This window comes from Ferrimonas aestuarii (genome assembly GCF_005116665.1).
Lineage (GTDB): Bacteria > Pseudomonadota > Gammaproteobacteria > Enterobacterales > Shewanellaceae > Ferrimonas > Ferrimonas aestuarii.
Map to the genome: position 1 here is coordinate 1 of NZ_SWCJ01000010.1, position 57,671 is coordinate 57,671.

Sequence of the window (57,671 nt, forward strand, 5' to 3'; positions counted from 1 at the left end):
CTGGCCCCCGCAACCAACTTATTTGAAAATTCGATTCCCCCTTAGTTCAGTCGGTAGAACGGTGGACTGTTAATCCATATGTCGCTGGTTCAAGTCCAGCAGGGGGAGCCACTTTTAAGATGGGGTTCCCGAACGGTGGACTGGCTATGTTAAAACCGCATATGCCGCCAACACAAGTCCAGCAGGGGAGCCACGTTAAATTGCTTTGATGGCGACGAGACATTGAAGTGATACAGTTTCGGTCGCGGGGTGGAGCAGCCTGGTAGCTCGTCGGGCTCATAACCCGAAGGTCGTCAGTTCAAATCTGGCCCCCGCAACCAACTTCTACTAAGCCCAACTCATCTGAGTTGGGCTTTTTTATTTCTGTAATTTTTCATTTTACCGGACGTCCTTTGTCAAAAAGGGTGGTTTTCTCCAAGTACATTCTGCTAATTCAAACGAATTGTTCTGCTAGGTTCGCGAACCTCTTCCATTTTTCCTCTGTGTAACTGCCTAGATTGGTTAGTTCAACCAAGATTTAGAGTCTTTGATTTAAATCAGTGTTTGAAACTTAGCCATTAAAAGTTAGAATCGGATCACACTTTACTGGTCTGACCTTGGCGATGAGCAAGCCCATGGTAGCCAGATTGCGACATCGAGAGGAAAAACGATGACTAAAAGACAAGAGGTCACAACCCGTAATGGCGATCGTATTGCCATTGTTTCCGGGTTACGTACGCCCTTCGCAAGACAAGCCACTGAATTTCACGGTGTCTCTGCACTGGATATGGGCAAGATGGTGGTATCCGAGTTGATGACTCGTACTGATATTGATCCTGCCATTATCGATCAAGTGGTTTATGGCCAAGTAATTCAAATGCCTAAGGCACCCAACATCGCCCGTGAAATCGTGTTGGGTACCGGCATGAACGTGAACACCGATGCCTATAGTGTTACTCGTGCCTGCGCTACCTCCTTCCAATCTACTGTGAACGTGGCTGAGTCCATCATGGCTGGCACCGTTGAGGTGGGCATCGCTGGTGGTGCTGACTCAAGCTCGGTGCTACCTATCACGGTGACTCCTCGTCTGGCCCATGCGCTGGTGGATCTGACCAAGGCTAAGACCATGGGACAGCGTCTGAACATCTTTAAAAAGTTGAAACTTAAAGATTTAGCGCCGGTACCGCCTGCGGTTGCTGAGTACTCAACGGGCATCTCCATGGGCCAAACCGCTGAGCAGATGGCCAAGAGTCACAGCATCAGCCGTCAATCTCAGGATGAGATGGCGATTCGCTCCCATGAATTGGCGACCAAGAGCTGGGAATCAGGCGTGTTGGCAAACGAAGTGATGACCTGTCATGTGCCGCCATACAAGCAGTTCATCAGCCAAGACAATAACGTCCGTGGTGACATGAAGCTTGAGAAGTTGGCTAAACTGCGGCCGGTATTTGATCGCAAGCATGGTTCGGTGACTGCGGCAAACTCCACCCCGTTGACCGACGGTGCATCGGCGCTGCTGATGATGCCGGAGTCCAAAGCCAAAGCCTTGGGTTACGACCCTATCGGCTACATCCGCAGTTGGGCCTTTACCGCCATTGACGTGTGGGAAGACCTATTAATGGGCCCCTCTTATGCCACGCCGTTAGCACTTGATCGTGCCGGCATGACTCTGGCGGATCTGGATCTTATTGAGATGCATGAAGCCTTTGCCGCGCAGGCTCTGGCCAACATGAAGATGTTTGAGTCCAAGACTTTTGCTGAGAAGCAGCTTGGCCGCAGTGAAGCGATCGGCAACATCGATATGAGCAAGTTTAACGTAATGGGCGGTTCTTTGGCTTATGGTCACCCGTTTGCCGCAACCGGTGCTCGCTTGATTACTCAGGTGTGTAATGAATTGAAACGCCGCGGTGGTGGTGTTGGATTGACGACCGCGTGTGCCGCTGGTGGTCTGGGTGCAGCCATGGTTCTGGAGGTCGAATAATGAAAACCGATAGCTTTTTAGTAGAAGTTCACGAGGACAACATCGCCATCATCACCATGGACGTACCTGGTGAGACCATGAACACCTTACGCAGTGAATTTGGCGATGAAGTTCGCCAAGTTTTGGATTTTTTAAAGTCTCGCAATGACCTAAAAGGGGTGGTATTTACCTCCGGTAAGCCTGATTCCTTTATCGCTGGTGCTGACATCAATATGTTAGCCAGCTGCGAAACCGCTGAAGACGTTTATAAGTTGTCCCGTGACGGTCATAAGCTACTCAATGAGCTGGCCTCTCAGCGTCTTCCTGTCGTAGCGGCGATTCATGGGCCCTGTTTGGGCGGTGGGTTGGAGTTGGCACTGGCGTGTGACTATCGCGTGATCAGCAACAGCCCTAAGACCGTATTGGGTTTGCCAGAAGTTCAGCTTGGCATTCTGCCTGGTGGTGGTGGCACTCAGCGTCTCCCTAAATTGGTGGGCATCGCCAAATCGTTGGATCTGATGTTAACCGGTAAGCAGCTGCGCCCGAAGCAGGCGGTGAAGCTTGGGGTTGCCGATGAGATGGTACCGAATACAGTGCTCATAGAAGTGGCTAAGAAGCATTTGGCCAAAGGCAAGCGCGGTAAGGTGGCTCCGAAGCTAAAAGGCGCGGAGAAGCTGCTTGAGGCGACCTCAGCGGGACGTAACATTATCTATAAGCAAGCGCTGAAAACGGTAATGTCTAAAACCAAGGGCAACTACCCAGCACCAGAGAAGATCATCGATTGTGTGAAGGCCTCCTCTGGCGATCTGGAATCCGGCCTTAAACTGGAAGCCAAACATTTCTCTGAATTGGTGATGTCTTCCGAGTCTGAAGCCTTGCGTTCTATCTTCTTTGCGACTACCGAGATGAAGAAAGAGACTGGAGCGGGCGACGTTGAGCCGAAGCCGGTGAAACGTACCATGGTGCTCGGCGGTGGTTTGATGGGCGGCGGCATTGCTAACGTTACCGCGGTGAAAGCCAAGGTTCCGGTTCGAATCAAAGACATTGCTCATGAGGGGATCAGCAAGGCGATGTCTTCTACCTGGAAGCAATTGGACAAGAAGGTTAAACGTCGTCATATCCTTGAGAGCGAGCGTGATAAGACCATGAGCTTGCTGACAGGCACATTGGACTATCAAGGGGCTCAGAGCATCGATATGGTGATCGAGGCGGTATTTGAAGACCTGAAGCTCAAGCACCAGATGGTGAAAGATGTGGAAGCCAATTGTGGCCCTGATACCATCTTTGCAACCAACACCTCATCCCTGCCTATTGGTCAGATTGCGGCGGTAGCCGAGCGCCCTGAACAGGTGATCGGTTTGCACTACTTCTCCCCGGTGGAAAAGATGCCGTTGGTTGAGGTGATTTCTCATGAAAAAACGTCTGCGCAAACCATTGCTACAACAGTGAAATTTGCTAAGAAACAGGGGAAAACACCGATTGTTGTTAAAGATTGCGCTGGGTTCTATGTAAATCGTATTTTAGCACCTTACATGAATGAAGCGGCTAATTTGCTTCTAGAAGGCGAAGCTATTGAAAAGCTTGATAATTCTTTAGTTAACTTCGGTTTCCCTGTTGGTCCAATAACCCTACTGGATGAGGTGGGAATTGATGTTGGCGCCAAAATTTCGCCGATTTTAGAGGCTGAATTGGGTTCTCGCTTCGCTGCACCAGCGGCATTCGACAAGCTTTTGGCGGATGGGCGCATGGGGCGCAAAAACGGTAAAGGCTTCTACCGTTTCGATAGCGATAAAAAAGGTGCCAAGCCAGTCGACGAATCTGTCTATAAAGTCTTGGGAATCACGCCATCTCCTCGCTTATCTGATAGCGAAATTGCTGAACGTTGTGTGGTCCAAATGCTCAATGAAGCAGCCCGTTGCCTGGATGAGGGTATCATTGCCAGCGCTCGTGACGGTGATATTGGTGCGATTTTCGGCATCGGTTTCCCACCGTTCCTAGGAGGTCCATTCCGCTACATGGATAAGCTGGGAGCGAAGCAGCTTGTGGCGATACTAGAGCGTTATCAAAGCCTACACGGTGACCGCTTCGAGCCTTGTGAACGCCTTAAGGCGATGGCCGCGGAGGACCTGCGTTTTTACGAGTAAGGTCAAAAAAACGGCAGCTTCGGCTGCCTTTTTTTTGCACTGTTGGTAAAGGTGAGTATAATTCGCATCCACTTCGAGAACCGCTGGATAGGATGAAGGTGAAGTTCAGGCTCAGTTCCAAGTAGGTATAACGCGTATGTGGCTGGTAGTTTCGATATTGTCATTTGGGTTCTTCGCAGTTCAGGCTTTTAAAACCGGTATGCCTGTTCGTCGATGGGCATTGGCTGGATTAGTTGCAGGCCCTGCTGTCTGGCCATTGTTTCAGGTGCACCTAAAGCGGGCACAGAAACGCAACTGGCAACCCAACTATGTGCGATTAAATGCCTAGCAGGTCGAGTGATTAAACGATGTAATCTGACTGGCTCACTCTAGCAATCGTCTTATCCCAAAAAAAAGCGCCGCAATTGCGGCGTTTTTTGCTTTTACGGGATTGAGCTTATGCAGTCTGCTGCTCAGACAGCTTGATCCAAGGGTGGCTGGCAGTCTGCTGCTCAGACAGCTTGATCCAAGGGTGGCTGGCAGTCTGCTGCTCAGACAGCTTGATCCAAGGGTGGCTGGCAGTCTGCTGCTCAGACAGCTTGATCCAAGGGTGGCTGGCAGTCTGCTGCTCGGATAGTTTGATCCAAGGGTGGCTGGCAGTCTGTTGCTCAGACAGCTTGATCCAAGGGTGGCTGGCAATCTGGTGCTCGGATAGCTTGATCCAAGGGTGGCTGGCAATCTGCTGCTCAGATAACTTAATCCAAGGGTGGCTGGCGGTTTGCTGCTCAGATAGCTTGATCCAAGGGTGGCTGGCAGTTTGCTGCTCAGATAACTTAATCCACGGGTGGCTGGCAGTTTGCTGCTCAGATAGCTTGATCCAAGGGTGGCTGGCAGTTTGTTGCTCAGACAGTTTGATCCAAGGGTGGCTGGCAGTCTGCTGCTCAGACAGTTTGATCCAAGGGTGGCTGGCAGTCTGCTGCTCAGACAGTTTGATCCAAGGGTGGCTGGCAGTTTGCTGCTCGGATAGCTTGATCCAAGGGTGGCTGGCAGTTTGCTGCTCGGATAGTTTGATCCAAGGGTGGCTGGCGGTCTGTTGTTCAGACAGTTTAATCCAAGGGTGGCTGGCAGTTTGCTGCTCGGATAGCTTGATCCAAGGGTGGCTGGCAGTTTGCTGCTCGGATAGCTTGATCCAAGGGTGGCTGCTTAGGTGAATGTTTTGCTCTAGATTGACTTTTTGAATTTTAGAATTATCCAGTTGTTGAGATACTGGATTTTTTATCCAAGGAGTGCGGCTTTGCTGTATATCATTCTTTAGCCAAGGGTTTCGTGTTTCTGCGAACATTTGCGCATTATAGGTATTTATTAAAGTATCACTTTTTTGTTCGTGGGAAATAACGTCAGCGATGCAAGTAGAAGCAAATGAAGAAAATACAACTGCAGTAATTAGATTTTTCATGAGAACGCCCTTGTTAAATTATTATCAGTGAAAAATGAGTTCACTGAGTAATTAGCAATGGGCGTGCCAGTTCTTTCCTGTCAAATATTTGAACTATTTAGTGAATTAATCCTGCTTTTCTTTGAGCTTTTGTTTGAATAATGCTTGTTTTATCTTGGCTGTAGGCAAAGGCTTGCTAAAAAAGTAGCCTTGAATCATTTCACAGCCTAAGTCGCTTAATTTTTTAAGTTGTTGCTCAGTTTCAATTCCCTCTGCAACAACGGAAAGATCCATGTTATGTGCAATCGTAATAATGGAGTCAACCATCTTAAGATCCCGCTCGCTGTGGCCAATATCATCAATAAAGGATTTATCCACTTTCAACGTATGAATGGGGAATCGTTTTAAATAGGCCAGTGAGGAGTATCCGGTACCAAAGTCATCCAGCGCCAAGTGTACACCCAATGCTGATAGGCGATTCATGATGGTGATCGCATGCTCAGGCTGCTCAATCAAGGTACTCTCGGTGATCTCTAGCTCCAACTTATTCGCGGGAAGCCCGGTATGATGAAGCAGGCTTTCAATTCGGTCACACAAGGTTTCTGAGGTGAACTGAGGGCTGGAGAGATTCACGGCAATGCGGTCGAATTCCAGTCCTTCGTCTAACCAATGCGCGGCGGTTTGGCAAGCCTTGCGAAGCACCCAGTCGTCTAGCTCAACAATGAGGCCGGTGTCTTCTGCGAGCTTAATAAAGTGAAACGGTGATAGCGTGCCTTTCTCTGGGTGGTTGAGCCGTATCAACGCCTCCATGCCACAGATAAGATTGGTCTCTAGGTGAAGCTTAGGTTGGTAGTAAAGTTCAAACCACTCCTCTCTCAGCGCCTGACGAATCATGCTTTCGGTTTCGAATCGCTTCAATGCATCTTCATTCATGCTGTCGTTGAAAAACGAGAAGCGTTGGCCACCTAAGCTTTTGGCATGGTACATCGCCAGATCCGCTTTTCTGAGCAAGGTATTGGTGTCATTGTCATCGTCTGGAAAGCTGACAATGCCGATGCTGCCATTGATGACGATCTCCTCGTTACCAAGCAAAAACGGCTGATCGAAGATACGCAGTATTTTACTGCCGATGGTCGCTGCAATGGCGCTGGAGTTTCGAACTTCGGCAATCACGGCGAACTCATCACCGCCGATCCGGTAAGCTTCTACATTGCCGGTAAGGCTGCTGTTGAGTCGCTGTGCGACGTGGCAGAGTAGGGTGTCACCACAATCATGGCCTAGGGTATCGTTAATGCGCTTGAAGTTATCGAGATCGAAGACCAATAAACAAAATGGTTGGTTATTGGTGATTCTGGCTTCTAGGCGAGTCTGTAAATAGGTGCGATTCGGCAGTCCGGTGAGCACGTCGTTGTTGGTTAAACGGCGAAGCTCTAATTCATTATTCTTTCTATGAGTAATATCCGCGATAATACCAACGAAATAGCTAGGGTTATTTTTATCGCTATTGATTAAATCAATGGAAACATCTAAATGAAGGTGACGGCCATCAAGGCGGCGATAATCAATTTCTGATGTCCAACGGCCTTGTTTGCTAACAATATTAGCAATGTCTTCTTGGTGGCTTTGCTCTAAGTTGCCAAGTTTAAATGGTTGGCCGATTAGTTCGTTTTTGTGACTGCCAAGTAGATGAGTTGCACTGTCATTGAGCTCAATGTAGTTAAAGTTTTCATCAAGGATGAACATACCTTCAGAAATATTCTTTAGAGCTTGAGCAAAAATATTTAATCTTTCCTCTGTTGCCTTTATCAAAGAAATATCTTTAATGGTACCCGTCATTCGGGTAGGTTTTTCATCTTGGTATTCTACAATTTTGGCACGATCTAACAACCAAACCCAGTTACCGTTATTATCTTTAACGCGATAGGTAGCTTCAAAATGATCGACATTGCCATTTAGGTGTTCTGCAATGGCGTGACTGACTCGCTCTAAATCACCAGGGTGAATATTGCTGTCGGTGGTGTGTACATTGCGACAGCCATCTTGGGGGAAGTCCAACTCACCAAGCACATTAGAGCGATACACGCGACCACCAACGATGTCCCAGTCCCACATCTCATCGCCACTTCCCCATAGGGAAAGTTTGAGGCGCTCTTCACTTTTTGCGATACGACGCTGTACCAACAGGCGTTGTTGGTAGTTGCGATAGATAAGCACTGACAACAGCAGCAAAATCATGCCAGCACAGGCTTTGGCCATGTCTGTCAGCCACCAGGGAGGACGAATGTTGATTTGAACTTCGGTGATTGGGCTTTCAATACCGGTTTCGTCTATGGTTTTTACCTGAAAGACATAGCTACCGTGAGGCACGTTGGTATAGGTAGCTTGACGCTGTTCATCTGGGGACTCCATCCAATTTTCATCTAAGCCTTTTAAGCGATAGAGGTAGCTTAAATCGTGGGATAGGGCATCTGCTGGCGAGGAGAATTTGAACGAGAATGGGTAGTCGCTGTAATTTAAAAAGATCTGTTTGGCGCTGATGATGTTTTCAGGCAGTACGTTGCCGGGTTTGACCGCTTTATTAAACAGATTAAAGTCAAATATTAGCGGCGCAGAAAGTTGGTATTGAAAATCGTGGTTTTTACCGACGACATTGAAGCCATACTTTCCACCAAATAGCATTTTGTCTTGATAACGACCGGAAGCCAGCCCGAAAAATTCCGCCATGGCTCCCTGTTTTTGAGTATAGAGACGTTCCAATTTGCCGGTTTCATTGTTGATCACGACTACGCCGTTGGCGGTGGCCGTAATCAAGTAGTCGTCTGTGACTTCAAAGGAGTAGGAGGCGGTGTTGTAGAGGTCGGTCAGGTTTTCTACCTGGCCCAATGAATGGTAGCGATATAAGCCACCTTCGAAGTTTTGTAGAAAAATTCGACCTCGAGAGGCCTTGATGCCATTAATGATCACTCCTTCTAAGAAGGTACCATTACGGATGAGCTGCTGTTTGAGTTTCGTTATTTGATGGACGCCGTTTTGCGTACCAATGAATAAGCCGGTCCGTGTGGCTAGGCCGTTTAGAATGGGTGCCTGAATGCGCTCTTTAAATGGAACTTTGACAATGCGTGGATTGGTGTCGAACTCTTTAAGCTCCATTAGACCATGATCGACGGTACCTAAGAATAAGCGGTTGCTGTATGGATCAGGAATGATGCTACTGAATGCTGCCTCATATTGGAGGCTGGTACTGTTGTAGTTGGCATCAATGACAGTTACGCCATTATGACCGCTGACCAGCAGTTTGCCGGCGTGGCTGGCTACGGCCTTTGGGCCTGAAATACCGGTATTGACACTCCGTTGCCATGTCATGCTTTCATCGTAGAAATGGATCTCTGGTGTATCAGTCAGCAGTACCAGTAAACCGTTAAATTCATGCAAGCCCCAGACACTATTAAGGTCAGGGTTAGTGTATTTCTTAACGGAGTTGTTGCTGTTAGCGCGAACGTATAGCCCTTCTCCACGAACGGCAAGCCACAGGTTTCCGTGCTTGTCCTCGTAGGTGCGGGTAATTGGCAGTAAACTCCGGCTGGTTTCAATCACGCGGGGGGGAAGGGCATCGGTAATTGAAAGTTGGGTAACTTGATGGCCGTGGGTGATGTAAAGCTTGTCACTTCCCGGTTGGTGGTTTATTTGGCCAAAATTTTCCCCTTCTAATAAGGTTACTGCGGTGACGGAGTCCACCTGAGTAAGGGCCGTTTGGGTCAACGCATAAAATTGCTGGTTGATGATTTTAAGATCCACCAGTGGGCCTTCGACCAGTGTAAATGGCTCGGGCAGTTGGCTGTTGCCTATCGGCAGCACTTGGCCGGCGCTGTTAATGGCAAAGCCCCCCATGGAGGTGGGCATATATCGGATTAAATTCTCTGATTGTTGTTGTACTTCGACCTGATCGGTTTCAAGGTCGACGGAGATGAGGCCTTTGTCACTGGCGACCCAGAGGTATTTGTCATCAAAAGAGAGGTGGTTGGGTTTGGCTCCGTGAGGCAGCATTAACGTTGAAAAGGTTTGCTGCTGGATGTCATAACGCTCTAGGTTGGATTGCGAAGCGATATAGAGCGAGTCGTTGGCTTCAACATAGACCAACCGGAACAGCATATTGAAGGCAAGGCTGTTTTTATCTGGCTGGGGATGGAATGAGGTAAATCGATAGCCGTCAAAGCGGTTTAGGCCGTTGAGCGTGGCAAACCAAAGCACGCCGCGCTTGTCTTCAGCAATGGCGGTCACATCAAGCTCTGTGAGCCCGTCTTGCTTAGACAGGTGCTGAAACGTGTCTGACAACGTCAGAGGCACTGCGACTGCATTTGTTACCGCAAGGCATAGCAGCATCACGGCGGAGAAGATCCTTTTTAAGCTCATTCCAATGTTTATCTTTATTGTGTACCGGACAGATCAAAGAAGTGGCGCCCAGATTGGTAGTCCTGTTGCGTCACCCACTTAAGATAAAAGCGTTTAATTATTGATTTTCTTTAGTTCTCAATCACTTTAACACTGGAAAAATCGGTCGAGCAAACCTCTGCACTGACATTTATGAGCAGAATTCAGTGTTTTGAAAAACGGCTTGATTCCGATTTAAACTGAACTAAGTCATCAATGCTGTCGCTCGCCTCAATTCCAGAGAGATCCTGGTGTTGATTGCCGCAACTGAAGAGAATAAGTCTGTCTGGGGTTTTGGGTTTCATTCGTTCAATTATAAAACGAATCATTTCTGCTCGTTCTACAGTGAGAATAGCATCAGCAATGGCTTGGCGTTGGTTGAAGTCCACATCTTGGTTGCCGATGCTGGTCCAAAGGCGCTGGGCTCGGGCATTGATGTTGGTATCTGCTTCAAGAATTTGGTTTACCAAGCCCTGTTTTGTCGCCTGCCACTGTTGATGGGTTATCTGCATCAGGGCGTAGCTGAAGTCAGCGATGAATTGGTCGATGGCTTCAATCAGACGTTGGGGGCTGGCAACAGGGCTTTGAATGTAGAACATCAGCCCCGGATAGTGATTCAGCGGTACATAACTGGTGCCAACCATATAGCCGAGCTGTTGCTTGGTACGTAGCTCATGGAAAAACTGCGATGACATTGCATGATTCAAGAGGCTGAACATGGCGGCTTTGTGCGGCGTGTGCTGCCGCGATTGGTAGTAGACCAAGATGGCGCTATCTTGATGCTCTGCGGTGATCTCTCGCAGCAAAGTGCCTTTACCTTCGATGCTCACCAGCTCTCGGGTGACTTCATCTCCAGGATTACTCACCGCCGACAGCAGCTTTTCCAGTGTGGCGCCAAGTTGTTTGGCTTCAGACTTAAGCCAATCCCCATAAACAAAGGCTTCAACGTTTACGTGATCATAGATGCGATTGATGTGGTTATGCAGCTCTTCCAAGGTGACCGTCTCCAAGCCCGCGGCGAGGCGCAAAGGCTCAAACGTTCGGTGCTGCAGGGTGGCGGTTAAGCTGTTAAACAGTTTTGATATGGGGCGTGCCCGTCGAACGGCGTGCCAATTTCGCATTAGCCTCGCTTTGGTATCGTTAAATCGTCGAGGCAGAAAATTGCGCTTTCTCGCTTGGGTGAGCAGTAATGACAGCAGCGCTTCCTGTTTGCCGGTATAGCCCGTTAGGTGCAGAGTAAGCCCACCTTGATGCGGATAAATGTTGTAACTTAAGCCCGCAATCTCAGCGGCATAGGTACGTTCACTGAGGTCATCCAGCAGCATGGCGATGTAGAGCCGAGTCAGTGCCGCCGCACGAGTGGTTCGGTGAGCTTCGTCGCTGTCCAGCGCAATGAATAGATGCCCTTTGGGAACATTGAAATCGCTGTCTTTAAAGTGCCACAACTTAAGCCCCGGTTGCTGATAAATAATCTGCGGGACCGAGCTGCTACTTTCCTCTTCACGGGGTACTACATTGTCGAGAATGTAAGGGTTTGGTGCCGGTAAACTCAGTTCGTGGGAACGAGGGACGGCAGCCCATTTGGCACGTCGCGCATCGGTAATGGGGGCAGTGGCAAATGGCGTGTGGTAGTAGTCCGCTTGCTGGTCGGTCTCCAAATCTGGCAAAACCAAGGTCAACCGCAGTTTATTTGGCAGCATGCCCGCCATCAGCTTTTTGGTGAGGGTGACGTCTAAGCCGTCCATGCGGTAGTCGCCAAATACGGCATCTTCTGCACTGTAATGGTGCAGATTAATGGCAAGGTGGCTGGCAATATCCAAAGGCTTGCTAGGTTCTTGATAGCGGAAAGCCAGATCCATCAGCACTCTACGCTCATCGTAGCGCCAAGACTCAATTCCCTGCGCACGCACCAATTCGATGTACTGAAACATCAATCCTATGATGGTGTCCTGTTCGCGAATGCCCTTCTCTGTCAGTTGAAAGCTGATATTGAAGTCTTTGAAGTTATAGCCATTAATGCCGCCACCGGCTGAGAGGTTGGTAGCCAGCCCTTGACGTTTCAGTAGAGACAGCAGGCTGCCTTTTCCTTCATAACCTAATAGGTGCGCCAGAAAGGTCAGCGGCTTTAAGTGGTACCACTTATCGATTCCTGGCAATGGAAAGGTGACGGTGAGGCGACGTTGGGATTTTAGAGGTGTGGTTCGAACCTCAATGTTCATGTCACTGTCGCGATAAAGCTCAATCTGAGGATAGGATTTGGTCAGATTAAGGTTATTAATGTCGCTAAAGTGGCGCTCCAATAACGTTTTCTGGTTTTCCAAAGGCTCTGGGCTGACTAATACCAAGGTCATCAGGTTGGCGGAATATTGGCTGTTGTAAAACGCCAGCAACTCCTCTCGAATCGATTGTTGATTGCGATCGGCTAGAGTCTCAATGTTGCCTACGGAAAACTTACTGAAAGGGTGTTCTGGATTCACCGTTTGCTTGTGAACCTGGTACAGGCGGCGCACGTCGTCACGCAGTTTCATCTTAAATTCTGAATCAACGGATTGACGTTCTTTATCGACCAGATGGGAATCGAATAATGGGGCGGTGAAAAATTGACTAAATCTCTCTAAACCTTCGGGAAAGCTGTCGTGATTGATGTCGAAAAAGTAGCTTGTAAATTCAGGTCCAGTCCACGCATTGTGGTTACCGCCATGTTGGCTGATGAACTGTTGGTACTCCCCAGGATTAGGGAAGCGTTCGGTTCCTAAAAACAACATGTGCTCTAGAAAATGAGCCATGCCTTGACGATCCATAGGGTCATCAAAATGACCCACATTAACGGCCATGGCTGCTGCAGATTTACTGGCATCAACGTCTTGAACTAGCAAGGCTTTAAGGCCATTGTCCAAGATAATGTGTTGATAGCCTTTGTTGTCGTTGGGGCTGACAGTGAGCTGCGGCATGGGCGTTCGATCCTCAAGGTGTACTAGCAGTCGCGGTTATCTTGCGCCGGATACAACCTTGGGCAACGACATGGATTATTGTCTCTGTGATAAAGGTTAGTTAATCGCGACTGAGTACGTGATATTTTTGTTGGCTTATTTTGTCTTTGGCCTATTGAACCACAGACTATGATCCTGTTTCAGCTATCTTTTTTAGAAAACTGTGGTTTACAGGAATTTGGCTACTCTCTGAGAGTCGCTTTGGATACAATGACCCGCGTATCGAAAGAATAATTTCACGCCGATACAGAGGTCGAAATTTCCAGTTTTTTGGGGTGACAATGCAACTGTTAATGATGCGCCATGGCGAGGCCGGATTCGAGCAATCCGTGGATGAGCAGCGACGTTTAACTGATCTTGGCCAGCGTGAAGTGCTGCACATGGGATCCAAGTTGGCGCCGTGGTTTACTGAATGCCAGTTGGTGTTGGTCAGCCCTTATGTGCGGGCTCAGCAGACTCTGACCTGCTTAACATCATATCTGCCGGAATCGGCACAAGTGGTTACGCTGCCTGAATTGACGCCAGAGTCCAATCCTGATCTAAGCCACGATGTTATTGCGGCGCACTGCGAATTGACCCAGGCCAAGCGAGTGCTGGTGATAGCGCACATGCCATTGCTGGCATATCTGGTGCGTGAATTTGTGCCAGGTCAGGAGCCACCCTTGTTTGCCACTGCGGCGGTGGCTAGCATAGAGCTGAGTGATGCTGGCCACAAGCTAACCGGCATGCACGCGCCCGCTTTTACTGAGGTTTTATAAGCCATAAAACGGCAAAGGCCCCAACGTGAGGGGCCTTTTTGATCGTGTTTCTTAAGCTTTGGTCGTGGCTTTGACCCCATCAGCGGCGGCCGAAAAACTCTGGGCCATGATCGATATCCACCAGAACTAGCAAAGAGCCATCGCCGCCGTATTCCAGCGGTGCTTGATGGTAGGCGACCACATCTGGGTGTTGGCTAAGCCAGGCGGGAATTTGCTGCTTCAGCACGCCACTGCCGATGCCGTGCATGATGCAGGCACAGTCGATGTGGTGTTTTTTACACTCGTCAATCAAGGCGATCAGTTCAAATCTGGCCTCTTGCGCTCGATAGCCATGCAGGTCAAGCATCAACTCTGGGGCGTAGTCGCCTCGGCGCAACTTTTTCAGCTCAAAGGGATCGGCACCTTCACGGACATAGCGAGTGGGGCCGTTATCGGGCATCGCCGGTTGAAACTCGTCGGAAAAATAGTGATCGGCCTGCTGACGCTGCTGGTTCTCCTCAAGGCGGCGTTTCACCTTCGCCTCTTTCGGGTGATGATGCTTATCTTGAGAAAGCGGCTTAATGCCCTTCATTAAGTCACTGAATAAGTTGTCGTCGTCGGTCATGATCTCTTTGCTATCAACAGGCGGTTAAAAAGGAATGCAATCGTAATCCGCCATAGGGCGGGTTACAATACGCGTAATTGTACATGAAATAGGGCATTCCTAGTGGATAAGATTTTTATCGATGAAGCGGTTACCGAACTGCATACCATTGAAGATATGTTGCGTTGGTCCGTCAGCCGCTTTAATGATGCGGGCATCTTTTACGGCCACGGTACTGATAATCCTTGGGATGAAGCGGTCGCCCTGGTGATGCATTGTTTGCATCTGCCGCTGGAGTTGGGAGGCGAGGTTCGCCGTGCTCGTCTGCTTTCTAGCGAGAAATACAAGATTGCTGAGATGGTGATCAAGCGCGTTCAAGAACGCACTCCAGTGCCTTACCTGACCAACAGCGCTTGGTTCGCCGGGCTGGAATTTTACTGTGATGAGCGGGTGCTGGTGCCACGCTCTCCATTTGCCGAACTGATTGAAAAACAGTTTACGCCGTGGATGTACAACAAGCCGGTTAATCGCATTTTGGATCTGTGTACCGGTTCTGGCTGTATCGCCATCGCCTGTGCTTACGCCTTCCCTGATGCGGAAGTGGATGCAGTGGACATCAGTAGCGACGCATTGGACGTTGCACAGATTAACATTGAGCGTCATGGCTTGCTGGAAAACGTCTTCCCAATTCAATCCGATGGCTTCCATGGCTTGCCAGGCCAGACCTATGATCTTATTGTATCCAATCCGCCGTATGTCGACGCCGAAGACATGGCCGATCTGCCGGAAGAGTTCCACCACGAGCCTGAGCTTGGGTTGGCCTCCGGTCACGACGGTTTGGATCTGACTCGTCGAATCTTGCGTGAAGCTGCCAGTCACCTGAATGACAACGGCGTGCTGATCGTCGAAGTGGGGAACTCTTGGGTGGCACTGCAACAGCAGATGCCAGATGTTCCTTTCACCTGGATCGAGTTTGAAAACGGCGGTGATGGCGTGTTCGTACTCACGAAAGAGCAGTTAGTGGCACATCAAGAGAGCTTTCAGTAGAAACTAATTAGAGAAGGGAGTGCCCCTAGGCAATGGCTGGCAATACAATTGGAAAAATCTTTAGCGTGACCACCTATGGCGAGAGTCACGGGTTGTCGCTGGGCGCCATCGTTGATGGTTGCCCTCCTGGCATTGAACTGAGCGAAGCGGATCTGCAACTGGATCTGGATCGCCGCCGTCCAGGCAGCTCTCGATATACCACCGCCCGTCGCGAAGCTGACGAGGTGAAAATTCAAAGTGGTGTGTTTGAAGGCAAGACCACCGGCACGCCAATCGGTTTGATCATCGAGAACACCGATCAGCGTTCTAAAGATTATTCGGCGATTTCGCAGACGTTTCGCCCAGGCCATGCGGATTACACCTACCATCATAAATATGGCAACCGCGATTATCGCGGTGGTGGCCGCAGCTCTGCGCGGGAAACCGCCATGCGAGTGGCCGCCGGTGCCATTGCCAAAAAGTACCTAAAACAGCAGTTTGGTATTGAGGTACGTGGATATTTGTCACAGCTGGGGCCAATTAAGGCCGAGTCGGTGGATTTCACTCAGGTGGAAAGCAATCCGTTCTTCTTCCCGGATGCGTCAAAGTTGGAGGCACTGGATGAGTTCATGCGTGACCTTAAAAAGCGTGGCGACTCCATTGGCGCCAAGGTGACGGTAGAGGCGTCTAATGTCCCTGTTGGCCTAGGTGAGCCAGTGTTTGACCGCTTGGATGCGGATCTGGCCCACAGCCTGATGAGCATCAATGCGGTAAAAGCGGTGGCCATTGGTGATGGCTTTGATGTGGTCGAGCAACATGGCAGTGAGCATCGTGATGAGCTAACGCCTGATGGCTTTACCAGCAACCACGCCGGCGGCATTCTTGGCGGCATCAGTTCAGGTCAGCCGATTGTGGCACACCTGGCGCTGAAACCGACCTCCTCCATCATGGTGCTGGGCAACAGCATTAATACCCAAGGGGAAGCCACTGAGATGGTGACCCGCGGCCGTCATGATCCTTGTGTGGGCATTCGCGCCGTGCCCATTGCTGAAGCGATGATGGCCATCACCTTGATGGATCATCTATTGCGTCATCGGGCGCAGAATCTGGATGTGTCGGTAGCCACACCGACACTACAGATGAAGGACTAATGATTGAGGCGCTCACTATTGAGCGCCTTTTTGGATCGGTAAAACGCACTCATTTCGAGTGGTTTGTGTAGTAGAGAACGCTGTGAGTGAGCAGTTTTGGCAGCCGGTGCGTCAGACACTGGCGTCTAATTATTTCTTTTTCTTTGCCATCTTAGGGCTAACCGTCCCCTACATGGGGGTCTATCTCGACCTTCGTGGTTTTAACTCTGAAGAGATTGGTGCCTTGATGGCGATCATCATGGGCACGCGCATTATCGCTCCCTTCCTTTGGGCCAGCTTTGCCGATGCCACAGGCCGCCGTGCCATGGTGGTGAAAGTAGGGGCCGGCATGGCGATGCTGGGATTCTCCGGCCTGTTTTTTGCGCACGATTTTTGGTCGGTGGCGCTGGTGCTGGCATTTTACAGTTTCTTCTGGAATGCCATCTTGGCACAGCTGGAGGTGCTCACCCTAGGTTCTCTCGGCGCTAAGGCGCACCAATACAGCAAAGTTCGAAGCTTTGGCAGTATGGGTTATCTGCTGGTGGTGATCATCGGCGGTTGGGTATTCGAGCGCTGGGATGCGGGTTTGCTGCCGTGGATCGGCTTCTCGTTGTTTGTGTCGCTGTTTATCACTACGTTGCCGTTAAATGCCCCCATCATTCGCCCCAATAAAGACAGCTCTGGCAGCCTAAAACTGACAGTTACTGGTGCACTGTTTATCCTGTTTGCCATGGGCATTCAGGCCAGTCATGGGCCATTTTACGGCTTTTATGTACTCTATCTGCAGCAACTGGGAATCGGCGAGAGCATCGCTGGCATCTTGGTGGCCTTTGGCGTGCTGGTGGAGATCGCGATTTTTGCCATCGCCCCTCGGTTACTTGGCCGCTATCAGCTTACTAGCTTGATGATGGCTTGCGCCCTGTTCACGGCGCTGCGCTGGTGGTTAACCGCTGAGATGGATAGCGCAGCAGGACAAGCATTGGCAACGTCTCTGCACGCCATTAGTTTTGGTCTATCCCACAGCTGCGCCATGCAGTACATCCATAAGGAGTACCCGTCGCATTTTCAAGGGCGAGCGCAGGCGCTGTATGCCAGCCTGACCTTTGGTATTGGCGGCGCTTCTGGGGTGTACGTCAGTGGTCATTTGTGGAAGCTGGATCATAACTACATCTGGTATCTTGGTGTGGCACTGGCGCTGATTTCGGTGTTGGCGGTACTGGGCATACAATGGCGCAATCGCCTCCAGCGTAACTAAAGAGGGCACAGATGACCAAGGCGGAGCTTATCCTCTGTTTTAATCAGGGACTGGGCAGAGAGTTTGAAACCTTGCTTATTGATCAAGGGGATGAGCCTTTGTATCTGCCAAAAGACGCTCGCTGTCCGTTTCATCGTATCTACTTTGCCCATGGCTTTTTTGCCAGCGCTTTGCACGAACTGGCGCATTGGTGCCTAGCTGGGGAGCGCCGTCGTCAGTTGGTGGATTACGGCTATTGGTATGAACCCGATGGTCGCAGCGAAGCCAAACAGGCGGAATTTGAATCGGTAGAGGTCAAGCCCCAAGCCATTGAGTGGGCGTTTCATCTGGCGCTAGAGCGCTATTTTGACGTCAGCCTAGACAACACCGGCGACGTTGCCACCGACAGTGCCGGTTTCAAGGCTAAGGTGGCCGAGCAGCTGGCTCGGTATCAGCAGCATGGGTTTCCCCCAAGGGCGGCTCGTTTACTTGATGATCTCAAGGGCCATCGGCAACTGAAACAATCGTTATTACAACGAGGGTCTGTTTATCTTGGGTGATGAAATTTTGGTCTAGGATAACGGCTTTTAATCAAGGAAAACGATTGATAGCATAGTGGCTCTACGTTGAAATCGTTTGACGCAGAGAAATACCAATTGCACTAATGGTCTGATGGTTCAGCTGAAATTAATCGGTTCTCAGGCAAGGCAGTAAAGCGAAGCTTTAGTGGGTCTAAAGAGAGGTTTTCTAACGCAGCATGAGGGCCGATTAAATCAGCCCTCCGGGAAGATCTCACAAGCCCCGACTCTGCGTTAGCGTTGTTCGAAAGGTACCTACATTCCTTCGCAACGCTGCCTTGATTCAGAACTTGTGAGAGCTTCTGAACTGCACAGAGCATTACTGCATTTGGTATAAACCGTTAGTCAGACCCCGTAGGGCGCCCAGAACTCCATTGTTTTCTATTTAACCTTGTATAAGTGGTTGAATTAATAAAATAATGGCCAATTTGTGGCGCAAAAATGAGCACAAAAGGTCAATAGACCCTGATTACTGAGGGCAAGGATGACGCCATTTCGTTTGGGAGTGTTGGTTAACCCGCTGGCCGGTTTAGGAGGCAGCGTGGCATTAAAGGGCAGCGATGATGTTGCCGAACAGGCATTGGCATTAGGGGCCGAGCCCAAAGCCCAGCAGCGAATGTTGCAGGCGCTTAGCCTATGCCGGCCTCACTTTAATAACATCGAATTTAAGACCGCCTCTGGCTCGATGGGAGCCGATCTATTAGAGCAATTAGGCGTTACGGCGCAGGTGCTGCATCAGCTAGAACCTGAGGCGGTAACTACGGCGGATGACACCACCGCGGCGGCGGCGGCGCTGCTGGACAGCGGCGTTGATCTGCTGCTGTTTGCTGGCGGCGATGGTACCGCCAGAGACATCTGCAGCCTGCTTGAAGCCCGTGGCCGTAGCGATCGTCAGGTGGTGCTTGGGGTGCCTGCGGGGGTGAAGATTCACTCCGGCGTGTATGGCATTACGCCCAAGGCCAGTGGCGAAGTGGTGGCATTAATGGCGCAAGGAGAGTTGGTGTCGTCGATGATGGCGGAAGTACGCGACATCGATGAGGTGGCGTTTCGACAAGGTCAGGTCAGGGCCAAACACTATGGCGAGATGCGCATTCCCGAGGCGCTTAAGTTTGTGCAAGCGGTGAAGATGGGTGGTCAGGAGATCAAGGAGTTGGTGCTGGATGACATCTGCGCCGAATTTATTGAGCGCATGGATTCCGATTGCCAGTACATCATGGGCTCCGGCTCCACCGTGGCGGCAGTGATGGCGGAGCTTGGGTTTGATAATACGTTGCTAGGCGTGGATCTTATTGATTGCGACGGCGTCATTGCCTCGGATCTCACCGCATCTCAATTACTTGAGCAAATCGACCATCGGCCAACCAAATTAGTCGTCACACTTATTGGTGGCCAAGGCCACCTGTTTGGTCGGGGCAATCAGCAGCTGTCTCCGCAGTTGCTGCGCCACCTTGGTGCAGACAACATCATCATCCTAGCCACTAAATCAAAGCTGGAAGCCCTTGAGGGTAGGCCGATGATCAGTGATACTGGCGACCCAGAATTAGACGTGGCGCTGGCGGGGTGGTATCCCATCATCACCGGTTATCACGATGAAGTGTTGTACCCGTTACAGTAGGAATAGAAGATGTTAGAGCAGTTGGAACAGCAGGCCCATGAATGGATGGCCGACAAGGTGCAACATGGCAGCGATGATGATGTGTTTGCCAGCGGTTATCTGCAGGGGCACCTTGCTCTTAGCCTAAACGAAATTGAGGGTGACGCCGACGTGCTGGCGCATCTGGAAACGGACATGGCCGACCGCCTGCAGCAGGCCAGCTCAGAGTTGGCGCCAGAGGACTTGGCTTTAGTTCAAGCCAGCTGGCAGGAGCTGTTAACCACCTTGCGAGACTAAGTAAGCTCAATGAAAAAAGCCACGGCACTTGCCGTGGCTTTTGCGTTTCTAACTGGCGTTAAAAGTTATAGCGGATGCCCATCTTCAGCTGCCAAGTAGAGGCGCTGACGTTGTAGGTGTTCCAGTTCTTGGTCTCTAAGCCATCTTGACCATATGGAACGTAGTAGGTGTACTGGCCGCTATCCGCATCGTAGTCGTAATCCACCAAGATGTCGGAGTTGTAGCTTTGAGTGCGCACCTCGCCCCAATCTTCATTAAGCAGGTTTAGCAGGTTCTTAATGTCGAAGTAGAACACGCTGCGATGGTCTTTGCTAAAGCCTGGCAGCTCCTGAGTGAAGCGGAAGTCGAGCTGGCTCACCCAAGGTTGAGTGCCCGTGCCTTTGCCGCCATAACCACCAGCGTAGCCCCCCAGCCCCACGGCATTGGCTGCGGCGATGAACTCTTCGTAGGTCAGGCCACCGCCGTACACTACGTTAGGGTCGTCGGCGCCGGTTGGAATGTACGGCAGGTAGTAATCGGAATCATCCAGATCCCCTTGGTCACCCAGGTCGCCATCGCGGAAGGCGCCCAAGGTGTAGGTGATCGGCTGGCCACTGCGACGCTCATAGAACAGATCAAAGGTAGTGGCGTAGCCTTTCCAGAACTCAGCCTCATAGCCAAGGCTTACGATCCAGCGGTGTTCAACTTCGTAGTGGCCTCGGCCCAAGGTGGTGCCGTTACGGTCCAGCCCAACCGGGGTGTATTGATAGTTGGACTTTGCGGTAGAGCTGCTGCCTTGGTTGCCCTCGGTGATGTCGGTATTGGTGTAGGAGGTGCTCAGGCGAATGCCGTTCTCCCATTCCTTGGACAGGGTAAAGCTCAGCACTTTGTTTTCACCGGACTCATCGGCGTTGGTCAGCATCAGGTCATAGCGATCCGTCGCTTCTCCGGTGAGTGGGTCGATGGCCTCGTAGTAGGTCCGACCGCCAGGAGTGGTGCCTGCGGCAGTTCGGGTCAGGTCGACCCAAGCAGCATCGTCTTCACGGTCAATCACTAAGTACTCTGCGCCCATGTACCAGTTGTCACCCAGCAAAGGCAGATCGGTGATGTAATCGATGCCGATGCTGTAGCGCCAATCCGATGGCAGCTCGAAGTTAGGATCCAGTGCATTTACGTAGCCATCGCCGGACGTCAGGCCATCGGTCAAACCTTGGGGAATCTGAGTCGGGTTGGCACCGCTTAGGTAGTCTTGGGTATTGCTGGCGGTGACGTTGGTGATGCCATCGTTGGAGAAGCTGTTGCCAAACCAGACGTTGGGGTTGCCGCCTGAGAAGCGTCCTGCGCCCATGCGAAGTTGCAGGTTGTCTTGAATCTGCCACTTGATGCCCAAGCGAGGCAGCCAGATGTCTTTACCATCGAAGGTGGCGTTGTTGGCGAAACCGTAGCGCTTGTAGAAGTTTTGGTTAAACGCGGGGGTGTCACTGGAATCGATGCGCTCGTAACGAACCCCGAAGGTCAGCTCGATGTCATCGGTGATGGCCCACACGTCTTCAGCGAATAGTGCGTTGGTGGTTTGGCTGAAATCAACGGCGGCATCCGCCGGATTGCCGGTATAGGCGTTTTTGTAACTGAGGCTCGATGCCTGTTGGTTTTCGAAATCGTCAATGGAGTCGAATTCCCATACACCCAAAGAGTCAGGCACGAACATATTGAAGGTATCTAACTTGTTGTACTGCCAGCCAAAGCCCAGCTCGTGATCGCCAATCAGGTAGGTACCGGCAAACCGCAATTCCAAATTTTGGTTGTCCAGTTGATTGGCGTGACGATATTGCTCGGTGCCAAAGGTGACGCCATTTCGCGGGTCACCATAATCATCAACGCCGGTGTAGACGGTTACCTGACCCATGCCGGAGTTGACCGTGGGCGCCACTTCAGAGGTAACGTCCTTGTAGGCCAAACGCATCTCGGTGGAAAAATCGTCGCTCCAGTCACTGAACAGCTGCAGTGAGTAGCCCTCTAAGGTTTCATTTTTGTCGTACCAGTAGCTCGAAAGGTTAAGCTCGTCGTCACTGGAATTTTCGTTGCGAGTATCGTTACTTTCGGAGTGCTGATAGGTCAGAGAGGCGCGGTGGTAATCGCTGATGTTCCAATCCAGCTTGGCCAGAATCTTCTCATCCTCCTCTTCAAGGGCATTGCCCCAGCCGCCAATGTCAGATCCATACACCTCGTTGGCGATGCGAATGATCTCATTGGCATCATTTAGGGAGATGTAGTCGGTTTCATTGGCTTGACCTGAGCCATTGGGGCCCCAGGTGGTATCGCGAGGCGATTCAAACTTCTCGTAGGCACCGAAAAAGAACAGCTTGTCTTTAATCAGTGGCAATCCGACGGAGCCGCCATAGGTGGTTTCTTCAAAGCTCTGGGCAATTTTGTCGCCATCGTCAGGGTCTTTACCGTCTCCCGCCATGCCATCGTCGGTGTACTCGTAGAACACGCTGCCGCTTACCTCATTGGTACCGGATTTGGTCACCGCGTTGAGCTGAGCGCCGGTAAAACCGCCGTAGCGCGCCGACATTGGCGAGGTGTTTATGGCTACCTGTTCGATGGCTTCCAGAGAAATTGGGCTGCGCTGGGTTGGGTAGCCATTGCCGTTGAGGCCAAAGTCGTCGTTCTGACCGATGCCATCAACCAGTAAGGTGTTGAATTTAGGGTTAAGGCCCGCCACGGTGAGGGTGCCAACATCGTCGTTCAGCAAAACTGCAAATGGGTTTTGGCGAACGATCTCTTTAATGTCACGGTTGATGGCCGAGGTTTGAGCAATCTCTTTTTCGCCAAACTCGCTGCTGGAGCCTGCTTGGCGAAAGGCGGTTGGTGCGCCGTAGACGGTGATCTGCTCAACCTCTGAGGCCAGTGGCAATTCGGCTCTAAAGCGTAAGGCCTCACCTAGGTTGAGATAGATCCCTTCACGGCTTTCATCTTGATAGGTGTCTGAGTCCACAACCACGGTGTAGGGGCCGCCAACACGCAGCCCCTTGGCAACGAACTGACCTTGCTCGTTAACCTGAACTTGAGTGGTGGTGCCGGTAGGTTGGTGCAAGATGGTGATTTTGGCATCGGTTACCGGTTGTCCCTGTGTGGACATCAGGGTTCCGCGGATGCTGGAGGTGGTTTCATTGGCCAGCGCTGCCCCTGAAGCAAGCAGCGCCGACAGCGCTATCGCCACAGGATGGCGAGTTAAGCGTGAGCGTATCATCTGGATTAATCCTTTAAAATTATGATGTTATTTTTAAGTGCCGATGGCGGTATCTCAGTCCATGGCGCCGCCATCCTAGTCATCAAAGATGACGCTCGTGTTAAATAATTGTGTCATCAAAGGTGTTGTAAACTGATTCAGGACACTGTGTTTTTGTTCTGCAGTTCGCTGTTTTAGATAATTTTTTAAGGGAATAAGCCGAAGTGAATAAATCAACCACTGAGATAAAGTGGCATCGATGGTTAATGCTATTATTGGCAACCTCGATTCTTGGAGCCTGCAGTAGCGACGTGACAACGACCCATAACCAAACCATCCGAGTAGCGACCTTTAACGTCAGCATGGATGCCAGTAATTACGCTCAAAAAGGTCAGCCTCTTGATCCTGAGGCTTTGAAGGCGCGTCTGGCGTTGGGGAATCACCCTCAAATCACCAATATCGCTGAGATCATTCAGCGAGTTAGACCAGATGTGATTCTGCTTAATGAGTTTGATTACATCGAAAATCTCAATGATGGGATCAGAGCGTTCATTGAGAACTACCTGCTCCGACCCATTCAGGGGCAAAAGCCCATTCACTACCCCTATTTTTATGTGGCTCCGGTAAATACCGGAGAGCCGAGCCCCTTGGACATTGATGGCGATGGGGCGGCATCGGGCACGGGAGGGGATGCCTGGGGTTATGGCAATTACCCTGGTCAATACGGCATGGTGGTATTGTCTCGCTACCCAATTCAGATGAGTGAGGTACGGAGCTTTAAGCACTTCCTCTGGCATAAGATGCCCAACGCTCAAAAGATACAGAATCCTGATGGCACTGCATTTTATGATGAGGCCACTTGGCAACGGCTGCGGCTCTCCTCCAAATCACATTGGGATCTGCCCATTGACGTTGATGGAAAGAGGTTTCACTTGCTGGCGGCTCACCCAACGCCACCGGTGTTTGATGGCGACGAAGATAGAAATGGCGCTCGCAACTACGATGAGATCCGATTGTGGGCAGACTACCTGTCAGAAGCGCGAGGTGAATACCTTGTTGATGACAATGGAAAACAAGGCGGATTGGCCGCAGATTCTCGTTTTGTGATTGTGGGGGACTACAACGCCTCTCCCGATGAGGGGGATAGTAGAGCTGGTGCCATTGAGCAGTTGTTGGCACATCCCCTGGTGAATGCCAAGCCGATTCCAACTAGCCGTGGCGGTAAACTTCATACCCCTGACAACCCTAATGGAGCCAAGCACACCGCGGGGTGGCGTATACAGGCGGATTATGTGTTGCCGTCTAAGTTTGGCATTGATTTGATTGCCAATGGCGTATTCTGGCCTGCCGCCGACAGCAAACTGCATCGATTGGTCCGAGGCCGAGGCGCGTCATCGGATCACCGTTTGGTGTGGGCCGACTTAAAGCTAAATTGACCCCATTCCAGTATGGAGCCGCGTTTGATGCGGCTTCCCTACCTTTCTTATGATGTTGACACTTTTTTAACGTCCCTCATGGCACCTTTGGGCTAGTTTCGATTTTTCTGGCTCGAGGTAAGCGATGAAGAGCAACGTTTTGGTTAGTGCGATGGCCGCGTTTGCAGCGGCAATGATGCCGGTGCAGGCCGCTGATTATGTGGTAGCGGAATTGGCGCCCGCCAAACACGTGGTGTTGGCGTCTCAGGTTGAAGGTGTGGTCAGTGTGTTCAAGTTACGGTTAGGGCAGTCGGTCGATAAGACCCAGCCCTTAGTTGAACTCGACCCTCAGGATGCCGAACTGGCTCTGTCGCTCAGTGACGCTGAGCTGGCATTGTCTCAGGCCGATTACAAACTTAAACAGAAACAACTTAAGCGTCTGCAGGGGTTGGAGCAGGGTCAGACGCTGTCCCAAAGTGAGCTAGACGATCAACAGCGCATCACTCAAGTCAGCCAAGCTCAGGTGAGCGTGGATGAGCAGAAGCGGGCTCAAGCTCAGCGCTATCTGGATAAGTTCACCATTCGAGCGCCATTTGATGCGGTGGTGGCCAAACGCTTGGTGGAGCAGGGGCAGTGGCTCAGCGTTGGCCAGCCTGTGTATGAGCTTAGCCAGGTGGACACGCTGATTGTACGGGCGTACCTGATTGAGGATGACCTTGCCAATCTCTCCGTTGGTCAGACGTTGGAAGTGCGTATCCCCTCCATGGCACTGACGCGCCCGGCTCGCTTGGTGCGCATGGCGCCAGTGATGGACAGTGATGCGCAAGGTTTTGCCATCGAGCTGGAGCTGGATAACGGCGATCGTCAGCTTAAGCCGGGTTTTCGGGCGCAGGTACTGTTGCCAGGAGGTGAGCAGTGAATCTGTGGTCATTACTGCTGGGGCGGCGCTGGTTTAGCCATCTCCTGCTGCTTACCATCATCTTCATCGGGGCGATGTCGGTCTGGCAGATGCCCATGGCCGAAAAGCCCGCCATCGACTTAGGTCAGGTGAGCATTACGACCAGTTTCCCCGGTGCGTCCTCCCTTGAGGTTGAGAGTAACGTTACCTCCAAATTGGAGAAAGAGCTGCTTTCAGTCGCTGGTATTGAACGTTTTACCTCACGCTCAGAGACTGGGGCATCCAGCATCAGCATCCGCATCGATCCTGGGGTGTCTGACATGAATGAGGTCTATCAGGACATTCGAGATGCAGTAAATCGGGTGACCGATCTTCCTATCGAAGTGACTGAGCGGCCGCTGGTTCGCATCAGTAAATCCTCCAACTTAGACTTTATGGTGGTTGGTATCGGCAGCGAACTGCCCTATGCCACGTTGCGCGAACAAGCCCGAATCTTGGAACTGAAACTGCGCCGGGTTTCCGGTGTGGGGGAAGTGAACCTTATCGATCTGCGTCGGCGAGAGTTTTGGGTTGAGCTGCAGCCGGAGCAGCTCAGGCGCTATCAGCTGACCATTAACGACGTTATCTCAGAGATTGAGGCTCGCAACGTATTGGTGACCTCCGGAGCCATCGATGGCCCAGAGGGACAACTGGAGTTGGTGACCGACGCCCAGTTGCTGGAAACCCAGCAGTTGATGGAGTTGGTGATCCGTAATCAACCTGAAGTGAGGCTGAAAGACGTTGCCGCGGTGGTGCGCATGGGGTTTGAGCGAGGTGAAAGCCTAGCCACCATCAATGGCATGCGCAGCATCGGTTTTGACCTTCGCGCCGCAGAGAAAGCCGATGTGATTGCTACCTCTAAATCGGTGCGAGCGCTGCTGGACGAAGAGCAAAGTCGGCTGGGAGATGACTATCGCCTTAGCGTGGGTTTTGATATTGCTAACGAGATTCAAGCCCGCTTTGACATGGTGAAAGTCAATGGCGTGACCGGCTTGGCGTTGGTGATGTTGGTATTGGCGCTGTGCCTGAATCGTCGAGTTGCGCCTTGGGTGGCGTTGTCGATTCCGTTCTGTGTGCTTGGCACCTTGGCGGTGCTTTCGAGCCTTGGGCAGGTGCTAGACAGTTACACCATGGCCGCGTTGATCTTGGTGATTGGTGTGGTCGTGGATGATGCGGTGGTGGTCAGTGAACGCATCAGCGCCGAATATCAACAAGGCACCTCGTTGGGGACGGCGATCATCGATGGCACCAAGCAGGTGATGCCGGCCATTGTGGTCAGCATCTTAACCACCATCATCGCCTTTGTGCCCCTGTTGGTGCTGCCAGGACAGATGGGTAAGTTGCTGTATGTGCTACCTCTGACCATCGCCATTGCCCTAAGCTTCTCTCTAATCGATGCACTATTGATCGTGCCTGCACACATGCGAAAAGCGATGAAAAAGGTGCAGCCCAGCCAGTCTAGTTACCTGGAGAAACTGGGACAGGTTTTGGGGCCATGGATTGCACGAGCCATCAAGGCACCTCGAAAGTGGATGGCCACAGCGCTGCTGATTGCGATAACCACCATTGGCGTGCTGTCCCTACGGCTGCCGCTGCTGTTCTTTCCTACCGATGGCGCTTATCTGGTGGCAATTACCGCCCCTCTGCCTGCTAACCTCGACCTAGAACAGGCGTGGAAACACGCCCAGCAGGTGGATGCTATGTTAGCGGAGACTCCGGAAGTGGTCGGCTGGTACGGTGAAGTTAGTGAAGAGGAGGGCAGTTGGGAGGTGAGCCTTAGCCCAGCGGGAAAACGCAAGATGACCGCCTCAGAACTGGTTCAGCAGTGGCAGCAACGCAGTGGCGATTTTGGCTATGAGCTGGAGTTCGATGTGGACAGCGGCGGAGCGCCGGGTTCGCGTCCCATTGACGTTCGTGTGGTGGGGGGCAGCGATTCCGACCGTCAACAACTGGCGGATGAACTGGAGACCTGGCTAAAGGCCTACCCTGGCGCGGTGGCACCACGGCAGTCTCAGTCGGAGCCGGTGGCTCAGTTGACCGCGAAGATGGATCATCAATGGATGAGCCGCTTGCAGGTAGACACCAGCACCTTAGCCAGAACCCTTCGTGCTGCCATTGAAGGAGAGCGGGTATCGCGACTCTTTGTTGACGATGAAGAGGTGCGTTATCGGGTGGTGCTGGAAAATGACGATCGCAACATTGAAGAGCTCAATCATCTACTGGTTCGCAATCGCAGTGGCGAGTTGGTGTCCATGCACCGAGTGCTGAGCTGGCAGCATGGAGAGCGCGCCGCCAACATCGACCATTACAACGGGCTTCGTAGCATTCGAGTATCTTCCCATGTGGATGCCAAACTGACCGACCCAGTTCGGCTGGAGCAGGATCTGAGCGCCGCGTTTGCCAATCATGGCTACAGCAGTGATCTGGTGATGGCTGGGCAAGCGGAAGAGACCCGGGATGCCCTGTATGGCATGGCGTTTGCGATGACGCTAACGGTGGCGGCCATCTTGGTGGTGATGCTGATTCTGTTTGATCGCATGGGCCCAGCACTGGTGGCTCTGCAGGTGATACCGGTGGCGGTCGCGGCAGCGTTGCTGGTGCTGTGGCTGCATGGCAAGCCCCTAAGTTTCTTTGCCTGTGTGGGAATTTTGGGGATGGTGGGTGTGGTGATCAATAACGCCCTGGTACTGCTGCATCACTATCAGAGTTTTGCTTTTAGTCATGAGCCTGAAGTTCGCCTTCAGCAACTGCTCGAGGGGGCATTAAGCCGAGTGCGTCCGATGCTGGTGACCACGTTAACGACGGTGGCTGGGCTACTGCCACTGGCTTATGGGCTGGGTGGATACGACAACCTGATGTCACCCATTGCGCTGGTGATTGGCTGGGGCATGTTGTTGTCAGCGCCACTGGTGCTGCTATTGGTACCCGCGGGTTATGGGCTGCTGTTGGCTCGTGAGCCCCAATCTACTGATAGCGAAGTCCATGGAGAGGTTGAAAGCTTACGGCAGGCCAGTTAAAGCCTAACCTCGGCGGGCTTGTCATTTGGGCCCGCCAGCCGCGCTCTCATCCGCCTCTCAAGCTTCGCTCAATTTGATGTCGAAAAAGCCACTGGCTTCCGGCGCTTACCGGCAACGCGCTGGACAGTTTGGTTGTTGATTATTCCTTTGATTTCATCATCAGACTCAACAAACGCCTCCCTGACGCACGTCAGGGGCCAGCGTCTTTGACCTTGAAAAGCGGCGTTCGCCGCAGGAGTTTAAAACTTCGATACCTCTAAACTAAGCCATTAATGGCTGTGTCCCACATGGGATGACTTCGATGGCGGAGCTATCGGACGCTGCTGTGGGTGGCTAGGGCGCTGCGGTGGTTGGTAATGTTGTAAATTGGCTTGAGAGACAAAGTTGGCCACCAGCTGGTCAAACTCCTGTTCAATGCGCTGCACTTTTTGGTTGACCGTCTTATTCACGGCGCTTTGCCACGCCGGTTGCTGCTGAATGAATTTTTGGCCGACGCCGTGACTAAAAAACGCGGTGAGCTGGCGAAGTTCATCTTCGCTGTATTGATTGGTGAGCTCTGCGGCGAGCTCTTGCTGCAGAGCGCTCCAGCTCAATTGCTCGTCCGCAAAATCAAACGCCATCTTACGGTAATTGTCTTCTAAAGGCCGTTGAGCAGCCTCAATTCGATAAGGTTTGAGCTGGTGAGCGTAGCGACTGTGGAGTTGGTATTTGGCGTATTTAATCTGTTCATCAATCTCCAGCAGTTGCACCAGAGCTAGGGCTTGCTGCTGATGACTCGTGTTGGCTTTGCTGCTAGCCAGATGATTTACGGTGTTTCGATCTTCAAGCAGCGCCTGCGCTGGAACGCTGGTGATGAGCATGAGGCTCACCGCGAGTATTTTGTACATGGTTCCTCCTTGACCAACTTGATGGCGGCATCTTTGGTAAGACGCCACCATCGGATCGAAGTTACTTGACGGTTAAGCGAACTGCAACGCCGTTTGCGGCAGGGTCACTGTCGACCACAAAGTAGTACCAGCCCTGCGACGGGTTATTCACCTTGATGGTTTCCCTGTTGCTGCCCGCGGTTGCCGAGATGGTTTGGTAACTGGTGGCAGACGGCCAGCTGCCACTGCGGCCATACACACTGACATCGCCATCACCGTACCCTGTTTCCAACGTCAGCTCAGTGGTGCCCTCTTCAACAAAGACGTAGTAGTCGTTACGGCCGTTGCTGGCGCAGATCGCTTGGCCTGACTGCAACTCTTTGTAAGACTCGGGACCGCTGATGCTGCACTGATCAGGCAGAGAAGGCGTGCCGCCGTTATCCGGAGGCGTTACGCCGCCATCGTTGCCCTCAACAACATTTAGCGATACCCCGTCGAAGCTGGAGCTGGTATCGACGGTAAGGTAACGGTAACCGCGATTGGTGGTGAAAGTGATCTGCTCCTCGTTGCCTAAATTGACGGAGCTGACTTGAGCGTTATCACGACTTGCCCAGGTATCGGCATTGAAGAACAAGTCTGCATTGCCGTTACCGCCGCTCAGGGTGGCGGTGAAGGTGGTGTTGTCCTCCTCTACATAGATGTAGAGGCTGTTTTTGCCACCAGCTACACACTCAGTTTGCCCAAGGTTTAATTGGCCATAGTCGATGGTGGCTGTGCCACAGTGAGGGGCTGGGTCAACCGGATCCGTTGGTTCGGTCGGATCTGTCGGGTCGGTCGGATCTGTCGGGTCAGTTGGATCCGTAGGATCAGTTGGATTTCCCGCATCAGGATCGGGATCCGCTGAGACTTCGGTGGTGCTCACCATAAAGTCGACGCCACCAAATTCACCGGACAGAGTGACGTAGTGCCAGTATTCTTCCGGATTGAGGTTCACCTCAATCACTTCGTAGTTACCGTTGCCGATACCATAGCCATCGTTTTGTTCGCCAGAGGCCCAGCCGGTGGTGCTGTAGTAGATATCAGCATCGCCCCAGCCGCCACCAATCTTAATCCACACGGTATCGCCGCTGCGATCGCTGTTGGCGAAAGCGAAGCTGGCACGACCCGCCTGAGAATCCACACACTCCACCAATTGATCAAGTTCATAGGAGCTTGAGCCTGACTGATGGCGATTGGCTTCATCCGACGGTGAACATTGGGAGAAGTCGCGGCTGATGGTGGACGGGCTGCCAGCCCAGTTGCCATCGCTGCCACTGTCGGCGGCCTCAGAGTCCGATGGGCCTTTATCAACAATGCCGTCGTTGGCGGTGGAGAGACCACTGGTGAGCCAGCCAAACCACTCGTTGTCGTAGCGGGTGCCGATGCCATCCATGAAGCTTTGATAGCCTTCGTAGTCGTTGTTGCGCAGCAGATTCAGGATCTGGTTCACGTCTTCTTGATGGCGCTCAAACATGAAGCGTACCGCGAGGTAACCCCAGCGATACACTCGGTCTTGACCAGAGTCATAGGTGTTTTTGAAGATGGTGGATAGGGCGTACTCGCCGGTTTCACCCATCTCAACGGCGCGGGTGTTGGCGTCCTTATAGGAGATGTATTCCGCCAGTCCCTCAATCCACCAGATGGTGTTGGCGGAGATGGAACGACCAAAGTCGCCATACAGATTGTAGCGGCCATCCAGATAGTGAACGTATTCGTGCTGCAGATTCCAGATGTGGAAGTCGGGCACTCGCCATTCCGCTTCATAAGCGATGAAGCGGGCTTGATTTTTCAGGCCACCTGGTGAGCCCTCTAGGTACATGCCGCCGTTGTTGGTATTGATGCCAAAGAAGGTGCCTGCGTAGCTTTGATAATCACTGGAGCTATTGAAGATCACCAGCTCAAGGTCGTCATTGTTGTCGTTATTTACCGGGCGATTACCGGTGGCCAACTTACCGTGGAAGTAGCTCTCTTGGGTGCCCAGTACCTCACAAGCCCACTTTGCTTGATCGTTGTACATCTGCTGGGCACGCATCTTGAGGCTGTCGGAACACTTGTAGTTAAAGGAGAGGATCTCCTGCTCCAGATTGTATTTAAAGCCACAGATGTCGTAGGCATTACAGTTAGCGCGGTCGTAATAGTCGGCCATCTCGGCGGCGGCCAGCCACAATACGTCGGTGGCGTCGTCCTTAGAGGTGGAGCTGAGTACCGAAATCACTCGGGATTTGGTTTTCTCTTTGATCTGCTCGATGTAGTAGAAGCGTGACATCTCCCGCACGGAATTGACTAGAACATACTCGGCGTTGGTGTCTAATAGGTGGCGGTTTCGATTTTGGAACGCATACAGTTCATCAATGATGCTGGAATCTTGAGCGAACAGCGCTTTCATGTCGTCGTTCCACTGGGCACGGAACAAAGTTGTGAAAACGGCGTTGGCGGCGGCGTTCATTCCCCACAGTGCTTGCCAGCTGTCATCGTACTCTCGTAGTACTCGGATGGTCACCCAGTTGAAATCGGCACCAAGATCGGCGGAATCGATCCAGATCAGCGCTTCTTTGAGAACGCCTGCATTGCCTTCACTGGCGGTCCACGTGCTGGCATTGTTGAACAGGTTGTTCAGAGCCACCTTGGTGTCCGAGGTGACGGCGCTGGAGTATTCCGGTACGTCCTCGGGGTTGTAAAACTGCACATAGAGTGCCGCTCGCACAAAGTAGATCAGCGACTCAAGACCGATGGTGTCGGTACCACTGTAGTTCAGGGCGCGGTCGCGAATGCCAGCGATGACGCTGCGCATATTGGACTCACTGAACAGCGCGGTGGCATCGGGGCCGGTGAGGTTATACAGGGGGCTAACACATTGAGGATCGGACGCGGCCAGTTTGTTGACCAGATCCCAACCACTTAATCCAACAAAGCTCTGGCAATCCTGCTCAGCTTGAGGACCCAGCATACCCGTCATCCCTTCCGGACCGAGGTTAGCGGCATTCATGGGGCTGGCTTGACTTACAGGGGCGACAATCGAATTGTCGGCCTTGGTGGCCAGGGCTAGGTTGGGCGCTAAGGCGAAGCCAATAGCGGCGGCGAGGTAGTGCAGTTTCATCAGTGACTCCTTGTCATTTTTTTAAGGTTGTGATGACTGCGCATGCATGGCGTTAGGGGGTCATGCACTCCCTTGCGCAGCCATGCATACAATATATTCAATAAAAAAGACTCACTGGTTTGTGGTTTGGGCTAGTTCCTCGAGAAATGCCGCCCCTGTGTAGGTGTTTAAATTATGAACAGTCGCTTATTGTTTGAACGATTCACATCAATGTTTAATAAAAACTTCATATAAAAAAGGTAGTTAGCTTTAATTTCTCAATAACATTGCTCAAATAAAGGGCTTTATGATTGGCTGATATTGCTGGGCTTTGAGGGGAGGTTTTACTTACAGTTTTGGGGGTAATGACTCACAAAGTGGAACGCAAGGTAACCCAAGTGGATTAGTCAGTTATTGAGGTGAGTCGATGTCAACTGCCTAAGGTAAACACCAGACGTGGCTGTGGCATCCTAAAAGTAAGGTAATAAGTAAGGGAAGAGCGATGAAAAAGTTGGAATATTATGTCCCCCATTCGCACCTGCAAGCCACACTGGATGCATTATTTGCTGTGGGGGCAGGCAGAATTGGTGACTATGACCGCTGCTGCTGGGTCACACAAGGTCAAGGTCAGTTTCGGCCACTGGCTGGCAGCAATGCGTTTGTGGGAACCAAAGAGCAGGTGCACCACGAGCCTGAATATAAAGTGGAGTTGGTGTTCTACGCCGATCTCAAACCTCAGGTGGTGGCCGCATTGAAAGCGAGCCATCCCTATGAATCACCCGCTTATCAAATCATCCGTTTTGAAACTTAATTGGCGGCGGCCAAAATGCCATTAAGGGCATGGCTTAACCAACTCAGTGCTGGCCCAGGGTTGGCATTGGGACGCATTAGTTTATCAACCGGGGCCATCCAGGTTTGATGGTCGATGGCCAAGGAGATCTCCTCGATGTTGTCGGTGTAGTAGGCGTAGTCGATCAGGTGTTTCGGCAGATAACACCAACCAAACCCGTTGGCGGCCATGTCACGCATGGCGTAAAGATTGTTGCACCACCATACGTTGGGAGACAGCGGCTCAATGTGTGCCAGCGAATCCCCTCCCACCCCTTTGATCAGCAGTTGTCGGTGGGGTCTTAGCTGCTCCAGTGTGATGGCATCGTCGATTTTGGTCAGTGGGTGGCCGGGAGCGGCAACGGCGACAAAAGGCAGGTGACCAATGAAGGTTGCGTCGACCAGCTCTGGCATCGGCATCTGGGAAAACATCAGCCCCAGATCCGCTTGACCGGAGTGCACCAAGTTGGGCACATCTGGACTGGCCGCGCTTAAAAACTCGAGGTTAGTGGCCTGAAATTGCTCACTGAACTGGTGCAGAACTTGATTAAATTTGGGAGTCATCAACGCTTCGTCCACCGCCAACACCAGCTTAACCTCTTCCCCTTTGGCCAGTGAATGCATCACGGTCTCCATACGTTGATGCTGAGTAAGTACGCCTTGGGCATGTTCCAGCAGCACTTTTCCTTGAGTGGTGAGCGTGGGCGAGCGGCTAGAGCGGTCGAACAGCTCTTGGCCAAAGTCGATCTCCAGATTGATGATGCCCTGGCTGACCACAGATTGCGCTTTGGATAGCTTTCTGGCTGCGGCGGAGAAGGAGCCGCATTCGGCGGCAGCCACAAACATTCGCAGTTGCTCCAAGGTATACATATCGTTTTTCCAGATGGTTACTAACTATCTATTACCTTAAATGCAGTTAGAATTATCGGCAATGAGTTTTTGGAGTTGGTATTATGTCTACGTTAGAGCGTATTTTTCATTCGGTGTTGTTTGAGGCCATAGCCCTGCTGTTTATGGTTTTTGTTGGCAGCCTGATTACCGGTGCCAGCCAAGGCACCATGTTGTGGATCTCCGTGACGTTGTCGCTGTTTATTATGGTGTGGAACTACGGCTATAACCTGGCGGTGGATAAAGCATTTGGCGAAGACCGCAGCAAGCGAGATCTGAAATTCCGTATTTTACATGGCCTTGGGTTCGAAGGCGGGGCGGTGTTTCTGACCGTACCTTTTTTGATGTGGGCCTTGGACATGGGGTTTTGGAAGGTGTTGGTGATGGACATCGGCATTATGATCTTCTTTTTGATCTACGCCATCATCTACAACTGGGTATACGACAATGTTCGAGCTCGGGTGACGATGCGCTCGGTGAGTGTCTAGTCGCCTAATTAATATTCTTTAAGCGTTTTTATTCTCGTATTTTCATCATGTTGGCGCCGACGTTCGGCGCCATTTTTTATGCCAGTTTGGACTGAGCTTCGGCGGGCAGAGCCACCAGCAGCAATCCAACAAGGCTTACTGAGGCAAGCGCACTGAAGGCCGCATCTAAACTCCAGTTCGCTCCCAGCCATCCAGCTAGCAGATAGGTGACAAACCAGCATAGGTGAGACAATGAAAAGTGAGCCGCGAACAGCGCAGGACGATCGGCATCGTCACTGTTGTCGTTGATGACCGCGCCTGCACTGGTTTGTATCAATGAGGCCCCGATGCCGAACAGTAACCATAGCGTGAGCAGTTGAGTCAGCGATGGCGGCATCAGCCCGCCAATCAATGCCGCAGTGATGATCAGGGCGCCAGCGAACTGCACCGTACGGCAGTTTACTCGGTTGAGCCATTTAGGCAGCTGCAGTGCCACCAGCATTGAGCCTAGGCCCATGGCTGCCATTGCCGTGGCTGTGGCGCGTTCAATGTCGTCGCTGGCCAGATACTGATTGACGTAGACCACGGTATTGACGATGGCCATGGCACTGGCACTCGCCACTGCCAGATAGCCACCCCACAAGGCTCGAAGTTCTGGAGTCTGCCAATATTGGCGAATGCCATAACTCCAGCGTCGCGCCTGTTGTGCCTTATCGCCGTTGCTCGGGCGGCTGTTGGGCAGCGTTGCCCAAAGGAGCAGCAGAGCCGAGGCAGCAAAGGTGGCCGCATCCAGTGCAAATAGCCCACGAAAGCTCATCCAGGTAAGCAAAAATCCGGCCACCATGGGGCTAATAAGCTGCTCTAGATCGTAAGCAAGGCGACTGTAGGACAGCGCTTTTAAGTACAGTGAGCGTTCACGAACGACCAGAGGCAGCAGCGACTGATACACCGGAGTGAACGCCGCGGCACATAAGTTAATCAGGACAATGAGCAGATACACCTGCCAAATTTCACTTACCCAAGGCAGCAGTAAAATCAGGCCTGCTCGCAGCAAGTCCATTGCCACCAGCCAAGGTTTTAAGGGCAATCGGCTCATGTAGCTCCCAATGATCGGTGCGCCAACGACATACACCACCATCTTTAGTGCCAGCGCGGTGCCAAGCACCCAGCCCGCGTTGTCACCGGCGAGATCGAATGCCAGCAACGCTAAGGCGATGGTGCTGATGCCGGTGCCTGCTAATGACAGCAGTTGGGCAGCAAACAGTTTTCGGTAACTGATGATAGAGAATGGCGAGTTCATCGACGGTGCCTTTTGGTCCTTGGTCTCTGGTTGGTTTGAGTCGTCCTTGAGTGTAAGCTGCCTATAACTACCAGTGAAATTGAACAGTTTTATGACAACTATTAGTGGTATCAATTGGAAAGGGGTGGATCTGAATTTGCTGCTCAGTTTCAAGGCTCTGATGGATAAGCGCAGCGTGACCTACGCTGCGGAGCAGTTGCATCTGGGGCAGTCGGCCATGAGTTATAACCTCAATCGGTTACGGACGCTGTTTAACGACCCGTTGTTTGAGCGTCAGGGCAACACCATGGTGCCCACTCGGCGCGCGCTGGAACTGCTTTCGCCCATAGAGCAGGTGCTGAATGTCATTGGCACTGAGATTTTAACTCCCGCCACATTTGAGCCGCGGCAATACCAAGGCGCATTTCACATCGGTTTGAGTGATTACGCGGAGCTGGTATTCGGCCCTCTGTTGTTTGATGCCATTACTGGGGCCGCTCCCGATGCCCAACTGGTGTTCCATGCCATTGATGACAGCAATTGTCAGAGTGCATTTGATGCCGGAACGCTGGACATTGCCATCGGCAGTTTTAGTACCTTGCCGGATCAGTTGAGTCATCAGCCACTCTATCGTGAGCGGCATATGTGTCTGTTTGATAACACCACGATGAATTATGGCTTGCCTCTGTCTCTTAAGAATTACCTCAACACCCCTCAAGCCATCATCACCAGCAGTGGCGGCTTGTCCACGCCCGTGGATGCCACACTCGCGACCAAAGGGATGCAGCGACAGGTACAGCTAGGGTCGAGCCGATTTTTAACCCTGAAGCATCTGCTCCATGGTCGTAACTTACTGTGTGTCATGGCGGAGCTTGTGTGCCGCAGCCCATTTTTTGGAGAATCTCTGTCCATCAGTGAGCCGCCGATTGCCATTGGCGATTTTGACATTGAGCTGGTGCAAAAGCGCAGCGATGAAAGTCATCCGAGAATGGGGTGGCTGAGTGACACCCTAACCCAGTTAATTGTCGAGCATCGCCAGCAGCTATTGAATGGGGAGTTTGAGCACAAAAATTAAGGCCGCTGAATCTCGAATTTGGTCGGCAAGGTGGTATGGGCGTTCTGGCCGGTGATGGCTCGCTGTCTCTTATTCGCATACTCTGCCAACGCTCGCTGACGAAGATCAGGCTCCATTGCCAGTATTTAACGAGTTACCGTGGCCATGATATGAAAAAGGCCCCAATGGAGTTGGGACCTCGGTAGAGAACGGCAGTTATTCCGTTGGCGATTTGCCCTTATCTAACCGCCGCTGCCAGAAGCGCCCCGGCAGCAGTCGCTTTAATTGAAATTCGCTCACCGGCAGTGGCTCGTCGTTCATCATTGAGGCGGTGATCTCCGCCAACAGAGGGGCACTGCAAAGTCCTCGGGAGCCAAGACCTGCGATAAGGTATAGTCCCTGCTGTGTCGGAAGTGGCTGCTTGCGATAGCTATCTGGCGAGGCTTCAATCTGCGACCAATCTGGAATTGGCCCAACCAAAGGGAAGTGATCTCGAACGGCCCCACGAATGGCGGCGCGGCCGGTTTCATCCCAGTCTAACTCATCAATCCAAGCGTCGTTGTTGGCATCCAGACAGCCGCCAAAGCTGTTTTGCATTCGCCCTTGAATCTCTTCTCGATCTTGCTCACGCCACTGAACATCGACACTGCCTTTCACAAAGCTGGCACCGCTGACCAGCCGGCCCTTCAATGCAGGCACCAGATAGCCATCGGCACACAGCACGGTTTTAAGCTTTGCTGTGGTGGTGGTTGCCTTGGGAATGCTCACCTGACCTCGTACTGGCGATAGGGGGAGCGGCGCAGTTTGGGGCAGCTGTGAGGAGCGGTGGCCTTGGCAGATCACCACATTGGCGAATTCAGGCTCGATACCTTCGGCAACGGCGTGCTCACTAACCCCTTCGATGTCGTTAAAGCTCAGATGAAGTTGCCAATGACCGCTATCAAGTTGCTCAAGCTGGGTTAATTGATATTGATAGTGACAGCTGAGGTTGCCGGTGTCCTGAGCTTGAGCCAGCAGACTGGCCACGGTTTGCTTAGGTGACACCCAGCCCCCATAAGGGAAGTACAGGCCGCCACGGTTTAAGGGTAGGTCCGCAATGTGGCTGGCTTGCTCTTTAGTTACCTGGTGCACCAACTCAGTAGGAAACGGACTGTTGGCAATGCGGGCCAGTTTGTCGGCGTCTTTGGCGTTTTGGCTCAGTTGCAGTACGCCACACCAATCAAAATCAAACGGATGGTGTTTGGCCAAGCGATTGATGCGCGCACGACTGAGGAGGTAACTCTGCTGATAGAATTGACTTAGGCCATCTTCAGCTAGGTTCATCAGTGGGTAGATGGCACCCTGGCGATTGCCAGAGGCGCCGTCGGCTGGGGCGATGTCCTCACTGAACAGGCTCACTTTTATGCCGCGCTGGCAAAGGCTCAGTGCCAACTGAGCCCCCGCAATGCCGGCACCGATGATGGCAACATCGCCGTCGAGTTCGCTGCTGCTGGCCTCTCGAGGAGTTAAGAAGCGGCCGTAAATCATCTCCCGTTTAACCCCATAGCCCACGTCTTTATTGACGCTGAAACCGGCCTCTTCCAAGCCGCGGCGAACATGACCGGCGGCGGTGAAGGTGGCGTAAGTCGCGTTAGCACGGCTTAGCCGTGCCATCTGGGCATACAGATCTCCCTGCCACATGTCGGGGTTGCGACTGGGAGTAAAACCATCCAAAAACCAGATGTCCACCAGCCCCTGTTCGGTGGCATGGATCTGCGGCAGGGTGGTTTGTACGTCCCCAAGCCATAGGTCGACAATCACCTCTCCGTCATCCATTTCCATTCGATGACAGCCCTCGATGGGCATGGGGTAGGCGGTTTGAATTTGCGACGTGAGCTCACCGTACTGGGGCCAGAATCGATGGGCTTTGGCCAGATCCGTCGGCGTCACAGGATGTTTTTCCAGGGTGACAAAATGCAGCCGTTTGAGAGGGGCATTGGGGTGCGAGTGACGAAACTCGCGGAACGCTTGCCAGAGCACGCAGAGATTCAGGCCAGTGCCAAAACCGGTTTCCGCCACCACCAGAGTTGCCCGTTTGTGCTCGACAAAGCGATTGGGTAAGTCATTGTGCTGCATAAACACATATCGGGTTTCGTCGGCACCGTCGTCGGTGGAGAAGTAGACGTCGTCAAATTCCGGGGCCATGGGCGTGTCGGAATCACGCCAATCGATCTGAGCGGGAGCAATGGGCTTCAAACTGTGGTCTCTCGAGCTTTTGTTAATGTCGTTCGTTGCGCTATTGTAACCTCTTTACAGGGAAAGCCGACCACTTGATTCACGGAAAGGGTTTAAGATGTCGGCAATTCAACGGATCGTCAGATAGGAATTTACAGAATGAAGCGAGCTGTGATCACCGGGCTGGGCATCGTTTCCAGCATTGGTAACAACGCCGAGGAAGTGACCGCTGCACTGAAAGCGGGCAAAAGTGGCCTAAGCTACTCCGATCAATTCGAAGAGCTGGGTTTACGTAGCCGAGTATGGGGCGATCTGAAGATCGATCCTGCTGAGCACATCGACCGCAAAAAGCTGCGTTTCATGGGTGATGCGGCGGCCTACGCCTACATCGCCATGGACGAAGCCATCAAGGATGCCAACCTGAGCGACGACCAGGTCAGCAACATCCGCACTGGCATCGTTGCTGGTACCGGCGGTGCTTCTTCTCTGAACCAGGTGCAAGCGGCCGATACCCTGCGCAGCAAAGGTGTGCGTCGCGTGGGTCCGTATCTGGTGCCTCGCATCATGTCGTCAACGGCATCGGCGTGCTTGGCGACCCCATTTAAGATCAAAGGCATCAACTACTCCATCAGTTCAGCGTGTGCCACCAGTGCTCACTGTATTGGCCACGCCGTTGAGCAGATTCAACTTGGTAAGCAAGACATTGTCTTTGCAGGTGGCTCTGAAGAGCTGCACTGGACTCTGGCCATGGGCTTTGACGGCATGGGCGCTCTGTCGACCAAGTACAACGATGACCCAACCAAAGCCTCCCGTACCTATGACGCCGACCGTGATGGTTTTGTCATCTCCGGTGGTGGTGGCATGGTCGTAGTGGAAGAGTTGGAGCACGCTCTGGCTCGCGGTGCCAAAATCTACGGCGAAATTGTTGGCTATGGTGCCACTTCCGATGGCTATGACATGGTAGCGCCAAGTGGCGAAGGTGCGGTGCGCTGCATGCAGATGGCTCTGGAGCAAGCCGGTGATGCCCAGGTGGATTACATCAATACTCACGGCACCAGCACTCTAGTGGGTGACACTCGTGAATTGGGTGCCATTCAAGAGGTATTTGGCGGCAACAGCCCAGCGATCAGCGCCACTAAGGCGATGACCGGTCACGCGTTGGGCGCCGCAGGTGTGCATGAAACCATCTACAGCCTGTTGATGATGGACAACGATTTTATCGCCCCAAGCATCAACGTTGATAACTTAGATGCAGACGCCGAAGGTCTGGACATCGTTACTGCGACTCGTGAACAAGCGCTGACCACAGTCATGAGCAACAGCTTTGGCTTTGGTGGTACCAACGCCACTTTGGTAATCCGCAAGTTCGACAAATAAAACGCTTTTAATCGGATTGTTTTGCCCAAAACCGGGCTCTGACTTGGCGTCAGGGCCCGGTTTTTTTGTTACACTGCTCGGTCTTATTGATTTGATGCGATGTAATCATGTTGCAGATCGTTGCTGACGAAAACATGCCCGCGCTGGATGCGCTATTTGGCCCCTATGCTGAGATTCACACCTATCCAGGTCGTGAGATCGGCCCTGAGCAGGTAAAAGACGCCGACATCTTGTTGGTGCGCAGTGTCACCAAGGTCGACCGCGCTTTGCTGGAGGCCGCATCCAAACTGAAGTTTGTTGGCACCGCCACCATCGGTTTTGACCACTTGGATATCGACGCCCTTAACGAGCGTGGTATTCGTTGGTCCAATGCGCCGGGGTGCAACGCCGAAGCGGTGGGGGAGTATGTGATTACCGCGCTGTTGACCTTAGCTGAGCGTGAATCGGTCGCATTAACGGGCAAAACCCTTGGCATCATCGGCGCCGGTAATACGGGGTCGGCGGTGGCCAAACGCGCTGGGGCGCTCGGCCTTAAGGTGCTGCTGTGTGACCCACCACTGGCTGAAGCCGGTGATGAGCGTGACTTTGTTGAGCTTGACGCCTTGTTGGCTCAGGCTGACCTTGTGAGTTGCCACGTGCCTTTAACTCAGTCTGGGGCGCACCCCACTTGGTATCTGTTGGATGAGTCTCGTCTGTCGAGTCTTAAGCCCGATACGTGGTTGGTGAATGCCTGTCGTGGCGAGGTGATCGACAATCGCGCCTTGATCGAAGTAAAACGGCAGCGACCGGATCTGAAACTGATTCTGGATGTGTGGGAAGGCGAGCCTAACCCCATCACTGAGTTGGTTGAACTTACGGAGATCGCCACGCCCCACATCGCCGGCTACAGTGTCGAAGCCAAACTTCGTGGTAACTGGTTGTTACTGGCGCAGCTTAAGCTGGAGCTTGGCATAGACCAGTTGCCTGCGTTTGCGCAGTTTGTACCGGCGTCTGAGCTGGCCACACTCATCATCGACGATGGGGCGCTTAGTGGCGAACAGTGGCAACGGCTGGCAGCCAGAGTGGCTCGGTTGGTGTACGATATTGACGCAGAAGATCGCCGCTTTCGAAATTGGCACACTCAAGAGGGTGGCTTTGATAAACAGCGCAAGGCGCATCTAAATCGACGAGAATTTTTATCCCTAGCCATTGCCAGCGAACAGAGGCAATGGCAATCCCTTGGTTTTGAATCAAAGAGAGTTTGACCCATGGCACAGGCATTTAATGTCGCAATCCTAGGCGCTTCTGGCGCCGTTGGCGAAAGCCTAATTGAGATCCTGGAAGCGCGTAACTTCCCGGTGAATGAGATCTTCCCACTGGCCAGTGCCAAGAGTGCCGGAAATACGGTGAGCTTTAAGGGGAAAAACGTTCGCATTCAGAATGTGGAAGAGTTTGATTGGTCTACCGTGGAGATCGCATTTTTCTCTGCCGGTGGCAGCGTGTCTGAGAAATGGGCGCCGATCGCCGCCGATGCTGGATGTGTGGTGATCGACAACACCTCCCACTTCCGCAATGACCCAGACATTCCTCTGGTGGTGCCTGAGATCAACCCTCATGCGCTGGCGGATTTCCGCAATCGCAACATCATTGCGAACCCGAACTGCTCCACCATCCAGATGTTGGTGGCACTGGCTCCGATTCATCAGCACTACGGCATTGAGCGCATCAATGTTTGCACCTATCAGTCAGTATCTGGCGCAGGTCGCAGTGCCATTGAAGCGCTGGCCAAACAGTGCGCCCAGTTGCTAAATGGCCTGCCGGTGAAAGACGATTACTTTGGCCAGCAGATGGCGTTTAACTGCCTGCCGAAAATTGATGACTTCATGGACAACGGCTTCACCAAAGAAGAGATGAAGATGGTATGGGAAACCCAGAAAATTCTGGGCGATGCCAGCATTCAGGTGAACGCAACGGCAGTTCGTGTGCCGGTGTTCCACGGTCACGGCGAAGCGGTGCACCTGGAGACTCGCCAACCAACCTCCGTTGATGAAGTTAAAGCTTTGCTGGCCAATGCCCCTGGGGTTGAGCTGATGGACGCCGATGCGGACTACCCAACGCAGGTGGGTCATGCGACGGGCAAAGATGAGGTGTTTGTTGGCCGTATCCGTCAGGATCTGACCCACCCTTGTGGCCTTAACATGTGGGTGGTTGCCGACAACATCCGTAAGGGCGCCGCGCTTAACGCCGTGCAGATTGCGGAAACTCTGATTGCCGATTACCTGTAATTAACGCATTGAGTGAATTAAAAAATCCGAGTGGGGAAACCCGCTCGGATTTTTTTGTCTGTGGGTTGGTGTTGCTATTCGTACCTGAGCGTCATCGCTGGGCGCGCGCTGGAGGCCAAATAGGCCAGTGCAGAAACGGTGAGTACGGTCACCAGTAGCTCTGGCTGGCGTTTATTGATAATGGCCACGGCGTCACTGAACAGGCCAAATCGCGTTTGTTCGTCCCTTTCTTCACAACCAAAGCTGGAGGCTCCGGCATTGGCTTAAGTTTGGCCAAACAGATTATGTTGTCACACGGGGGAAACATTGAAGTTGAATCAGCGCCAGAACAGGGTTTTGAAGCGATTCTCAGATTTAACTCATAGGTCGCATCTTAAGGCGTGAAGGGCGCTTGCGGGTGTTGTCTTTGCCAAAGTTAAGATATAGTGTTGAATTTGCTCTAGTAACAACTACTACACGATAAAGTTTGAAGCAGGCCTGCAGAATGATCGGAAAACAACGGGTAGTTACTACCCTGTTAGGCGGTGCACTGATAGCCAGTGCGGCCTTTGCAACCTCTGCCGAAGGGGTCACCATTGCTGGCCCACAAGGTCAGACCAAAGCGATCACCATTGGGCCAACTAAGCCCACCGACACCCTATGGCGTCTTGCCAGTGCTTATCGTCCCGAAGGGGCGACGGTGTACCAAACCATGGTGGCCTTTTACGAAGCCAATCCGGATGCGTTTAGCAGCGATAACCTTAACGCGTTGGAAAAGCGCATGGTGCTGGTGCTGCCTACCACTGAAGCCGTTCTCGCCATTGATGCCGATGAAGCTAAGCGCCGCGCCAAAGCCGATGATAAGGCTTGGTCATCAGGGGCAGTAACCCCGAAGGCGGCGACGTCCCCTGCTCCAAAGCCACAGCCGAAACCTAAGGTTGAATCTGCGCCTCCAGCTCAGCCCAAAACGGCGACCAAACCTCAACCTAAGCCCAAGTATCAACCCTCTGCCAATGCGGAAGAGGTAGCTCACCTGCAAGCGCAGTTGGACCAGCAAAAAGTGGACTCCGAACAGCAGGTAAAACGCCTGCGAGCTGAACTGGGTCAGTCCATTGACGAGCTGGCACGAATGCTTGAGCAAAATGAGCTGCTCAAAGTTCGTGTGGAAGAGATGAGCCAGCAAATTCTGGCGCTACAAGATACCCTGGATGATCAGCAGCTGGTAAACCAAGACCTGATGAGTCAGTTAACTGCTGCGACAACGCCGCTGCCAGATACCGACGAGTCGATCTCTGAGCCTGAGGCTGAGATGGGCATGTGGGAAGACATCTGGAGTAAGCCTTGGATTATCGGCATTTTAGCTGTGGTGCCCGCGGCGCTGCTGCTTGGCCTAATCTGGATGTTCCTGCGCCGTCGCTCTCCTGAGCCTGATGGCAGCATCGCTCAGATCTCTGATCCGGCGATGCCACTGTCTGAACCCAGTGCCACCTTAAAAGATCTGGAGCAAGAGTTGCCAGCCTCTAGTGCGGACTCTGAGCTCGGTGTGCAATTGGAGCCAGAAGCCGATGAGGAGGAAGCGGTTCAGTCTCTGCAGGAGCTTCTGCAAGAGCATCAAGCGATGGAAGATGAGCAGCAGGGCAAAGATTTTAACGATGAGCTGTTGGCTAATATGGCCATCAACGAGTTGGAGCCCGACTTAGATACTGTGATGTCTGAGCTTGGTGCCGCCTTAGACACCAACGAGGGTGCCAGCGAAACTAACGATGCGGTGGTGGATCTCAGTGCCTATGACAGCCCAACGGTGGACAGTGGCCTAGACGGTACCAATGATTTGACCATGGGCGCCGATGAAATTGATGCGCTATTGAATGAGCACGCAGGTAGCGGTGCCAGCAGTGACGACAATTCGCTGTCGGGGCTGGATCTGGACCTGGACCTGAACACCAATAGCGAGCTGGATTCGCCTGCAGACCTTAGCACTACCGATGCCGATCTGCAGATGGACATGTCGTCATTCGATGAAACAACCCAGCCTGATCTCACCGCAGATAATGGCAGTGATGATGGCCAATATATCGATATCGACAAGTTGCTAGATGAATCTCAGAACGCCGAAGAGCCAGCCATTGAACCTTACAATGGGGTTTCCCTTGATCTGGATGAGCCGGAATTGGGTAACCTAATGGGCGACAGCAATGGGGTTGAAGAAGATGAAGAGGAGGGAGGATACAGCGCTAAGTTGGATCTAGCCCGAGCCTACATTGAGATTGAGGATAAAGACAGCGCCCGTGCGCTACTTAAAGAGGTGATTGAAAAGGGCAGTGCTTTACAGAAGACCGAAGCCCAATCACTGCTTGAGCGGCTCTCTTAAACGTTGATTTTTATATACGAAGGCGGCCTAAGGGCCGCCTTTGTGTTTTATGCTTCAGGGGCTGTTTATCTTCGGTGATGAAATTTTGGTCTAGGATAACGGCTTTTAATCAAGGAAAACGATTGATGGCATAGTGGTTCTACGTTGAAATCGTTTGATGAAGAGAGATACCAATTGCAGTAATGGTCTGATGGTTCAGCTGAAATTAATCGGTTCTCAGGCAAGGCAGTAAAGCGAAGCTTTAGTGGGCCTAAAGAGAGGTTTGCTAACGCAGCATGAGGGCTGATTAAATCAGCCCTTCGGGAAGCACTCACAAGCCCCGACTCTGCGTTAGCGTTGTTCGAAAGGTATCAACATTCCTTCGCAGCGCTGCCTTGATTCAGAACTTGTGAGAGCTTCTGAACTGCACAGAGCATTACTGAATTTGGTATAAATCCGTTAGTCAGACCCCTTCGGGCGCCGAGAACCCCATTGTTTGCTATCTAACCTGACACAAGCGGTGAGATTCAGAAGAAAAAGACCAGTTTGTGGCGCAAAAATGAGCACGGAAGGTCAACAGCCCCTAGTATCTGGCTGTCTCGATTTTCAATTTGACGCGGCACAGGTACAATACGCCCCCAAATTTTTGCAATACAAGGTCAGGTTATGAAGATCGCGCTGGGTATCGAATATGACGGCAGTCGCTACTATGGTTGGCAACGCCAGCGGGAAGTGGTTGGCGTGCAGCAGCGGTTGGAGGAAGCCTTGACCGTGGTGGCTAATCAACCCATTGAGGTGTTCTGTGCCGGCCGGACCGATTCAGGTGTCCATGGTACAGGCCAGGTGGTGCATTTTGAAACCGATGCCGTGCGCCCTGAGCGTGCTTGGACTTTAGGGCTTAATGCCAACCTGCCCGATGACGTTGCCGTGCGTTGGGCAAAGCCGGTCTGTGACGAGTTCCACGCCCGCTTTTCGGCCACGGCGCGCCGGTATCGTTACATTATTTACAACCACAGATTTCGTCCTGCTATTTTGGGCAAAGGGGTTAGCCATTACTACCATCAGCTTGACGAAAAGCGGATGCATCAGGCTGGCCAACAACTGCTTGGTGAACACGATTTCAGCTCATTCCGCGCGGTTCAATGCCAATCTCGCTCACCTTGGCGCAATATTCATCATCTTTCGGTGTCCAGACGGAACCAATTTGTGATCATGGATATCAAAGCTAATGCCTTTGTGCATCACATGGTGCGCAACATTATTGGCTCCTTAATGGAAGTGGGTAAAGGTGAGCGCCCAGTGGAGTGGATTGCTGAGTTATTGGAGGCCAAAGATCGTAACCTAGCCGCCGCCACAGCGAAGGCTGAGGGGCTGTATCTGGTGCAGGTGGATTACCCCGAGGAGTTTGGCATTCCGAAGAGTGAGCCAGGTCCACTTTTTCTACCCGACCCGTTATAAATAAATCGACGAAGGTTCGCTGATTTTCAGCGCATTTTCGCGGAATATTATCGGGTTAGACCAGTTTTCAGTACCCTGATTTTGGCCTTTATGGTTTAATCTAGCCTACTTGGCTCACCGAGCCATAAACGAATTCCCAGAATCAGGCTACGCTTAAGCAAATGATGGCCTGATTGCAGCAGATAACGGCCAGTTAGCGGCCAAATAACTACAGGACTTGCGACGAATGAGTTGGTTAGAAAAAATCCTGCCTAAAAGTAAAACAGTCGCGGCTCGTCGCCACTCTGTGCCAGAAGGGGTATGGAGTAAGTGTGGAAAATGTGACCAGATCTTATATCGCGCCGAATTGGAGCGAAATCTGGAGGTGTGTCCTAAGTGTGACCACCACATGCGCATTGGAGCTCGCACCCGTCTGGAACGACTTTTCGATGAAAACACCATGGTGGAGATCGGCGCCGAGCTGGCTCCCCAGGATATATTGAAGTTTCGAGATTCCAAGAAGTACAAAGACCGCATCAGCCAAGGCGAAAAAGCCAGTGGTGAGAAAGACGCGCTGGTTGCCGCTGAAGGTAAGCTAAAAGGACAACCCGTTGTGGCGTGCTCGTTTGAGTTCTCCTTCATGGGCGGTTCTATGGCATCTGTGGTCGGCGCCCGTTTCGTGCGTGCCGTTGAGGTGTGCCTTGAGAAGAACCTGCCGTTGGTGTGCTTCTCAGCCAGTGGCGGGGCGCGCATGCAGGAAGCGCTATTTTCTCTAATGCAGATGGCCAAGACCTCTGCAGCGTTGGCCAAAATGAGTGAGCGCGGCTTGCCTTACATCTCTGTGCTGACTGACCCAACCATGGGCGGCGTTTCCGCCAGTTTGGCGATGTTGGGTGACATCAACGTTGCCGAGCCTAAAGCTCTTATCGGTTTTGCTGGCCCACGGGTGATTGAGCAAACCGTGCGTGAACAGCTGCCGGAAGGCTTCCAGCGCAGTGAGTTCCTGCTGGAAAAAGGTGCCATCGACATGATCGTGGATCGCCGCGAAATGCGCGATACCTTGGCACGCCTGTTGGGTAAGTTTACCCACACCAAGGCAGAGCCACATGCCCCAGAGGCGCCGGTAGCCGAGGCAAAATAACCGATGCCAACTCAGGTACCTACTCTAAGCCAGTCCCTTGAGGACTGGCTTACTTTTATTCTGGCGGTACACCCTTCTGAGATCGAGATGGGGCTACCCCGAGTTCGTCAAGTGGCCGAAAACATGGGGCTGTTGCAGCTGCCTGAATCGACCATCATCACCGTGGCGGGCACCAATGGCAAAGGCTCGACCTGCGCCATGATGGAGTCCATTTTGCTAGCGGGTGACTTCAGCGTCGGCGTATTTAGCTCGCCCCACCTGCACCGTTACAATGAGCGCGTTCGAATCAACCGTGAGGAGCTGGAAGACCGCGATCACATTGAGGCATTCTCAGCCATCAATGAGGCGCGGGGCGACATCCAACTGACCTTCTTTGAGTACTCCACCTTAGGGGCGCTGTATCTATTTGCCAAATATCGGCCGCAGGTGGTGCTGTTGGAGGTAGGGCTGGGTGGCCGATTGGATGCCACCAACATCATCGATGCGCACATGGCGGTGATCACCTCCATCGATCTTGACCATCAAGAATACCTGGGCAACACCCGGGAAGCGGTAGGCCGTGAGAAGGCTGGTGTGATGCGCCCACAATGTTTTGCCATTATTGGTGAGCCGTCGCCGCCGCAGTCATTGCTGGATTACGGCAACAAGATTGACGCCGGTTTATTGCTGGTTGGGGAAGATTTCTCCGGAGTGTTCTTTGAAGACAGCTGGCAGTTTGATGGTCAATTCCGAACCTTATCAAACCTGCCGATTCCGCAGCTCCCGAAAGCCAATGCCATCACCGCACTGGCGGCGCTGGAGTGCTATTTCCCAAGTTTGACCGACGCGCAGATCCGTCAAGGGCTGCAGCAGGCGCAACTGGCGGGGCGAATGCAGTGGCTGGCTGACAATGTGGTGACCGACGTGGCTCACAACCCTCATGCCTGTCGGCACTTGGCGCAGCAGTTGGCGCAAATAAAAGCCAAGCGTCAAGGTAAGGTGTGGGCGGTATGCGCCATGCTGGAGGACAAAGACATTGAATCCAGCTTAGCCCCGCTTTTGTCGGTCGTGGATCACTGGTTACCGGCGGCGCTGTCAGTCCCTCGGGGCAGCGATGGTAACCGCATTCAGCAGCAAACCGCAGCAAGTGCTTGTTATGGGGATGTGGCTGAGGCCATCGAGACGGCAAAATCACAAGCTGGTGAATTAGATCTAGTCATTGTGTTTGGCTCCTTTTACACTGTGGCACAGGCACAATCGGCAGTTTTGGGAGAGAGCTAGTTGTCGGATCAACTTAAGAATCGAATTGTAGGGACCTTGGTACTCACGGCGTTGGCGGTCATTTTCCTGCCAAATTTACTGGACGGCGAGAAGACGCGCGTTGAGGAGAACTTTGCCACCATTCCTCTGCGTCCGGCGCAGTTGCCAGAGCCGGTACCCGAGCAGGCCTTCACTGCGATTCAAGAGGACGACAACCACTCCTCGGAACCCAAGCCGGAGCCGAAGGCGGATGTGGCGCAAACCCAGCCGGTGAAACCCGCGGAACAAACGGCTAAGGTCGCCGCGGAAAAAGTTAAACCACAAACCAAACCTGAGCCCAAGCCACAACCGCTTAAGCAGGGGTGGACACTTCAGGTGGGTACGTTTAAAAATGCTGACAACGTCACTAAGTTGGTGGCGTCACTGAGAGAGCAGGGCTTTCGTGCTTACACCATCCCCGCGAAGCCAAAGCAAGGCCAGTTGAACCGCGTATTTGTGGGGCCGGACATCTCAAAAGCGAAGCTGCAGAAAGAGCAGCAACGCCTGGCTAAGACCAACAAGCTCAACGCCAGTCTGGTGCGCTATAAGGCCACTGATATATAGGTAAATATCTTGAAAGCCCGCAATTCGCGGGCTTTTTTGTGGATGAGATTTTTTAATGAGAAAGGCTGAAGCTTTTGTTAAAATTGCCGCCCAAACATATTGTTGGAGGCGATTAACGCTGTGATGGTTTGGATTGATTACGCCATATTGGCGGTGGTGGGACTTTCGGTTCTCATCAGCCTAGTGCGAGGCTTCGCCCGTGAAGCTTTGTCACTTTTGGTATGGGTTTTGGCGTTCTTAGTGTCCAGCCGATTTTACGAAGATCTGGCGGTGTACCTCACCCAGATTGACGACCCGATGTTCCGCAATGGCGCATCCATTACTCTTCTTTTTATTGCAACCCTAATCCTCGGCGCCTTGGTTAACTACATTGTTGGCCAGATGGTGGACCGCACCGGCTTAACCGGCACAGATCGGCTGCTTGGTGGGGTATTTGGAGCTGGGCGCGGCATCCTAGTGGTGGCTGCGATTCTCTTTTTCCTAGACAGTTTTACTGGTGCCTCCTCTTCCGAGTGGTGGGATCAGTCTGTATTGATCCCTGAGTTTTCAGCGATCATCGAGTGGTTCTTCGACCACCTGCAACAAAGCTCCAGCTTTTTGAAAAAAGTATAATAAAACCATGACCCTACAAAACATGAACATCTTACCTAACAAGGACACTCAATAATGTGTGGTATCGTTGGAATCGTTGCAAATTCGCCGGTTAACCAAACCATCTACGACGCCTTAACTGTGCTGCAGCACCGCGGTCAGGACGCCGCTGGTATTGTGACCGTAGATGGCGATGCGTTTCGTTTGCGCAAAGCCAATGGTTTGGTGAAAGACGTCTTTGAGATTAAGCACATGCATCGCTTGCAGGGAAACGTTGGCTTAGGCCATGTGCGTTATCCTACCGCAGGCAGCTCCAGCTCTTCAGAAGCTCAGCCTTTTTACGTGAACTCCCCGTTTGGTATCACTCTGGCCCACAACGGCAATTTGACTAACGCCAAAGAGCTTATTGATGAGATGGCTACCATGCGTCGTCACATTAATACCGGCTCGGACTCTGAGCTGCTGCTTAATGTGTTGGCTCACGAAGTGCAGACGATGCCCGGCTATCAACTGACCTCTGATCAGGTATTTGATGCCGTCAGTCAGATGCACAAAAAAGTACGTGGTGCTTATGCTTGTGTGGCGCTGATCATCGGCCAAGGCATGGTGGCGTTCCGTGATCCTTACGGCATTCGCCCTCTGGTTTTGGGTAAGCGCAATGGCGATAAAGGCCAAGAGTACATGGTGGCTTCTGAGAGTGTGGCCCTGGACGCCGTTGGGTTTGAATATCTGCGCGACGTGGCACCTGGTGAAGCGATCTTTGTGGATAACCAAGGCCAGCTGTTCACCAAGCAGTGCGCTGAGAATCCACAACTGGTGCCGTGCATCTTTGAGTTCGTCTATTTTGCCCGTCCAGATTCCACCATTGATGGCATCTCGGTATATGCCAGCCGCGTAAACATGGGCCGGAAACTGGGTGCTAAGATTGCACGTGAGTGGGAAGACAACGACATCGACGTGGTTATTCCTATTCCAGAGACCTCCTGCGATATCGCGCTGCAAATCGCCAATGAGTTGGATCTGCCATACCGTCAGGGTTTTGTGAAAAACCGCTACGTGGGCCGTACCTTTATCATGCCGGGGCAGGAGCAGCGCAAGAAATCGGTTCGTCGCAAGCTCAATGCCATTGCCCAAGAGTTCAAGGGTAAGAACGTGCTGCTGGTGGACGATTCCGTCGTACGTGGCACCACCTCTGAGCAGATCATTGAGATGGCTCGAGAGTCTGGTGCTCGCAAGGTGTACTTTGCGTCCGCAGCGCCTGAGATTCGCTTCCCCAACGTGTATGGCATCGACATGGCGAGTGCCTCTGAGCTGATCGCCTATGGCCGTGACGTTGAAGAGGTGTGTCAGCACATCGGTGCCGATGGCCTTATCTACCAAGACCTGAAAGATCTTGTGGCGGCTGTCAGCGAAGAGAATCCAACGGTGAGCCGTTTCGATACTTCGGTATTCAACGGTGAGTACGTAACTCAGGATGTGGATCAGAGCTACCTGGATCAGCTGACGGAGAATCGTAACGACGATGCGAAGACCAAGCGAGACTCTGAGCAGAGTAGCAACCTCGAGATTCACAACGTGTGTCACCCATAACCGGCGCTAACGGTTATGGATAGAAAAGCCCCGAACTTCGGGGCTTTTTAGTTTGTTCAGTCGTGAAAATTCAGATCGTTTTGCCAGGCACCTCAGATATTGCTGTTTTTATCTAAGACACGGCGCGATTTGGTTTAAAGCTGGGGCCGTTTAGACTCGGCATTCAAATTGGCTTGAAAGGTCATCTACGCCTAATGTTGGCAGAGCTTTCCCTGCTAACTTGTAATTTTTCTCTGCTGTTTTCCCTGACGGGCTCTGCGTCATATTTCCGTTACCTAATTGTCATCCGACCAGTTTAGCTTGCTGTCCTTTAACTAAATCAAGCTCAAAACGTTAAGGGAATCGAACCGATGAATAACATGGACCGTCGTCAATTTATGCGCCTAGGTAGTTGCACCTTGGCCGCGTCTTGTGTGGTGATGCACGCCAGTGCTGACGCCTTCTCACTGTTTTCCAATCAAAGTGTGCCGACAAAGCCGAGCCAAGATGGTATCGACCTTATGGCCGCAGCGGAGATGTTTCCACACTCTATTGCCTCCGGTGATCCTTGTGATTCGGGCGTAGTGCTGTGGACACGCATCAACCCAAACCGCTATCTAGCGGGTGAAACCATGATGGTGGAAGTGTATCGCGACCCCAGCCGAGAGGACTTAGTGCTGTCATTGAGTGTGGATGCTGCTGAGTTTTCACCGGCTCGAGACTGCACTTTAAAGTTGGATCTTGAAGGGCAATTATTGGCTGGACAAACCTATTACTACCGCTTTATCTACCGAGGCGTTAGTAGCCGAGTAGGGCGATGTCGAACCAGCGAGCCTAAAGGCAGCGATCAGGATCAGCTAAAGTTGGCTGTACTGACCTGTCAGGATTACACCAACGGCTATTACGGGGCGCTGAATCAAGTCGCCGAAGACGACAGCATTGACTTTGTGGTGCACTTAGGCGATTTCATCTATGAGAGTGTCGGGGATCCCCGTTTTCAAGAGCTGCCGTTTGAGGACCGGTTAATTCAATTGCCAAGTGGTGCTGCTGTGGCGATGGATCTCGAGGATTATCGCCATCTGTATAAAACCTACCGTAGTGACCTGAATCTGCAGCGTGCGATGGAGCTACACACCTGGATCATCTCCACCGACGATCATGAAACTGCCAACGATGCCTATTGGGATTACGACCGAGATACACTTGGGGTGCCGGATCACCCTCTGACGACGGATCCTGCTCTAGGCAACGACCCACAGAAGCTCAGGCAGTTAAAACTGGACTCCCAGCGGGCTTGGGTGGAGTTCACGCCAACCCGGGTCTATGTGGACGACAGCGCCACCCATCCCCACGATTACAGCCGCATCTATCGCGAGTTCTATTTTGGGGACCTGCTGAGCCTGTACATGACCGACAGCCGCACCTATCGCAGCCCTCACCCCTGCGGCGAAGGCGTAGCCCTTGAGCGCTATGTTCCCATTGGCTGCAGCAATATGGATAACCCAGACCGTACGCTGTTGGGGTTAGAGCAGAAGCAGTGGTTGATTGATGGCTTAACTCGCAAAGACACCCAGTGGAAGGTGATGGGCAACCAAACCTACATGGGTCGCATGGCAGCAACGCTGTTGGGTAAGCCGCTGGCCTTGATCAATGTGGATGCTTGGGATGGTTATCAGGCGGAGCGCCAAGAGTTGGTGGAAGCCGTTAAGTCGGCAGAAGTGGACAATTTTGTGGTGCTTACTGGCGATCTGCACACCTACATCAGTTCCTACATTAAGTTGGATTATGGCAAGTCATTTAACTGGCGCAGCAGCAATCTGGTGGGAGTGGAGTTTATGACGCCGTCGGTCACCTCGGCGGGTTTGGTGGAAGGCTTAGGAAATTTGCTGAATCGCGAGCTTAAGCGGGAGGACATTGCCGATGCTTTGTCTGAAGCGGCGGTGCTGATCAACAACCCTCACATGAAACTGTTTAACAGCTTGGATCATGGCTATTCCACCATCGAGTTTAATCGAGACTTTTGTGAGTGGACCGCGTTTGTGGTGGATAAAGATCAAGCCGATGCCAACGCCAAGCGCACCTTGGCGCGGCATCGTAAGTACAGCGTAATGCCGTGGATTTTCCGTCAGTCTGTGTGATTTAGACCAAGGGCTTTGTCGATGTGACTGTAGATAAAGCCCTGATATATTTTGCCTTCAATCACGAAAACCGGCACTGAAGAGCCGCCAAACAACGCCAGTTCGGAGGCGGCTTCTTCGTCATCATCCACATCAACGCGAGCGAAGTTAACGCCTTGCTCCTTGAAATAGGCTTCGGCTTTTTTGCAGTAGCTGCAGGTCTTGCTGGCGTACATCACCACGTCGTTGTCGTATTTTATGTTGGCATCAATGGCTTTTTTGAACTGGGCCAGTGCTGGAGTTGCCAGCATGGTCAGCGCCAAACCAATGGAGAGTAGGGGTCGAATCATCAGTATTTTCCTCGTTGTGTGTCGATGATTTTTAATCATTTTTTGTATATGTCGAGCATCACGATAGCGATGTTGAGCATGGCTCACAGAACCTGCTAATTGCGTGAAATCATGCCGGTTGATGATGCATTGTTAATTCTAAGGTGACCAAGGTTAACGGCTGAGATATTCTGTGCGCCTCTCCTTTGGAAATGCCGTAACAATCATGCTCGATACCACTTTATTATTGCTGTTTGTCCCTACCTTTTTTGCCGTCGCCATTACCCCAGGAATGTGCATGCTGTTGGCGTTAAGCCTTGGGATGAGTATTGGCTTAAGGCGAACACTGCCCATGATGGCGGGGGAGTTGCTGGGCGTTGCCACTGTGGCTTTGGCGGCAGTACTGGGTGTTGCTGCGCTGCTGTTAACCCACCCTATGTTATTTACCGCACTGAAGCTTGCCGGTGGTGCTTATCTTATCTACCTAGGAGTTCAAGCTTGGCGAGCCAAAGGTGGTTTGGCCAAAACCGAAGCGGTGACGGATGTCAGCCGCCGCAGTCTGATGATGCGTGGGTTCAGTACCGCCATTGCCAACCCGAAGGGCTGGGCATTTATGGTGTCGCTGTTGCCACCTTTTATCAATCAGAGCCAACCGCTGGCGCCTCAGATGACGGCACTGATTGCGATAATCTTAATGTGTGAATTTAGCTGTATGTGCCTCTATGCCTCGGGTGGAAGTGGTTTGAGGCGCTTGCTGCGTCAAGACAACGTCCAGATCCTAAATCGTATCTCTGGCACCGTGATGATGGCCTTAGGGGTATGGTTGTGGATGAGTTAAGCCCAGCCTAGTTGTATTGCTGCAAACCATTCGCTGGTGCTGGCTAGGGGCCAGCGGCTTTTGCATTCTCGGTTGTTGTTTAGCGTCTAATGTCACTGGATACCAGCGTGCGCTGGCAAGGCGTTGGCGGGCTGTGTCGGTGAGTTAGAAAGTAATATCAATTGCAGAATCTGCAAACGTTTCCCTGACGCACGTCAGGGCCCAGCAGATTTTTGCACTCACGGTTGTCGTTTAGATTCTAATGTCACTGGATACCGGCGTGGGCCGGCAAGGCGTTGGCGGGCTGTGTCGGTGACAGGTCGTGCCGATGAGGTAGGGCGCAATATTACTCTCAGAAACTGCAAACGCCTCCCTGACGCACTTCTGGGGCCAGTGGCTTTTGCACTCACGGTTGTCGTTTAGATTCTAATGTCACTGGATACCAGCGTGGGCCGATAAAGAGTTTGTGGGCTGTGTCGGTGAGTTAGGAAGTAATATCAATTGCAGAACCTGCAAACGCCTCCCTGACGCACGTCAGGGCCCAGTGGCTTTTGCATACTCAGTTGTCACTTAGCGTCTAAGCTAACTGGATACCAGCATGCGCTGGCAAAGCGTTGGCGGGTCGTGTCGATGAAGTCGGGCGCAATCTCATTTGCTGAATCTTCAAGCGCTTCCCTGACGAAGGTCAGGGGCCAGAGACCTTTATTCAAAGGCCTAAAAACCAAAAAAGCCCTCAATTGAGAGCTTTTAACTACCTTTATTTGAAAAGGATTAGCCTTCCAAACCTTGGCTTCGCAGGTACTCATCGTAGGTACCGTGGAAGTCGGTAATGCCATCGGATTTCAGTTCGATGATGCGAGTTGCAACCGAGGACACAAACTGACGGTCGTGAGAGACAAACAGTAGGGTACCCGCATAGTTTTCCAGCGCTAAGTTTAGCGCTTCGATGGACTCCATATCCATGTGGTTGGTCGGCTCGTCCATAATCAGAATGTTTGGCTTTTGCATCATCAGCTTACCAAACAGCATGCGACCCTGTTCACCACCGGAGATCACCTTGGTGGATTTCTTAATCTCATTTTGACTAAACAGCATACGACCTAGGAACGAGCGGATGGTTTGCTCATCGGCGCCTTCGGTGGCCCATTGCCCCATCCAATCAAACAGGTTCATGTCTTCGGCGAAGTCGTCGGCGTGATCCTGAGCGTAGTAACCGATGTTGTTATTCTCAGACCACTTGATGGTGCCGGATTTGGCTTCCATGGCGCCGACCAGAGTGTTCAGTAGGGTGGATTTACCCACACCGTTTTGACCGATGATGGCGATGCGCTCGCCCACTTCAACCCGCATATCGAGGCCTTTGAATAGCAGTTCATCGTAGCCTTGAGACAGGTTTTCAATCTCAAGGGCGGTACGGAACAGCTTTTTCTCTTGTTCGAAGCGGATAAATGGCGATTGACGGCTGGACGCTTTCACTTCATCCAACTGAATCTTATCGATCTGCTTGGCGCGCGATGTCGCCTGACGGGCTTTGGATGCGTTGGCAGAGAAGCGGCTTACAAAGCTTTGCAGCTCGGCAATCTGGGCTTTCTTCTTGGCGTTATCGGCTAGCATACGCTCGCGGGCCTGCTCTGCGGCGGTCATGTACTCGTCGTAGTTACCGTGGTACATGCGCAGCTCACCGTAATCGATGTCTGCCATGTGAGTGCACACGCCGTTCAGGAAGTGGCGGTCGTGGGAGATGATGATCATGGTGCAACTGCGAGCCTGAAGTACCTCTTCCAACCAGTGAATGGTGTGAATGTCCAAGTTGTTGGTAGGCTCATCCAGCAGCATGATGTCTGGGTCTGCGAACAGTACCTGAGCCAGCAGTACTCGGACTTTCAGACCTGGTGCAACGGCACTCATTAGGCCGAAATGTTGCTCTTCAGGAATACCTAGGCCAAGCAGCAGTTCTCCGGCACGGGCTTCGGCGCTGTAGCCGTCCATTTCGGCGAATTCGACTTCCAGATCGGCAACTTTAAGGCCATCTTCTTCAGACATCTCAGGTAGGCTGTAGATGCGGTCGCGCTCCGCTTTGACTTCCCACAACTTCTTGTCACCCATGATCACAGTGTCGATAACGGAGAACTCTTCGAATGCCCACTGATCCTGACCCAGTTTGGCCATGGTGGTGTTGGCTTCCAGACTGACGTTACCGGCAGATGGCTCCAATTCACCGGAGAGGATCTTCATGAAGGTCGACTTGCCGGCGCCGTTAGCACCGATAAGGCCGTAGCGGTTACCGCCGCCGAACTTAGCGTTGATCTCTTCAAATAGGGGCTTATCCCCAAATTGCATGGTGATGTTGGAGGCGATGATCAAAGTGACACTTCCTATTGATGATGAATTTTAAAAAACGCAGCAGGGTACCGAGCCAGAGCGCTGTGCGCAAGTTTTATTCGGTATTGGT

40 protein-coding genes and 2 tRNA genes are annotated in these 57,671 nt (G+C 52.2%); 30 read left to right on the forward strand and 12 right to left on the reverse strand.

Annotated features, from left to right (window positions below; all coding sequences use genetic code 11):
* Positions 1 to 35 precede the first annotated feature (35 nt).
* The 4 genes from FCL42_RS13115 to fadJ all read left to right on the forward strand — a co-directional run bounded on the left by FCL42_RS13115 (position 36) and on the right by fadJ (position 4,083).
* Positions 36 to 111: transfer RNA gene (locus tag FCL42_RS13115), tRNA-Asn, on the forward strand.
* A 132-nt stretch (positions 112 to 243) separates the two neighbouring features.
* Positions 244 to 320 (forward strand) — tRNA-Met (locus FCL42_RS13120).
* A 329-nt stretch (positions 321 to 649) separates the two neighbouring features.
* On the forward strand, positions 650 to 1,960 hold the full coding sequence (gene fadI / locus FCL42_RS13125) for an acetyl-CoA C-acyltransferase FadI (RefSeq protein WP_136863878.1): 1,311 nt from the start codon (positions 650 to 652) through the stop codon (positions 1,958 to 1,960).
* Positions 1,960 to 4,083: a fatty acid oxidation complex subunit alpha FadJ gene (gene fadJ / locus FCL42_RS13130; RefSeq protein WP_136863879.1), complete on the forward strand. Its 2,124-nt coding sequence runs from the start codon at positions 1,960 to 1,962 to the stop codon at positions 4,081 to 4,083. Before fadI ends, fadJ begins: the two co-directional genes overlap by 1 nt.
* 436 nt (positions 4,084 to 4,519) lie before the next feature.
* Here the strand turns inward: fadJ and FCL42_RS13140 are convergent, their stop codons facing one another.
* The 3 genes from FCL42_RS13140 to FCL42_RS13150 form a co-directional block, all read right to left on the reverse strand.
* Positions 4,520 to 5,404: a hypothetical protein gene (locus FCL42_RS13140; RefSeq protein ID WP_136863881.1), complete on the reverse strand. Its 885-nt coding sequence runs from the start codon at positions 5,402 to 5,404 to the stop codon at positions 4,520 to 4,522.
* Positions 5,405 to 5,623: 219 nt separating this feature from the next.
* Positions 5,624 to 9,907: an EAL domain-containing protein gene (locus FCL42_RS13145; protein ID WP_136863882.1), complete on the reverse strand. Its 4,284-nt coding sequence runs from the start codon at positions 9,905 to 9,907 to the stop codon at positions 5,624 to 5,626.
* A 182-nt stretch (positions 9,908 to 10,089) separates the two neighbouring features.
* Positions 10,090 to 12,876 carry an insulinase family protein gene (locus FCL42_RS13150; protein ID WP_136863883.1) on the reverse strand — a complete coding sequence of 929 codons (2,787 nt, stop codon included), beginning with the start codon at positions 12,874 to 12,876 and terminating at the stop codon, positions 10,090 to 10,092.
* Between the two features lie 320 nt (positions 12,877 to 13,196).
* Here FCL42_RS13150 and sixA point away from each other — a divergent pair, with 320 nt between their 5' ends.
* Positions 13,197 to 13,673 (forward strand): phosphohistidine phosphatase SixA, encoded by a 477-nt coding sequence (gene sixA, locus FCL42_RS13155; RefSeq protein WP_136863884.1) that lies wholly within the window; start codon positions 13,197 to 13,199, stop codon positions 13,671 to 13,673.
* 79 nt (positions 13,674 to 13,752) lie between these two features.
* On the opposite strand, the gene smrB is transcribed toward sixA, so the two are convergent.
* The gene (smrB, locus tag FCL42_RS13160; RefSeq protein WP_136863885.1) at positions 13,753 to 14,277 is read right to left on the reverse strand and encodes an endonuclease SmrB; all 525 of its coding nucleotides are present in this window, start codon (positions 14,275 to 14,277) and stop codon (positions 13,753 to 13,755) included.
* Positions 14,278 to 14,379: 102 nt separating this feature from the next.
* On the opposite strand from smrB, the gene prmB reads away from it, so the two are divergent.
* The 6 genes from prmB (at position 14,380) to FCL42_RS13190 (ending at position 20,115) form a co-directional block, all read left to right on the forward strand.
* Positions 14,380 to 15,303 (forward strand): 50S ribosomal protein L3 N(5)-glutamine methyltransferase, encoded by a 924-nt coding sequence (gene prmB / locus FCL42_RS13165; protein ID WP_136863886.1) that lies wholly within the window; start codon positions 14,380 to 14,382, stop codon positions 15,301 to 15,303.
* Between the two features lie 32 nt (positions 15,304 to 15,335).
* The gene (gene aroC, locus FCL42_RS13170) at positions 15,336 to 16,433 is read left to right on the forward strand and encodes a chorismate synthase (RefSeq protein ID WP_136863887.1); all 1,098 of its coding nucleotides are present in this window, start codon (positions 15,336 to 15,338) and stop codon (positions 16,431 to 16,433) included.
* 82 nt (positions 16,434 to 16,515) lie between these two features.
* On the forward strand, positions 16,516 to 17,667 hold the full coding sequence (locus FCL42_RS13175; protein ID WP_169308387.1) for an MFS transporter: 1,152 nt from the start codon (positions 16,516 to 16,518) through the stop codon (positions 17,665 to 17,667).
* Positions 17,668 to 17,678: 11 nt separating this feature from the next.
* On the forward strand, positions 17,679 to 18,206 hold the full coding sequence (locus FCL42_RS13180; protein ID WP_136863889.1) for an elongation factor P hydroxylase: 528 nt from the start codon (positions 17,679 to 17,681) through the stop codon (positions 18,204 to 18,206).
* A 502-nt stretch (positions 18,207 to 18,708) separates the two neighbouring features.
* Positions 18,709 to 19,839, forward strand: a complete 1,131-nt coding sequence (locus tag FCL42_RS13185) for an ATP-NAD kinase family protein (RefSeq protein WP_136863890.1) — start codon at positions 18,709 to 18,711, stop codon at positions 19,837 to 19,839.
* 9 nt (positions 19,840 to 19,848) lie between these two features.
* Complete coding sequence (locus FCL42_RS13190; protein WP_136863891.1) at positions 19,849 to 20,115, forward strand: YfcL family protein; 267 nt, start codon at positions 19,849 to 19,851, stop codon at positions 20,113 to 20,115.
* Positions 20,116 to 20,173: 58 nt separating this feature from the next.
* Here the strand turns inward: FCL42_RS13190 and FCL42_RS13195 are convergent, their stop codons facing one another.
* Entirely contained in the window at positions 20,174 to 23,347 is a 3,174-nt protein-coding gene (locus FCL42_RS13195) for a TonB-dependent receptor (protein ID WP_136863892.1), read from the reverse strand.
* 245 nt (positions 23,348 to 23,592) lie between these two features.
* Here FCL42_RS13195 and FCL42_RS13200 point away from each other — a divergent pair, with 245 nt between their 5' ends.
* The 3 genes from FCL42_RS13200 (at position 23,593) to FCL42_RS13210 (ending at position 28,695) form a co-directional block, all read left to right on the forward strand.
* On the forward strand, positions 23,593 to 24,762 hold the full coding sequence (locus FCL42_RS13200; protein WP_136863982.1) for an endonuclease/exonuclease/phosphatase family protein: 1,170 nt from the start codon (positions 23,593 to 23,595) through the stop codon (positions 24,760 to 24,762).
* A 124-nt stretch (positions 24,763 to 24,886) separates the two neighbouring features.
* Positions 24,887 to 25,660, forward strand: coding sequence for an efflux RND transporter periplasmic adaptor subunit (locus tag FCL42_RS13205; protein ID WP_136863893.1), 774 nt, complete (start codon positions 24,887 to 24,889; stop codon positions 25,658 to 25,660).
* On the forward strand, positions 25,657 to 28,695 hold the full coding sequence (locus FCL42_RS13210; RefSeq protein ID WP_136863894.1) for an efflux RND transporter permease subunit: 3,039 nt from the start codon (positions 25,657 to 25,659) through the stop codon (positions 28,693 to 28,695). Before FCL42_RS13205 ends, FCL42_RS13210 begins: the two co-directional genes overlap by 4 nt.
* A gap of 269 nt (positions 28,696 to 28,964) precedes the next feature.
* Here FCL42_RS13210 and FCL42_RS13215 read toward each other — a convergent pair whose 3' ends face one another.
* Positions 28,965 to 29,582 (reverse strand): DUF2059 domain-containing protein, encoded by a 618-nt coding sequence (locus tag FCL42_RS13215; RefSeq protein WP_169308388.1) that lies wholly within the window; start codon positions 29,580 to 29,582, stop codon positions 28,965 to 28,967.
* Positions 29,583 to 29,643: 61 nt separating this feature from the next.
* A complete protein-coding gene (locus FCL42_RS13220; RefSeq protein ID WP_136863896.1) occupies positions 29,644 to 32,697 on the reverse strand; it encodes a M9 family metallopeptidase in 3,054 nt (1,017 codons plus the stop codon).
* A 481-nt stretch (positions 32,698 to 33,178) separates the two neighbouring features.
* Here FCL42_RS13220 and FCL42_RS13225 point away from each other — a divergent pair, with 481 nt between their 5' ends.
* Complete coding sequence (locus tag FCL42_RS13225; RefSeq protein WP_136863897.1) at positions 33,179 to 33,487, forward strand: NGG1p interacting factor NIF3; 309 nt, start codon at positions 33,179 to 33,181, stop codon at positions 33,485 to 33,487.
* Here FCL42_RS13225 and FCL42_RS13230 read toward each other — a convergent pair.
* A complete protein-coding gene (locus FCL42_RS13230) occupies positions 33,484 to 34,374 on the reverse strand; it encodes a LysR family transcriptional regulator (RefSeq protein ID WP_136863898.1) in 891 nt (296 codons plus the stop codon). The genes FCL42_RS13225 and FCL42_RS13230 overlap by 4 nt on opposite strands.
* 83 nt (positions 34,375 to 34,457) lie before the next feature.
* Here FCL42_RS13230 and FCL42_RS13235 point away from each other — a divergent pair, with 83 nt between their 5' ends.
* A complete protein-coding gene (locus FCL42_RS13235; protein WP_136863899.1) occupies positions 34,458 to 34,880 on the forward strand; it encodes a PACE efflux transporter in 423 nt (140 codons plus the stop codon).
* 76 nt (positions 34,881 to 34,956) lie between these two features.
* On the opposite strand, the gene FCL42_RS13240 is transcribed toward FCL42_RS13235, so the two are convergent.
* Complete coding sequence (locus tag FCL42_RS13240; RefSeq protein ID WP_136863900.1) at positions 34,957 to 36,159, reverse strand: MFS transporter; 1,203 nt, start codon at positions 36,157 to 36,159, stop codon at positions 34,957 to 34,959.
* Positions 36,160 to 36,250: 91 nt separating this feature from the next.
* On the opposite strand from FCL42_RS13240, the gene FCL42_RS13245 reads away from it, so the two are divergent.
* Positions 36,251 to 37,213, forward strand: coding sequence for a LysR family transcriptional regulator (locus tag FCL42_RS13245; RefSeq protein WP_136863901.1), 963 nt, complete (start codon positions 36,251 to 36,253; stop codon positions 37,211 to 37,213).
* A 195-nt stretch (positions 37,214 to 37,408) separates the two neighbouring features.
* Here FCL42_RS13245 and mnmC read toward each other — a convergent pair whose 3' ends face one another.
* On the reverse strand, positions 37,409 to 39,427 hold the full coding sequence (gene mnmC / locus FCL42_RS13250; RefSeq protein ID WP_136863902.1) for a bifunctional tRNA (5-methylaminomethyl-2-thiouridine)(34)-methyltransferase MnmD/FAD-dependent 5-carboxymethylaminomethyl-2-thiouridine(34) oxidoreductase MnmC: 2,019 nt from the start codon (positions 39,425 to 39,427) through the stop codon (positions 37,409 to 37,411).
* 138 nt (positions 39,428 to 39,565) lie between these two features.
* Between mnmC and fabB the strand changes: the two genes are divergently transcribed.
* The 12 genes from fabB (at position 39,566) to FCL42_RS13310 (ending at position 54,094) form a co-directional block, all read left to right on the forward strand.
* Positions 39,566 to 40,783, forward strand: a complete 1,218-nt coding sequence (fabB, locus tag FCL42_RS13255) for a beta-ketoacyl-ACP synthase I (RefSeq protein WP_136863903.1) — start codon at positions 39,566 to 39,568, stop codon at positions 40,781 to 40,783.
* A gap of 110 nt (positions 40,784 to 40,893) precedes the next feature.
* Entirely contained in the window at positions 40,894 to 42,027 is a 1,134-nt protein-coding gene (locus tag FCL42_RS13260; RefSeq protein ID WP_136863983.1) for a 4-phosphoerythronate dehydrogenase, read from the forward strand.
* 3 nt (positions 42,028 to 42,030) lie between these two features.
* Positions 42,031 to 43,047, forward strand: a complete 1,017-nt coding sequence (locus FCL42_RS13265; protein WP_136863904.1) for an aspartate-semialdehyde dehydrogenase — start codon at positions 42,031 to 42,033, stop codon at positions 43,045 to 43,047.
* A gap of 215 nt (positions 43,048 to 43,262) precedes the next feature.
* A complete protein-coding gene (locus FCL42_RS13270) occupies positions 43,263 to 43,412 on the forward strand; it encodes an ATP-binding protein (RefSeq protein ID WP_229359862.1) in 150 nt (49 codons plus the stop codon).
* Positions 43,413 to 43,531: 119 nt separating this feature from the next.
* Positions 43,532 to 45,397 carry a FimV/HubP family polar landmark protein gene (locus FCL42_RS13275; RefSeq protein ID WP_136863905.1) on the forward strand — a complete coding sequence of 622 codons (1,866 nt, stop codon included), beginning with the start codon at positions 43,532 to 43,534 and terminating at the stop codon, positions 45,395 to 45,397.
* 645 nt (positions 45,398 to 46,042) lie between these two features.
* Positions 46,043 to 46,834, forward strand: a complete 792-nt coding sequence (gene truA, locus FCL42_RS13280) for a tRNA pseudouridine(38-40) synthase TruA (RefSeq protein WP_136863906.1) — start codon at positions 46,043 to 46,045, stop codon at positions 46,832 to 46,834.
* Between the two features lie 226 nt (positions 46,835 to 47,060).
* On the forward strand, positions 47,061 to 47,954 hold the full coding sequence (gene accD, locus FCL42_RS13285) for an acetyl-CoA carboxylase, carboxyltransferase subunit beta (protein ID WP_136863907.1): 894 nt from the start codon (positions 47,061 to 47,063) through the stop codon (positions 47,952 to 47,954).
* A gap of 3 nt (positions 47,955 to 47,957) precedes the next feature.
* On the forward strand, positions 47,958 to 49,214 hold the full coding sequence (gene folC / locus FCL42_RS13290; protein ID WP_136863908.1) for a bifunctional tetrahydrofolate synthase/dihydrofolate synthase: 1,257 nt from the start codon (positions 47,958 to 47,960) through the stop codon (positions 49,212 to 49,214).
* The gene (locus tag FCL42_RS13295) at positions 49,215 to 49,796 is read left to right on the forward strand and encodes an SPOR domain-containing protein (RefSeq protein ID WP_136863909.1); all 582 of its coding nucleotides are present in this window, start codon (positions 49,215 to 49,217) and stop codon (positions 49,794 to 49,796) included.
* A 123-nt stretch (positions 49,797 to 49,919) separates the two neighbouring features.
* A complete protein-coding gene (locus FCL42_RS13300) occupies positions 49,920 to 50,408 on the forward strand; it encodes a CvpA family protein (RefSeq protein WP_136863985.1) in 489 nt (162 codons plus the stop codon).
* A gap of 54 nt (positions 50,409 to 50,462) precedes the next feature.
* Positions 50,463 to 51,977, forward strand: coding sequence for an amidophosphoribosyltransferase (gene purF, locus FCL42_RS13305; protein WP_136863910.1), 1,515 nt, complete (start codon positions 50,463 to 50,465; stop codon positions 51,975 to 51,977).
* Between the two features lie 350 nt (positions 51,978 to 52,327).
* Positions 52,328 to 54,094: an alkaline phosphatase D family protein gene (locus tag FCL42_RS13310; RefSeq protein WP_136863911.1), complete on the forward strand. Its 1,767-nt coding sequence runs from the start codon at positions 52,328 to 52,330 to the stop codon at positions 54,092 to 54,094.
* Here FCL42_RS13310 and FCL42_RS13315 read toward each other — a convergent pair.
* Positions 54,082 to 54,423, reverse strand: a complete 342-nt coding sequence (locus FCL42_RS13315) for a glutaredoxin family protein (protein ID WP_169308389.1) — start codon at positions 54,421 to 54,423, stop codon at positions 54,082 to 54,084. The two genes, FCL42_RS13310 and FCL42_RS13315, sit on opposite strands and share 13 nt — an antisense overlap.
* A 205-nt stretch (positions 54,424 to 54,628) precedes the next feature.
* Here FCL42_RS13315 and FCL42_RS13320 point away from each other — a divergent pair, with 205 nt between their 5' ends.
* Positions 54,629 to 55,240, forward strand: coding sequence for a LysE family translocator (locus FCL42_RS13320; RefSeq protein ID WP_136863913.1), 612 nt, complete (start codon positions 54,629 to 54,631; stop codon positions 55,238 to 55,240).
* Between the two features lie 750 nt (positions 55,241 to 55,990).
* On the opposite strand, the gene FCL42_RS13325 is transcribed toward FCL42_RS13320, so the two are convergent.
* Complete coding sequence (locus FCL42_RS13325; protein ID WP_136863914.1) at positions 55,991 to 57,583, reverse strand: ABC-F family ATPase; 1,593 nt, start codon at positions 57,581 to 57,583, stop codon at positions 55,991 to 55,993.
* Positions 57,584 to 57,671 lie beyond the last annotated feature (88 nt).

Bases quoted from the DNA above. Each gene is read 5' to 3' on its own strand.
- FCL42_RS13240 (WP_136863900.1), bottom strand. From the start codon at position 36,159: ATGAACTCGCCATTCTCTATCATCAGTTACCGAAAACTGTTTGCTGCC.
- FCL42_RS13310 (WP_136863911.1), top strand. From the start codon at position 52,328: ATGAATAACATGGACCGTCGTCAATTTATGCGCCTAGGTAGTTGCACC.
- FCL42_RS13195 (WP_136863892.1), bottom strand. From the start codon at position 23,347: ATGATACGCTCACGCTTAACTCGCCATCCTGTGGCGATAGCGCTGTCG.
- fadJ (WP_136863879.1), top strand. From the start codon at position 1,960: ATGAAAACCGATAGCTTTTTAGTAGAAGTTCACGAGGACAACATCGCC.
- FCL42_RS13245 (WP_136863901.1), top strand. From the start codon at position 36,251: ATGACAACTATTAGTGGTATCAATTGGAAAGGGGTGGATCTGAATTTG.
- FCL42_RS13145 (WP_136863882.1), bottom strand. From the start codon at position 9,907: ATGAGCTTAAAAAGGATCTTCTCCGCCGTGATGCTGCTATGCCTTGCG.
- FCL42_RS13320 (WP_136863913.1), top strand. From the start codon at position 54,629: ATGCTCGATACCACTTTATTATTGCTGTTTGTCCCTACCTTTTTTGCC.
- aroC (WP_136863887.1), top strand. From the start codon at position 15,336: ATGGCTGGCAATACAATTGGAAAAATCTTTAGCGTGACCACCTATGGC.
- truA (WP_136863906.1), top strand. From the start codon at position 46,043: ATGAAGATCGCGCTGGGTATCGAATATGACGGCAGTCGCTACTATGGT.
- FCL42_RS13200 (WP_136863982.1), top strand. From the start codon at position 23,593: ATGCTATTATTGGCAACCTCGATTCTTGGAGCCTGCAGTAGCGACGTG.
- FCL42_RS13205 (WP_136863893.1), top strand. From the start codon at position 24,887: ATGAAGAGCAACGTTTTGGTTAGTGCGATGGCCGCGTTTGCAGCGGCA.
- purF (WP_136863910.1), top strand. From the start codon at position 50,463: ATGTGTGGTATCGTTGGAATCGTTGCAAATTCGCCGGTTAACCAAACC.
- FCL42_RS13315 (WP_169308389.1), bottom strand. From the start codon at position 54,423: ATGATTCGACCCCTACTCTCCATTGGTTTGGCGCTGACCATGCTGGCA.
- FCL42_RS13235 (WP_136863899.1), top strand. From the start codon at position 34,458: ATGTCTACGTTAGAGCGTATTTTTCATTCGGTGTTGTTTGAGGCCATA.
- FCL42_RS13275 (WP_136863905.1), top strand. From the start codon at position 43,532: ATGATCGGAAAACAACGGGTAGTTACTACCCTGTTAGGCGGTGCACTG.
- FCL42_RS13225 (WP_136863897.1), top strand. From the start codon at position 33,179: ATGAAAAAGTTGGAATATTATGTCCCCCATTCGCACCTGCAAGCCACA.
- folC (WP_136863908.1), top strand. From the start codon at position 47,958: ATGCCAACTCAGGTACCTACTCTAAGCCAGTCCCTTGAGGACTGGCTT.
- FCL42_RS13180 (WP_136863889.1), top strand. From the start codon at position 17,679: ATGACCAAGGCGGAGCTTATCCTCTGTTTTAATCAGGGACTGGGCAGA.
- FCL42_RS13265 (WP_136863904.1), top strand. From the start codon at position 42,031: ATGGCACAGGCATTTAATGTCGCAATCCTAGGCGCTTCTGGCGCCGTT.
- accD (WP_136863907.1), top strand. From the start codon at position 47,061: ATGAGTTGGTTAGAAAAAATCCTGCCTAAAAGTAAAACAGTCGCGGCT.
- smrB (WP_136863885.1), bottom strand. From the start codon at position 14,277: ATGACCGACGACGACAACTTATTCAGTGACTTAATGAAGGGCATTAAG.
- FCL42_RS13190 (WP_136863891.1), top strand. From the start codon at position 19,849: ATGTTAGAGCAGTTGGAACAGCAGGCCCATGAATGGATGGCCGACAAG.
- FCL42_RS13230 (WP_136863898.1), bottom strand. From the start codon at position 34,374: ATGTATACCTTGGAGCAACTGCGAATGTTTGTGGCTGCCGCCGAATGC.
- sixA (WP_136863884.1), top strand. From the start codon at position 13,197: ATGCAACTGTTAATGATGCGCCATGGCGAGGCCGGATTCGAGCAATCC.
- fadI (WP_136863878.1), top strand. From the start codon at position 650: ATGACTAAAAGACAAGAGGTCACAACCCGTAATGGCGATCGTATTGCC.
- FCL42_RS13215 (WP_169308388.1), bottom strand. From the start codon at position 29,582: ATGTACAAAATACTCGCGGTGAGCCTCATGCTCATCACCAGCGTTCCA.
- FCL42_RS13140 (WP_136863881.1), bottom strand. From the start codon at position 5,404: ATGTTCGCAGAAACACGAAACCCTTGGCTAAAGAATGATATACAGCAA.
- FCL42_RS13300 (WP_136863985.1), top strand. From the start codon at position 49,920: ATGGTTTGGATTGATTACGCCATATTGGCGGTGGTGGGACTTTCGGTT.
- fabB (WP_136863903.1), top strand. From the start codon at position 39,566: ATGAAGCGAGCTGTGATCACCGGGCTGGGCATCGTTTCCAGCATTGGT.
- FCL42_RS13185 (WP_136863890.1), top strand. From the start codon at position 18,709: ATGACGCCATTTCGTTTGGGAGTGTTGGTTAACCCGCTGGCCGGTTTA.
- FCL42_RS13220 (WP_136863896.1), bottom strand. From the start codon at position 32,697: ATGAAACTGCACTACCTCGCCGCCGCTATTGGCTTCGCCTTAGCGCCC.
- FCL42_RS13150 (WP_136863883.1), bottom strand. From the start codon at position 12,876: ATGCCGCAGCTCACTGTCAGCCCCAACGACAACAAAGGCTATCAACAC.